58 protein-coding genes and 6 pseudogenes (1 of these 64 cut by a window edge) are annotated in these 56,132 nt (G+C 51.1%); 18 read left to right on the forward strand and 46 right to left on the reverse strand.

Annotated features, from left to right (window positions below; genetic code table 11):
- Nucleotides 1-102: 102 nt before the first annotated feature.
- The 12 genes and pseudogenes from sul1 to R7P36_RS16100 form a co-directional block, all read right to left on the reverse strand.
- The gene (gene sul1, locus R7P36_RS16045) at nt 103-942 is read right to left on the reverse strand and encodes a sulfonamide-resistant dihydropteroate synthase Sul1 (RefSeq protein WP_276441666.1); all 840 of its coding nucleotides are present in this window, start codon (nt 940-942) and stop codon (nt 103-105) included.
- Complete coding sequence (locus R7P36_RS16050) at nt 936-1,283, reverse strand: quaternary ammonium compound efflux SMR transporter QacE delta 1 (RefSeq protein WP_000679427.1); 348 nt, start codon at nt 1,281-1,283, stop codon at nt 936-938. The genes sul1 and R7P36_RS16050 overlap by 7 nt, the downstream gene beginning before the upstream one ends.
- 116 nt (nt 1,284-1,399) lie before the next feature.
- Nucleotides 1,400-2,238 (reverse strand): annotated as a pseudogene (gene aadA1, locus R7P36_RS16055) (ANT(3'')-Ia family aminoglycoside nucleotidyltransferase AadA1).
- A 16-nt stretch (nt 2,239-2,254) separates the two neighbouring features.
- The gene (locus R7P36_RS16060) at nt 2,255-3,055 is read right to left on the reverse strand and encodes an oxacillin-hydrolyzing class D beta-lactamase OXA-10 (RefSeq protein WP_000846390.1); all 801 of its coding nucleotides are present in this window, start codon (nt 3,053-3,055) and stop codon (nt 2,255-2,257) included.
- Between the two features lie 264 nt (nt 3,056-3,319).
- Nucleotides 3,320-4,579 carry a chloramphenicol efflux MFS transporter CmlA5 gene (locus R7P36_RS16065; RefSeq protein ID WP_012300772.1) on the reverse strand — a complete coding sequence of 420 codons (1,260 nt, stop codon included), beginning with the start codon at nt 4,577-4,579 and terminating at the stop codon, nt 3,320-3,322.
- Between the two features lie 302 nt (nt 4,580-4,881).
- Nucleotides 4,882-5,334, reverse strand: coding sequence for an NAD(+)--rifampin ADP-ribosyltransferase Arr-2 (locus R7P36_RS16070; protein ID WP_000237816.1), 453 nt, complete (start codon nt 5,332-5,334; stop codon nt 4,882-4,884).
- An 84-nt stretch (nt 5,335-5,418) separates the two neighbouring features.
- Entirely contained in the window at nt 5,419-5,952 is a 534-nt protein-coding gene (gene aadB, locus R7P36_RS16075; RefSeq protein ID WP_000381802.1) for an aminoglycoside nucleotidyltransferase ANT(2'')-Ia, read from the reverse strand.
- A 144-nt stretch (nt 5,953-6,096) separates the two neighbouring features.
- Nucleotides 6,097-6,996 (reverse strand): inhibitor-resistant extended-spectrum class A beta-lactamase VEB-1, encoded by a 900-nt coding sequence (locus R7P36_RS16080; protein ID WP_000706731.1) that lies wholly within the window; start codon nt 6,994-6,996, stop codon nt 6,097-6,099.
- Between the two features lie 83 nt (nt 6,997-7,079).
- Nucleotides 7,080-7,643, reverse strand: a complete 564-nt coding sequence (locus R7P36_RS16085) for an AacA4 family aminoglycoside N(6')-acetyltransferase (RefSeq protein ID WP_112928758.1) — start codon at nt 7,641-7,643, stop codon at nt 7,080-7,082.
- A gap of 145 nt (nt 7,644-7,788) precedes the next feature.
- Entirely contained in the window at nt 7,789-8,811 is a 1,023-nt protein-coding gene (locus tag R7P36_RS16090; protein ID WP_318057402.1) for a DNA-primase RepB domain-containing protein, read from the reverse strand.
- Nucleotides 8,742-9,152 carry an IncQ-type mobilization protein MobB gene (locus R7P36_RS16095; protein WP_011117300.1) on the reverse strand — a complete coding sequence of 137 codons (411 nt, stop codon included), beginning with the start codon at nt 9,150-9,152 and terminating at the stop codon, nt 8,742-8,744. Before R7P36_RS16095 ends, R7P36_RS16090 begins: the two co-directional genes overlap by 70 nt.
- A 106-nt stretch (nt 9,153-9,258) precedes the next feature.
- Nucleotides 9,259-9,900: pseudogene (locus tag R7P36_RS16100) on the reverse strand (MobA/MobL family protein); the annotation flags it as partial.
- A gap of 182 nt (nt 9,901-10,082) precedes the next feature.
- On the opposite strand from R7P36_RS16100, the gene R7P36_RS16105 reads away from it, so the two are divergent.
- A complete protein-coding gene (locus tag R7P36_RS16105) occupies nt 10,083-10,343 on the forward strand; it encodes a mobilization protein (protein WP_169573164.1) in 261 nt (86 codons plus the stop codon).
- A 604-nt stretch (nt 10,344-10,947) separates the two neighbouring features.
- On the opposite strand, the gene repC is transcribed toward R7P36_RS16105, so the two are convergent.
- The 6 genes from repC to R7P36_RS16135 form a co-directional block, all read right to left on the reverse strand.
- Nucleotides 10,948-11,793 carry a replication protein C, IncQ-type gene (gene repC / locus R7P36_RS16110; protein WP_112928757.1) on the reverse strand — a complete coding sequence of 282 codons (846 nt, stop codon included), beginning with the start codon at nt 11,791-11,793 and terminating at the stop codon, nt 10,948-10,950.
- Nucleotides 11,780-12,619 (reverse strand): helicase RepA family protein, encoded by an 840-nt coding sequence (locus tag R7P36_RS16115; RefSeq protein WP_169573183.1) that lies wholly within the window; start codon nt 12,617-12,619, stop codon nt 11,780-11,782. The genes repC and R7P36_RS16115 overlap by 14 nt, the downstream gene beginning before the upstream one ends.
- Before the next feature lie 30 nt (nt 12,620-12,649).
- Nucleotides 12,650-12,856, reverse strand: a complete 207-nt coding sequence (urfF, locus tag R7P36_RS16120; protein WP_112928753.1) for a plasmid repression protein F — start codon at nt 12,854-12,856, stop codon at nt 12,650-12,652.
- A 56-nt stretch (nt 12,857-12,912) separates the two neighbouring features.
- Nucleotides 12,913-13,188, reverse strand: a complete 276-nt coding sequence (locus tag R7P36_RS16125) for a hypothetical protein (RefSeq protein ID WP_223847821.1) — start codon at nt 13,186-13,188, stop codon at nt 12,913-12,915.
- 61 nt (nt 13,189-13,249) lie between these two features.
- Nucleotides 13,250-13,783, reverse strand: coding sequence for an aminoglycoside nucleotidyltransferase ANT(2'')-Ia (aadB, locus tag R7P36_RS16130; protein ID WP_000381802.1), 534 nt, complete (start codon nt 13,781-13,783; stop codon nt 13,250-13,252).
- A 144-nt stretch (nt 13,784-13,927) separates the two neighbouring features.
- Nucleotides 13,928-14,827: an inhibitor-resistant extended-spectrum class A beta-lactamase VEB-1 gene (locus R7P36_RS16135; RefSeq protein ID WP_000706731.1), complete on the reverse strand. Its 900-nt coding sequence runs from the start codon at nt 14,825-14,827 to the stop codon at nt 13,928-13,930.
- Nucleotides 14,828-14,998: 171 nt separating this feature from the next.
- Between R7P36_RS16135 and intI1 the strand changes: the two genes are divergently transcribed.
- A complete protein-coding gene (intI1, locus tag R7P36_RS16140) occupies nt 14,999-16,012 on the forward strand; it encodes a class 1 integron integrase IntI1 (protein ID WP_000845048.1) in 1,014 nt (337 codons plus the stop codon).
- 260 nt (nt 16,013-16,272) lie between these two features.
- Here the strand turns inward: intI1 and R7P36_RS16145 are convergent, their stop codons facing one another.
- The 4 genes and pseudogenes from R7P36_RS16145 to R7P36_RS16160 all read right to left on the reverse strand — a co-directional run.
- Nucleotides 16,273-17,109, reverse strand: coding sequence for an APH(6)-I family aminoglycoside O-phosphotransferase (locus tag R7P36_RS16145; protein WP_000480959.1), 837 nt, complete (start codon nt 17,107-17,109; stop codon nt 16,273-16,275).
- Nucleotides 17,109-17,912 (reverse strand): aminoglycoside O-phosphotransferase APH(3'')-Ib, encoded by an 804-nt coding sequence (gene aph(3'')-Ib / locus R7P36_RS16150; protein ID WP_025464697.1) that lies wholly within the window; start codon nt 17,910-17,912, stop codon nt 17,109-17,111. Before aph(3'')-Ib ends, R7P36_RS16145 begins: the two co-directional genes overlap by 1 nt.
- A 65-nt stretch (nt 17,913-17,977) precedes the next feature.
- The gene (locus tag R7P36_RS16155; protein ID WP_099593669.1) at nt 17,978-18,592 is read right to left on the reverse strand and encodes a recombinase family protein; all 615 of its coding nucleotides are present in this window, start codon (nt 18,590-18,592) and stop codon (nt 17,978-17,980) included.
- A 351-nt stretch (nt 18,593-18,943) separates the two neighbouring features.
- Nucleotides 18,944-19,123, reverse strand: a pseudogene (locus R7P36_RS16160) (tyrosine-type recombinase/integrase); the annotation flags it as partial.
- Here R7P36_RS16160 and R7P36_RS16165 point away from each other — a divergent pair.
- The 6 genes and pseudogenes from R7P36_RS16165 to R7P36_RS16190 all read left to right on the forward strand — a co-directional run.
- Nucleotides 19,040-19,489 (forward strand): annotated as a pseudogene (locus R7P36_RS16165) (DUF3363 domain-containing protein); the annotation flags it as partial. The pseudogenes R7P36_RS16160 and R7P36_RS16165 sit on opposite strands and share 84 nt — an antisense overlap.
- Before the next feature lie 230 nt (nt 19,490-19,719).
- Complete coding sequence (gene floR / locus R7P36_RS16170; protein WP_106761485.1) at nt 19,720-20,934, forward strand: chloramphenicol/florfenicol efflux MFS transporter FloR; 1,215 nt, start codon at nt 19,720-19,722, stop codon at nt 20,932-20,934.
- Nucleotides 20,935-20,962: 28 nt separating this feature from the next.
- Nucleotides 20,963-21,262: pseudogene (locus R7P36_RS16175) on the forward strand (LysR family transcriptional regulator); the annotation flags it as partial.
- Between the two features lie 3 nt (nt 21,263-21,265).
- Entirely contained in the window at nt 21,266-21,904 is a 639-nt protein-coding gene (locus tag R7P36_RS16180; RefSeq protein WP_258236883.1) for a LysR family substrate-binding domain-containing protein, read from the forward strand.
- 149 nt (nt 21,905-22,053) lie between these two features.
- Entirely contained in the window at nt 22,054-24,003 is a 1,950-nt protein-coding gene (locus R7P36_RS16185) for a conjugal transfer protein TraG (RefSeq protein WP_106761483.1), read from the forward strand.
- A 39-nt stretch (nt 24,004-24,042) separates the two neighbouring features.
- Entirely contained in the window at nt 24,043-24,807 is a 765-nt protein-coding gene (locus R7P36_RS16190; RefSeq protein ID WP_001389365.1) for an IS6-like element IS6100 family transposase, read from the forward strand.
- A 492-nt stretch (nt 24,808-25,299) separates the two neighbouring features.
- Here the strand turns inward: R7P36_RS16190 and mphR(A) are convergent, their stop codons facing one another.
- Genes mphR(A) through R7P36_RS16205 form a run of 3 tightly spaced genes read right to left on the reverse strand, consistent with a single transcriptional unit; the run spans nt 25,300 to nt 28,024 of the window.
- Nucleotides 25,300-25,884 (reverse strand): macrolide-binding transcriptional repressor MphR(A), encoded by a 585-nt coding sequence (mphR(A), locus tag R7P36_RS16195; protein WP_001137892.1) that lies wholly within the window; start codon nt 25,882-25,884, stop codon nt 25,300-25,302.
- A complete protein-coding gene (gene mrx(A), locus R7P36_RS16200) occupies nt 25,884-27,122 on the reverse strand; it encodes a macrolide resistance MFS transporter Mrx(A) (protein WP_000004159.1) in 1,239 nt (412 codons plus the stop codon). The genes mphR(A) and mrx(A) overlap by 1 nt, the downstream gene beginning before the upstream one ends.
- Nucleotides 27,119-28,024 (reverse strand): Mph(A) family macrolide 2'-phosphotransferase, encoded by a 906-nt coding sequence (locus R7P36_RS16205; RefSeq protein ID WP_000219387.1) that lies wholly within the window; start codon nt 28,022-28,024, stop codon nt 27,119-27,121. The genes mrx(A) and R7P36_RS16205 overlap by 4 nt, the downstream gene beginning before the upstream one ends.
- 592 nt (nt 28,025-28,616) lie before the next feature.
- On the opposite strand from R7P36_RS16205, the gene tnpC reads away from it, so the two are divergent.
- On the forward strand, nt 28,617-30,161 hold the full coding sequence (gene tnpC / locus R7P36_RS16210; RefSeq protein ID WP_008175578.1) for an IS66 family transposase: 1,545 nt from the start codon (nt 28,617-28,619) through the stop codon (nt 30,159-30,161).
- Between the two features lie 250 nt (nt 30,162-30,411).
- Here the strand turns inward: tnpC and R7P36_RS16215 are convergent, their stop codons facing one another.
- The 3 genes and pseudogenes from R7P36_RS16215 to R7P36_RS16225 form a co-directional block, all read right to left on the reverse strand.
- Nucleotides 30,412-30,975 (reverse strand): chlorite dismutase family protein, encoded by a 564-nt coding sequence (locus R7P36_RS16215; protein WP_001097412.1) that lies wholly within the window; start codon nt 30,973-30,975, stop codon nt 30,412-30,414.
- A gap of 23 nt (nt 30,976-30,998) precedes the next feature.
- Nucleotides 30,999-31,361 carry a cupin domain-containing protein gene (locus tag R7P36_RS16220; protein ID WP_001201003.1) on the reverse strand — a complete coding sequence of 121 codons (363 nt, stop codon included), beginning with the start codon at nt 31,359-31,361 and terminating at the stop codon, nt 30,999-31,001.
- Nucleotides 31,362-31,562: 201 nt separating this feature from the next.
- Nucleotides 31,563-31,999, reverse strand: a pseudogene (locus R7P36_RS16225) (IS66 family transposase); the annotation flags it as partial.
- A gap of 110 nt (nt 32,000-32,109) precedes the next feature.
- Between R7P36_RS16225 and R7P36_RS16230 the strand changes: the two are divergent.
- Complete coding sequence (locus R7P36_RS16230) at nt 32,110-32,307, forward strand: hypothetical protein (protein WP_347880237.1); 198 nt, start codon at nt 32,110-32,112, stop codon at nt 32,305-32,307.
- A gap of 10 nt (nt 32,308-32,317) precedes the next feature.
- A complete protein-coding gene (locus R7P36_RS16235; RefSeq protein WP_284143226.1) occupies nt 32,318-33,232 on the forward strand; it encodes a YeeE/YedE thiosulfate transporter family protein in 915 nt (304 codons plus the stop codon).
- A gap of 3 nt (nt 33,233-33,235) precedes the next feature.
- Here R7P36_RS16235 and R7P36_RS16240 read toward each other — a convergent pair whose 3' ends face one another.
- Both R7P36_RS16240 and R7P36_RS16245 read right to left on the reverse strand, forming a co-directional pair.
- Nucleotides 33,236-33,481 carry a Rho-binding antiterminator gene (locus R7P36_RS16240; protein WP_213899616.1) on the reverse strand — a complete coding sequence of 82 codons (246 nt, stop codon included), beginning with the start codon at nt 33,479-33,481 and terminating at the stop codon, nt 33,236-33,238.
- A 23-nt stretch (nt 33,482-33,504) separates the two neighbouring features.
- Nucleotides 33,505-34,353 carry an AraC family transcriptional regulator gene (locus tag R7P36_RS16245; protein WP_213899617.1) on the reverse strand — a complete coding sequence of 283 codons (849 nt, stop codon included), beginning with the start codon at nt 34,351-34,353 and terminating at the stop codon, nt 33,505-33,507.
- 141 nt (nt 34,354-34,494) lie between these two features.
- On the opposite strand from R7P36_RS16245, the gene R7P36_RS16250 reads away from it, so the two are divergent.
- The 6 genes from R7P36_RS16250 (at nt 34,495) to R7P36_RS16275 (ending at nt 40,390) form a co-directional block, all read left to right on the forward strand.
- On the forward strand, nt 34,495-35,811 hold the full coding sequence (locus R7P36_RS16250) for an IS1380 family transposase (protein ID WP_213899618.1): 1,317 nt from the start codon (nt 34,495-34,497) through the stop codon (nt 35,809-35,811).
- Between the two features lie 368 nt (nt 35,812-36,179).
- Nucleotides 36,180-36,464: a glutaredoxin 3 gene (gene grxC, locus R7P36_RS16255; RefSeq protein WP_213899619.1), complete on the forward strand. Its 285-nt coding sequence runs from the start codon at nt 36,180-36,182 to the stop codon at nt 36,462-36,464.
- A gap of 61 nt (nt 36,465-36,525) precedes the next feature.
- Nucleotides 36,526-37,032: a YkgB family protein gene (locus tag R7P36_RS16260; RefSeq protein WP_213899620.1), complete on the forward strand. Its 507-nt coding sequence runs from the start codon at nt 36,526-36,528 to the stop codon at nt 37,030-37,032.
- A gap of 106 nt (nt 37,033-37,138) precedes the next feature.
- The gene (gene gorA / locus R7P36_RS16265; protein ID WP_213899621.1) at nt 37,139-38,503 is read left to right on the forward strand and encodes a glutathione-disulfide reductase; all 1,365 of its coding nucleotides are present in this window, start codon (nt 37,139-37,141) and stop codon (nt 38,501-38,503) included.
- Between the two features lie 63 nt (nt 38,504-38,566).
- Nucleotides 38,567-39,775: a bifunctional alpha/beta hydrolase/OsmC family protein gene (locus tag R7P36_RS16270; protein ID WP_213899622.1), complete on the forward strand. Its 1,209-nt coding sequence runs from the start codon at nt 38,567-38,569 to the stop codon at nt 39,773-39,775.
- A 36-nt stretch (nt 39,776-39,811) separates the two neighbouring features.
- Nucleotides 39,812-40,390 carry a DsbA family protein gene (locus R7P36_RS16275; RefSeq protein ID WP_213899623.1) on the forward strand — a complete coding sequence of 193 codons (579 nt, stop codon included), beginning with the start codon at nt 39,812-39,814 and terminating at the stop codon, nt 40,388-40,390.
- 277 nt (nt 40,391-40,667) lie between these two features.
- Here the strand turns inward: R7P36_RS16275 and R7P36_RS16280 are convergent, their stop codons facing one another.
- From R7P36_RS16280 to R7P36_RS16345, 14 genes are all read right to left on the reverse strand, one after another.
- Nucleotides 40,668-43,694: a Tn3 family transposase gene (locus tag R7P36_RS16280; protein WP_213899624.1), complete on the reverse strand. Its 3,027-nt coding sequence runs from the start codon at nt 43,692-43,694 to the stop codon at nt 40,668-40,670.
- Nucleotides 43,695-43,859: 165 nt separating this feature from the next.
- Nucleotides 43,860-44,588 carry a Qat anti-phage system TatD family nuclease QatD gene (gene qatD / locus R7P36_RS16285; protein WP_025634089.1) on the reverse strand — a complete coding sequence of 243 codons (729 nt, stop codon included), beginning with the start codon at nt 44,586-44,588 and terminating at the stop codon, nt 43,860-43,862.
- The gene (qatC, locus tag R7P36_RS16290) at nt 44,585-45,919 is read right to left on the reverse strand and encodes a Qat anti-phage system QueC-like protein QatC (RefSeq protein WP_025634087.1); all 1,335 of its coding nucleotides are present in this window, start codon (nt 45,917-45,919) and stop codon (nt 44,585-44,587) included. The genes qatD and qatC overlap by 4 nt, the downstream gene beginning before the upstream one ends.
- Nucleotides 45,912-46,769: a hypothetical protein gene (locus R7P36_RS16295; protein ID WP_054574966.1), complete on the reverse strand. Its 858-nt coding sequence runs from the start codon at nt 46,767-46,769 to the stop codon at nt 45,912-45,914. The genes qatC and R7P36_RS16295 overlap by 8 nt, the downstream gene beginning before the upstream one ends.
- 6 nt (nt 46,770-46,775) lie before the next feature.
- Nucleotides 46,776-48,539, reverse strand: a complete 1,764-nt coding sequence (locus tag R7P36_RS16300; RefSeq protein WP_025634902.1) for a P-loop NTPase fold protein — start codon at nt 48,537-48,539, stop codon at nt 46,776-46,778.
- Nucleotides 48,540-48,582: 43 nt separating this feature from the next.
- Entirely contained in the window at nt 48,583-48,834 is a 252-nt protein-coding gene (locus R7P36_RS16305) for a hypothetical protein (protein ID WP_206937404.1), read from the reverse strand.
- 375 nt (nt 48,835-49,209) lie between these two features.
- Nucleotides 49,210-49,755: a hypothetical protein gene (locus tag R7P36_RS16310; protein WP_213899625.1), complete on the reverse strand. Its 546-nt coding sequence runs from the start codon at nt 49,753-49,755 to the stop codon at nt 49,210-49,212.
- Between the two features lie 174 nt (nt 49,756-49,929).
- Nucleotides 49,930-50,412 (reverse strand): hypothetical protein, encoded by a 483-nt coding sequence (locus tag R7P36_RS16315; RefSeq protein ID WP_206937402.1) that lies wholly within the window; start codon nt 50,410-50,412, stop codon nt 49,930-49,932.
- Nucleotides 50,412-50,744 (reverse strand): hypothetical protein, encoded by a 333-nt coding sequence (locus tag R7P36_RS16320; protein WP_029811850.1) that lies wholly within the window; start codon nt 50,742-50,744, stop codon nt 50,412-50,414. The genes R7P36_RS16315 and R7P36_RS16320 overlap by 1 nt, the downstream gene beginning before the upstream one ends.
- A gap of 17 nt (nt 50,745-50,761) precedes the next feature.
- A complete protein-coding gene (locus tag R7P36_RS16325; RefSeq protein ID WP_029811849.1) occupies nt 50,762-51,268 on the reverse strand; it encodes a hypothetical protein in 507 nt (168 codons plus the stop codon).
- Nucleotides 51,269-51,303: 35 nt separating this feature from the next.
- Complete coding sequence (locus R7P36_RS16330; RefSeq protein WP_025634894.1) at nt 51,304-51,804, reverse strand: hypothetical protein; 501 nt, start codon at nt 51,802-51,804, stop codon at nt 51,304-51,306.
- Between the two features lie 85 nt (nt 51,805-51,889).
- Nucleotides 51,890-52,186 (reverse strand): helix-turn-helix domain-containing protein, encoded by a 297-nt coding sequence (locus R7P36_RS16335; RefSeq protein WP_025634893.1) that lies wholly within the window; start codon nt 52,184-52,186, stop codon nt 51,890-51,892.
- 199 nt (nt 52,187-52,385) lie between these two features.
- Complete coding sequence (locus R7P36_RS16340; protein WP_206937400.1) at nt 52,386-53,114, reverse strand: hypothetical protein; 729 nt, start codon at nt 53,112-53,114, stop codon at nt 52,386-52,388.
- Between the two features lie 138 nt (nt 53,115-53,252).
- On the reverse strand, nt 53,253-53,993 hold the full coding sequence (locus R7P36_RS16345) for an excalibur calcium-binding domain-containing protein (RefSeq protein ID WP_025767055.1): 741 nt from the start codon (nt 53,991-53,993) through the stop codon (nt 53,253-53,255).
- Nucleotides 53,994-54,430: 437 nt separating this feature from the next.
- Between R7P36_RS16345 and R7P36_RS16350 the strand changes: the two genes are divergently transcribed.
- Entirely contained in the window at nt 54,431-55,651 is a 1,221-nt protein-coding gene (locus R7P36_RS16350; RefSeq protein ID WP_206937398.1) for a hypothetical protein, read from the forward strand.
- On the opposite strand, the gene R7P36_RS24815 is transcribed toward R7P36_RS16350, so the two are convergent.
- Both R7P36_RS24815 and R7P36_RS16355 read right to left on the reverse strand, forming a co-directional pair.
- On the reverse strand, nt 55,648-56,019 hold the full coding sequence (locus R7P36_RS24815) for an RDD family protein (protein ID WP_025767057.1): 372 nt from the start codon (nt 56,017-56,019) through the stop codon (nt 55,648-55,650). The genes R7P36_RS16350 and R7P36_RS24815 overlap by 4 nt on opposite strands.
- Nucleotides 56,016-56,132, reverse strand: the 3' end of a protein-coding gene (locus R7P36_RS16355; protein ID WP_213899626.1) for a hypothetical protein. It continues 2,907 nt past the right edge of the window; the window shows 117 of its 3,024 coding nt (coding positions 2,908-3,024); the start codon falls outside the window, past its right edge; it ends in the stop codon at nt 56,016-56,018. The genes R7P36_RS24815 and R7P36_RS16355 overlap by 4 nt, the downstream gene beginning before the upstream one ends.

Below are 56,132 nucleotides of genomic sequence, written 5' to 3' on the forward strand. Positions count from 1 at the left end.
GCCGCCTCATAGTGCAGTTTGATCCTGACGAGCCCAGCATGTCTGCGCCCACCTTCGCGGAACCTGACCAGGGTCCGCTAGCGGGCGGCCGGAAGGTGAATGCTAGGCATGATCTAACCCTCGGTCTCTGGCGTCGCGACTGCGAAATTTCGCGAGGGTTTCCGAGAAGGTGATTGCGCTTCGCAGATCTCCAGGCGCGTGGGTGCGGACGTAGTCAGCGCCATTGCCGATCGCGTGAAGTTCCGCCGCAAGGCTCGCTGGACCCAGATCCTTTACAGGAAGGCCAACGGTGGCGCCCAAGAAGGATTTCCGCGACACCGAGACCAATAGCGGAAGCCCCAACGCCGACTTCAGCTTTTGAAGGTTCGACAGCACGTGCAGCGATGTTTCCGGTGCGGGGCTCAAGAAAAATCCCATCCCCGGATCGAGGATGAGCCGGTCGGCAGCGACCCCGCTCCGTCGCAAGGCGGAAACCCGCGCCTCGAAGAACCGCACAATCTCGTCGAGCGCGTCTTCGGGTCGAAGGTGACCGGTGCGGGTGGCGATGCCATCCCGCTGCGCTGAGTGCATAACCACCAGCCTGCAGTCCGCCTCAGCAATATCGGGATAGAGCGCAGGGTCAGGAAATCCTTGGATATCGTTCAGGTAGCTCACGCCGCGCTTGAGCGCATAGCGCTGGGTTTCCGGTTGGAAGCTGTCGATTGAAACACGGTGCATCTGATCGGACAGGGCGTCTAAGAGCGGCGCAATACGTCTGATCTCATCGGCCGGCGATACAGGCCTCGCGTCCGGATGGCTGGCGGCCGGTCCGACATCCACGACGTCTGATCCGACTCGCAGCATTTCGATCGCCGCGGTGACAGCGCCGGCGGGGTCTAGCCGCCGGCTCTCATCGAAGAAGGAGTCCTCGGTGAGATTCAGAATGCCGAACACCGTCACCATGGCGTCGGCCTCCGCAGCGACTTCCACGATGGGGATCGGGCGAGCAAAAAGGCAGCAATTATGAGCCCCATACCTACAAAGCCCCACGCATCAAGCTTTTGCCCATGAAGCAACCAGGCAATGGCTGTAATTATGACGACGCCGAGTCCCGACCAGACTGCATAAGCAACACCGACAGGGATGGATTTCAGAACCAGAGAAAGAAAATAAAATGCGATGCCATAACCGATTATGACAACGGCGGAAGGGGCAAGCTTAGTAAAGCCCTCGCTAGATTTTAATGCGGATGTTGCGATTACTTCGCCAACTATTGCGATAACAAGAAAAAGCCAGCCTTTCATGATATATCTCCCAATTTGTGTAGGGCTTATTATGCACGCTTAAAAATAATAAAAGCAGACTTGACCTGATAGTTTGGCTGTGAGCAATTATGTGCTTAGTGCATCTAACGCCTGAATTAAGCTGCGCCGCGAAGCGGCGTCGGCTTGAACGAATTGTTAGACATTATTTGCCGACTACCTTGGTGATCTCGCCTTTCACGTAGTGAACAAATTCTTCCAACTGATCTGCGCGGGAGGCCAAGCGATCTTCTTCTTGTCCAAGATAAGCCTGTCTAGCTTCAAGTATGACGGGCTGATACTGGGCCGGCAGGCGCTCCATTGCCCAGTCGGCAGCGACATCCTTCGGCGCGATTTTGCCGGTTACTGCGCTGTACCAAATGCGGGACAACGTAAGCACTACATTTCGCTCATCGCCAGCCCAGTCGGGCGGCGAGTTCCATAGCGTTAAGGTTTCATTTAGCGCCTCAAATAGATCCTGTTCAGGAACCGGATCAAAGAGTTCCTCCGCCGCTGGACCTACCAAGGCAACGCTATGTTCTCTTGCTTTTGTCAGCAAGATAGCCAGATCAATGTCGATCGTGGCTGGCTCGAAGATACCTGCAAGAATGTCATTGCGCTGCCATTCTCCAAATTGCAGTTCGCGCTTAGCTGGATAACGCCACGGAATGATGTCGTCGTGCACAACAATGGTGACTTCTACAGCGCGGAGAATCTCGCTCTCTCCAGGGGAAGCCGAAGTTTCCAAAAGGTCGTTGATCAAAGCTCGCCGCGTTGTTTCATCAAGCCTTACGGTCACCGTAACCAGCAAATCAATATCACTGTGTGGCTTCAGGCCGCCATCCACTGCGGAGCCGTACAAATGTACGGCCAGCAACGTCGGTTCGAGATGGCGCTCGATGACGCCAACTACCTCTGATAGTTGAGTCGATACTTCGGCGATCACCACTTCCCTCATGATGTTTAACTTTGTTTTAGCCACCAATGATGCCCTCACTTTCCATGATTTTGGTGGGAATGGATTTTCTTAGCGGCAACTTACTTTCGTTGTCTATATCCATGTTAAAGGCGAAAAAGTAAACCTCTGTCTCCTTCTCAACCCACCCAACCCACCATGCGACACCAGGATTTGACTCAGTTCCCACACCAGAAAAACCAGTTTTTGAATGCACTAGATATTCAGGTGCCGCCTCCGTTACCAAAGCCTCTTTTACTATTAGCTGGTTTTCTTTAGATGCTGACAATTTATTTAAATATAGAGACTCTAGAAACTCCACTTGATTAACTGCGGAAATTCTAAGCTGGCCTTCCAACCAGAATTTGTCAATGCCACCACTGATATTCTGGTTGCCATAGGAAAATTTTTTAAGGTATTTCTGCATTCTTACTTCGCCAACTTCTCTGGCGATTTGTTGAAATACGGGAACAGCTGAAACTTGTATTGCCCCTCTTAAGGTCAAGTCTCTTTCCCATTGCTTCATGGCTCTTGGCTTTCCGTCCCATTTGAAAACCTGATGCTCATTCTTTATGACACCAGTTTCTAGGCCGATAATTGCGTTGGGGATCTTAAATGTTGATGCTGGAAGATATTCCTTTGATGCACGAGCTAAGTCATTGGTAGCGCAGGATTTACTGCTACTTTTACAAAGCACGAAGACACCATTGACGGCTTCGGCAGAGAACTCTTTGTTCCAAGACGTATTTTCTGTAATTGAACCAGCTAATGCCGTACTCGAAAGACACGCGATAATTACATATGCGGCAAATGTTTTCATGGCACCTTCTTGGTGGCTAACGTTAATTCGACCTCAGAGGCGTTTAAGTCAAAATACCTCTGACGTCTAACATGATTAATCAAAGTCTGATTTTTTAACAAAATCAGAAAGATAGACGCGAAACTTTAAAACAAAGGCGTCAACACTTCAAGTAGCGATCTTTCGCTTCGGCGAGGCCTAACGCCTGAGCTCAGCCGACCGAAACCGCGTAGCGGTTTTGGGTCGGCTGCAGCGATTTGTTGGGCGATAGCTTGCCACATTCTCTCAACGATTGGGATTTGATGTACTTTCCGCACTTTGTAGCGCGACCACATCATGCTCCCCCTGGCCGCGAGAGCCCTTCACTCGGGAAACACAAGACAGACCGAGCACGACTGTTGCAAGGGTCAAACAGTACACGACAACCGGCCAAGCCGTGTTGCGCGGCAACAGCGAAATGATCAACGTTCCGATGCTTCCTAGCAGTACACCGCCCAAGCAGAAGTAGACTGCCGTGACCGTTCCAGCAACATGGTCGAATCCTCGAAGAGCGCCATTGGGCGACACAGATACCGCTGTGGCGACACCAATACCCACTAGCCACATTGGAGCAATAAAGCCTAACACGGACTGCGAAGCCCATATTTCGGTGATGGCAAGCAATACTGCTCCAGCTATCAGGCATCCCATTCCCATTCGCAAGACACTTGGGCTGCCCCACTTGGGTATCACACGCCCCATAAAACGAGCCGTAAACACCATGGCAATTGCCACTGTGGCGAACAGCAGGCTGAAGCCAAGCTGAGACACACCTTGCCTGCCCATCATTAGTCCGGGCGCAATGGAGAAAAAGACGAAGAAGCTACCCATTCCAGCGGCGTAACACAACGTGTACAACCAGAAGTTCAGGCACTTAACGGGGAGTAGCAGCTGCGACCATTGCAAGCCCGCAACTCGTTGCACCCGGGTTTCAGGCCAGAATCGCCACGCTGCTGCAGATGCAGCGATCATGCCCAAACCTAGAAACGCAAAGATAGCCCGCCACCCAAGCCACATGTCGACGAGCGCTCCGAGCAATGGGCCTACCGCCGGGACCATGGCCAGCATGGATCCGAGTATGCCGTAAATGACATTACTTTCCTCGCGACCTGCGTAAATGTCACGTACTGTTGCAAATGTGGAAACAAGGCACGCCGAGGCACCACAAGCCTGAAGAATCCGAAGCCCCAGAAAGACTTCAGCCGATGACGTAAGAGCGAGGCCCATTGACGCCACAACGTAGGCGAGGCCACCTCCCAGTAGAACGGGGCGGCGCCCCAGTCGGTCCGATAGCGGTCCAAACAAGAGCTGACCGGCACCAATCATGACCAAGTACGTTGTCAGCGTAAGCTGAATTGTGCTCGCTGTCGTACCAAGCGCGTTTGGCATAAACGGCACTGCTGGCAAGTACATGTCCATGCCGAGTGATGCCAATAAATCGAACGGTGATAACAACAACACCGTGGCGGCAAGGGAGTACCGCCAACTAAAGTTTTTTGAGCGCACGAAACCATCTCCTTGAACAAAGGATTTGGCGGCGCTCCCGTAGAGCAAAAGGATTCATGAGAACGCCGCAACAACCGAAAAATGAAGGTTGCTGCGGCTTACTTGTCTGCGTTCTTGGAAGTGCTCATCTGCTGACTATCTCATGATTGAATTTGAATCGTAACAACTTTCAAGCAACTCTGCGAGGAGCCTTATTGTGCGGGCGACAGGGTGGCGCGCCTATTGCGCATAAAATGGCGAAGCCATGCGCAACAGGCGCGGAATCTCTGGCGTCCGGTTTGATGGCTTTGTTATGCAAAGGACTAGTCTTCAATGACGTGTAAACCACGGCGCTTTAAGTCCTCTAACGAATCCAACATTCCCCTTATTAATTCAACAGGATGCCCCTCCCAGTCTTCAACAACGCCAACAATTCTCAAGGGTTCGCAGGTTCTATAGGACTGTGTTGGATTACCGGGAAATTTTTTGTTCGTAAGATTCGGATCGTCTTCGAACGGTCCTGTTGGCTCAACTATGTATATGTAGCCGCGACCCTCGAGGCCAGACAGTGACATAGCAAGTTCAGCTCCCCAAACTGCTGGCTCCATCAAGGCTGAAAAGTAGATGTGCTTAAGAATACGACCGTCCTCGAAATGAGAGATGAACCCTGTGGTTAGCAAGTCACCAATCGCCAAATTGGCTTTGGTTCCATGATAGAACGGTCCTTGCACCTGCTTGTAATTATCATGAGAGATGGGAATCCAATCTTTTACCATTTTAAGACCCTTAATTGTTGGGATTTGGCTGCATAACACCTGAGTTAAGCCGCGCCGCGAAGCGGCGTCGGCTTGGACGAATTGTTAGGCCGCATATCGCGACCTGAAAGCGGCACGCAAGACCTCAACCTTTTCCGCCCCGAGTGAGGTGCATGCGAGCCTGTAGGACTCTATGTGCTTTGTAGGCCAGTCCACTGGTGGTACTTCATCGGCATAGTAAAAGTAATCCCAGATGATCGCCTCCCAGCTGTTACAACGGACTGGCCGCCCGGCGATGACGCCCTCAGCCGCCTCTGGGCACGAGCCCTGCGGAGCCTCCGCGATTTCATACGCTTCGTCTGCCCACCAAGCAGGTTCGCAGTCAAGTAACTCATCCCCGATCTCCGCTAAGAATCCATAGTCCAACTCCTCCATGACGCGCCCGCCGAGCATTTCAACTATTGCCTCGAGCTCGCCGCGCCTCTCGCCGGGAAACGTCAGATCAATATCATCGTGCTTGCGTGTTACACGCCCTAGCCGTGCATCGATCGCCCAGCCCCCACCGATCCAGAGCGGCAGATTTCGCTCATCTGCCGCAGCTAGAATTTTGTGTATCAATGTGACCTGCGTTGTGTCCATGCGGCCTAACGGTTTGGGCTATGGGCAGTGGCGGTTTGCGTGAGCCTTTCCTGTCAAACCGAGAAAACGCTCGGGCGGGCTACCGACTTTGCAAATTGCACTTCAACCCGCCATTGCCTATGAGCCAGTGTTAGCGGTAGTTTTTTATTTATTCAAATAGTAATTCCACGTTATTTTTGCAATGTCTGAAATAATCTTTTCATTAATTTCCGAAGTTTCTTTGGACTCTGCAACAAATACGCTTATAAAAATTAATTGTCCATTCGGTAAAGTAATTACCCCAACATCATTAGTGGCTGCTGCAATTCCATTATTTATTCCGGAAGTCCCTGTTTTATGAGCAACAATTGTATTCTTTGGTAATTGTCCTTTTAATCGGTTACTTCCTGTTGTTGTTTCTCTCATAATTTTCCAAATAAAATCATAACTTTTTTTAGAAAGTAATTGGTTCTTATTATTATAAGTATCTATTAACAGTTTGTTCATCGCTGTTGGGGTTGCCCAATTTTGATATTGGGTATTCCAATCCTTGTGCATTTGTTCTTCGTTTGCTTTGATTGAAATATCAGTGAAATGATTAGCATTCAAGAATTTTTGAACAGAATCAGTTCCTCCGATTAATTTTAGCAAAATATCACAACCAATATTGTCGCTCTCTGATACTGTATAATTTAGTATTTGTTCAATCGTCAAAGTTGTTCCATTAGGGAATTCCTCTTTAATCGGACTCCACGTTTTAGGCAAAAGGTCTTGAGGGGTAATCTCTATTTTTTGTTCAAAAGAAAGATTCCCTTTATCTATCTCAGACAAAACGGCTAAAGCAATCGGAAATTTCATAACGCTTTGCATCGGGAAATGGAAGTCGTTATTAATCTTCAAAGTATCCTTCTCATTGCTGTTGAATATTGCTACTCCTATTCTGGCATTTTTTGCCTTTAAAACATTCTCAATTTTCAAAGTTAAGTTGTCAGTTTGAGCATTTGAATACACAATTGTAAAAAATAAACTTAACAATACTAATAATATCCTTTTTACGATTTTCATATGTCTGTACTCCTATCTGGTTAAATTACCGCTAACACCTGAATTAAGCCGCGCCGCGAAGCGGCGTCGGCTTGAATGAGTTGTTAGGCAACACCGCGCTTTCTCTCGAAGGCTTGTCGTGTTTGAACCATGTAAACCGCCGGCCCGTCAGGCGTGGTGATGATCTTCTCCCGCACGAATCCTGCCTTCTCATAGCAGCGTATGGCTCGATGGTTGTTCGGAGTCGGGTCGGTCTGAATCTTCGTCACGGTGGGGTCCGAGAACAGTAGTTCAACGAGAGCGCGGACAAGCCTTGTTCCTAGGCCTTTGTTCAACTGTGTCGGGTCAGCCAGAGACTGGTCTATTCCTCGCACTCCTGGATCAGTTTCATCTTCCCACCAGCCATCACCGCTTCCGAGCGCGACGTACGACTGAGCATAGCCGATCGGTTCCTCGCCCAGCATTGCGATGTACGGTGTTACGGACTCTTCCGCCATCGCTCTGGGCAGGTAGTGTTCCAGCACTTCATCAAGAGTCGGTCGCTCTTCGTCACCACCCCACCACTCAACGATGTGCGGCCGGTTGAGCCAATCATGGAGCATCGGCAGGTCGCGCTCGGTCATGAGGCGAAGAGTTATGGGGGGGGTGCTCGCGGCCTTGCGGCCCATGGCTCGCTGCTGTTCGGCAAAGCGGGCCTGTCGTATAGCGTTAGGGGTGGCCAGCAGGTTGCCGGTACGCTTGTCGTGTTGGTCTTTCATCTCAAACCCTCCATTAGAGCTAACAGTATACCACCAGTTAGCGCTAACGCAAGCATTACATACTTAAATCTGGCCCCCGACTGCGCTGCTTCTGGGTCTGCTTCGCCAGCTCGGCGCGGGCCTCCTGCACCTGCGGCAGCTCCATCACTTTCTGTACCGTGCGCTTGATGTAATCGGCCTCATGGCCTGCCTTGCGCTCCATGATCGCGGGGCTGGCCTCGGCCATGGCCTTGGCGATCTCGTCCGGCTCCCGGCCCTTGCTGGCCAGCTTCATAGCCGCAATGAAGTCGCACTTGCTGAGGTCGTCACCGAAGCGTTTGACCAACCCGGCCATTTCGCTGCGGTAGTCGTCCACGGCGCTGCGGCGATACCGGCGCACACTCCGCGGGGCGGTGATCTCGGCCAGTCGTGCCGTCCGTTCCTGTTGGCGCTTAATGCTGTCCAGCACCTGCCCGGCCTGCTGCATCAGCTCCGGCCCTGCGGTGGCGGTCTTGCCCTTGGATTCACGCAGCAGCACCCACGGCTGATAACCGGTGCGGGTGGTGTGCTTGTCCTTGCGGTTGGTGAAGCCCGCCAAGCGACCATAGTGGCGGCTGTCGGCGCTGGCCGGGTCGGCGTCGTACTCGCGGGCCAGCTTCCGGGCGATTACGCCCCTGTGACCTGCTGGGGCGTCCTGAGCCACTTTTACCCATGCCTGATAGTTCTTGGGGCTGGTCTCCACGATCAGCGCCGGCTCCCGGCCCTCGGCTTTCATGTCATCCAAGTCGAACTCACTGAGATCGTCCACCAGCACCAAACCATGCCGCTCCTGCTCGGCGGGCCTGATATACACGTCATTGCCCTGGGCATTCATCCGCTTGAGCCATGGCGTGTTCTGGAGCACTTCGGCGGCTGACCATTCCCGGTTCATCATCTTGCCGCTGGCGGCATCCCGTATGCCGATGTCGTACCGGTCGCAGCCCATGGCCTTGAGCTGCCGGGCGATGGCTTGCGCGGTGCGGTCACCCTTTACTTGAGCTTGAAAACCAGCCATATACCCCCCTGTTGTTCGATGATTTGCGGCTCCAGCCAAAGCCATGATGCGATCAGCAGCGCCAGAATAGGCGTCACGGAAGCGATCAAGACCCCGGCCCACAACTTCCATGTCCAGCCACGGGCGGCGCTCCGGGCGCTCTGCGCGGCGCTGCTCACCTCGGCGGCTACCTCCCGCAACTCCTTGGCCAGCTCCACCCATGCCGCCCCTGTCTGGCGTTGGGCTTTCAGCCACTCCGCTGCCTGCGCCTCGCTGGCCTGCTGAGTCTGGCTCATGACCTGCCGGGCCTCGTCGGCCAGTGTCGCCATGCTCTGGGCCAGCGGTTCGATCTGCTCCGCTAACTCGTTGATGCCTCTGGACTTCTTCACTCTGTCTATCGCGCTCATGCTCGATAACCTCCCGGTATTCTTGTAAGTCGATGATCTGGCCGTTGGCCGTGTCGATGGCTAGGGCGGTGTCGGCCCGCTCGGTGCGGATGCCCCGGCCCTCCATCTCCACCACGTTGGGGCCAAGATGGATGCCCGGCAGGCGCTCGATGCCCTGCGCCTCAAGTGTTCTATGGTCAATGCGGGCGTCGTGACCAGCCCGCTCTAATGCCCGGTTGGCATGGTCGGCCCATGCCTCGCGGGTCTGCTCAAGCCATGCCTTGGGCTTCAGGCTCTCGGACTTCTGCGCCCCGCCCCGCTCTGGCTGTTTGGCGTTGTACCGCTTGAACCACTGGTCAGCCGGGCGCTCGATACCGTCGTTCTTCCGCTCAGAGATCATCAAGTGGCAATGGGGGTTCTCACCTTTACCGGCATGAATGGCCAGCGTATACGGCAGGCGCTCGCCCTCGGTCAGATGCCGGGCGAATTCGTCCACCAGCTCCCGCTGCTGATCTAGGGTCAGTTCGACCGGCAGGGCAAACTCAACCTCTTTGAACAGCCGCCCATTGGCGCGTTCATACAGGTCGGCAGCATCCCAGTAGTCGGCGGGGCGCTCGGCCCACTCGGGCAGGTGGCCGGACTGAGTGTGCAGCACCTCGTCACGGTCGCGGGAGTAACGGCCCTCCCGCTGGATGTAATCGGCTTTCGCCTTGGCCGACTGGCCGCCGTTCCGGCTGCCGGTCTTGGCCGTAAGGTGATAGATGGCCATAGGGGTTTAGCTCCATGCAATGGCCCTCGGAGAGCGCACAGCCCCAAAGGGGTGCCCGCAGGGCAGTTTCTCGAAGAGAAACCGGTAAGTGCGCCCTCCCGTTAGAATGACGGTCGGGGTTTGCGGTGTCTGTGCTCCGATGATAGCATGATGGCAAGCACATAACCAAGGGGAATGTCAACATGGCAAAAGCAGCGGAACGGCTCGCCAAGCTGGAAGAGCAACGGGCACGGATCAACGCCAAGATCCAGCGGGTCAGGGCACGGGAGCAGCAGCAAAAGCGCAAGGAGGACACCCGGCGCAAGGTGCTGGTAGGCGCGTGGATACTCGGCAAAGTCGAAAGCGGCGAGTGGCCAGAACAGCGCTTGCTCGATGGGCTGGACAGCTACCTAGAGCGCGACCATGACCGGGCGCTGTTCGGACTGCCACCCAAGCAGGAATAGCAGCCACAGGAGCATGGCCAGCCGGAGCCGCAAGAGGGGCAAGGGTGAGCTTCTACCGGCTGACACCTGCCGAGATCGAAGCCCTGCAGCAAGAGATGCGAGAGGCGGGCGCGACCATCAAGGCGGAGATAGCCAAGCGCAAGGTGGCCAGCATGGCCCCTGCGGGGCTTCACACGCGCCCCCGCCCTGCGGGCAGGGGTAAAGGCCGCTAAAGCGGCTAAAGGCGTCTGCGGCTTCCTGTGGCGTCTGTGCATGGGGTTTGGGTTTGCGGGCCTTGGCCCGCCTTTTCCCTACCGCGGAGCGGTGGGGGCGGTGTGTAGCCTAGCGCAGCGGATAGATCAGTTATCCGGCCTCTGGCCGGGCATTTTGGGCAAGGGCAAACAGCGCCCCACTAGGGCGCTGTTAACCGCGCCTAGTGGATTATTCTTAGATAATCATGGATGGATTTTTTCAGCACCCCGCCAGCCCCCGCCCCTGCTGGGTTTGCAGGTTTGGGGGCGTGACAGTTAACGGGGGGGTTCGTGACAGTTAACGGGGGGGGGCGTGACAGTTAACGGGGGGGGCGTGACAGTTAACGGGGGGGGCGTGACAGTTATTGCAGGGGTCAGCCTGCCGCCTTGGGCCGTGCGATGTCGTACTTACCCGCCGCATACTCGTTCACCGTCCAGCCCAGCGCGATCAGCTCCGGCAGCGCCTCGCGCACCCGCTGGCGTCTCTTGCGCATGGCGGCCCCACTGGCCTCTGACGGCCAGACGTAGCCGCACAGGGTATCTATGGCCGCCTTGCCGGTCTTGCCGGGGTCGATCCAGCCACACAGCCGCTGGTGCAGCAGGCGGGCGGTTTCGCTGTCCAGCGCCCGCACCTCGTCCATGCTGATGCGCACATGCTGGCCGCCACCCATGACGGCCTGCGCGATCAAGGGGTTCAGGGCCACATACAGGCGCCCGTCTGCCTCGTCGCTGGCGTACTCGGCAAGCAGCCGGAAGCCCTGCCGCTTGCGGCCATTCTGGGCGATGATGGACACCTTCCAAAGCCGTTCAATGCAGTCCCTGATGGGCTTTGAGTCCTCGATATTGGCATAGCCTATTTCACGAGCCAGCGCCCGATAGCTACCCTTGACCACCATGGCGTCAGCGGTAACGGCTTCCCATTTGGGTTCCAGGAACAGCCGGAGCTGCTGCCCGCCGGGGGTCTCCGGTTCTGGCTCTAGCACCAGACCACTAGGCCCGGCCATGGCCACCAGCCCCTGCAGGATGCGCAAATCATCAGCGCCCAGCGGCTCCGGGCCGCTGAACTCGATCCGCTTGCCGTCGCCGTAGTCATACGTCACGTCCAGCTTGCCGCGCTTGCGCTCGCCCCGCTTGAGGGCACGGAACAGGCCGGGGGCCAGACAGTGCGCCGGGTCGTGCCGGACGTGGCTGAGGCTGTGTTTGTTCTTAGGCTTTGCCACGAGGCACCCCCTTGCTCTTGTGCTGCTTTTCCAGCACGGCGGGCTTGAGTACCCCGCCGTCATGCCGCCTGAACCAGCGGTCTTTGAACGGTGCCCCATAGTTGGCCTTGCTGACTCCAAAGCGGACGAAATAGGGCCGCTGCGTGTCGTCTACGCCCCATTCCTCGGCCTCACCGGTGGTCATGCCGGACAGGTACGATTGCCAGCGGATGTTATCCACCAGCACGGACGATCCCCGGCTGGCCTGCTGCTGGTCGCCTGCGCCCATCATGGCCGCGCCCTTGCTGGCATGGTGCAGGAACACGATAGAGCACCCGGTATCGGCGGCGATGGCCTCCATGCGGCCAATCACTTGCGCCATGGGGCCGCTGGCGTTCTCTTCCTCGATGTGGAACCGGCGCAAGGTATCCAGCACCATCAAGCGGCGTCCCTCAGCGGCTCGCTTGAGGCCGTCGAACCACTCCGGGGCCATGATGTTGGGTAGGCTGCCGATCAGCGGCTGGATTAGCAGACCGTCAGCCACGGCTTGCCGTTGCTCGTCGGTCAGGCGTTCCCCCAATGCGTGCAGGCGGTGATGTATGGCGGTGGGCGGGTCTTCGGCGGGCAGGTAGATCACCGGGCCGGTGCGCAACTCGCCCACGTCCAGCAGGTCGGGGCCGCCTGCGATCTGTGCGGCCAGTTGCAGGGCCAGCATGGACTTGCCGGCCCCACCGGGGGACACCAGCGCCCCCACGGTGCCGGCCACCATGTTGGGCAGTACGTAGTCAATCGGTGGCGGTAGCTCTGTGAAGCTCGCCAGAATGTCGATAGGCTTATGGGTAGCCATTGATTTGCCTCCTGTGTAGGCGGTTGGTGGTTAGGCGCTGGCGGGGTCACTACCCCCGCCCTGCGCCGCCCTGAGTTCTTCCAGATACAGCCGCAGCGCCTCGGCCTCTGCGTCTGTGGCCCATATCTTCCGGGCCTTGCGGCCCATGGCTCGCTGCTGCTCGGCAAAGCGGGCCTGTCGTATAGCGTTGGGGGTGGCCAGCAGGTTGCCGGTACGCTTGTCGTGTTGGTCTTTCATATTTCCTCCGCATTAGAGCTAACACCATAACAGGCATTAGCTCTAATGCAAGTGTTTTATCCTAATGTCGGCCCTCGGTACTGCTGTTTCTCGGCCTGCTTCGCCAGCTCGGCGCGGGCCTCCTGCACCTGCGGCAGCTCCATCACCTTCTGCACCGTACGCTTGATGTAATCGGCCTCATGGCCCGTCTTGCGCTCCATGATGGCGGGGCTGGCCTCGGCCATGGCCTTGCCGATCTCGTCCGGCTCCCGGCCCTTGCTGGCCAGCTTCATGGCCGCGATAAAGTCGCACTTGCTGAGGTCGTCACCGTACCGCTTGACCAGCCCGGCCATTTCGCTGCGGTAACACCTGAGTTAAGCCGCGCCGCGAAGCGGCGTCGGCTTGGACGAATTGTTAGGCCGCATATCGCGACCTGAAAGCGGCACGCAAGACCTCAACCTTTTCCGCCCCGAGTGAGGTGCATGCGAGCCTGTAGGACTCTATGTGCTTTGTAGGCCAGTCCACTGGTGGTACTTCATCGGCATAGTAAAAGTAATCCCAGATGATCGCCTCCCAGCTGTTACAACGGACTGGCCGCCCGGCGATGACGCCCTCAGCCGCCTCTGGGCACGAGCCCTGCGGAGCCTCCGCGATTTCATACGCTTCGTCTGCCCACCAAGCAGGTTCGCAGTCAAGTAACTCATCCCCGATCTCCGCTAAGAATCCATAGTCCAACTCCTCCATGACGCGCCCGCCGAGCATTTCAACTATTGCCTCGAGCTCGCCGCGCCTCTCGCCGGGAAACGTCAGATCAATATCATCGTGCTTGCGTGTTACACGCCCTAGCCGTGCATCGATCGCCCAGCCCCCACCGATCCAGAGCGGCAGATTTCGCTCATCTGCCGCAGCTAGAATTTTGTGTATCAATGTGACCTGCGTTGTGTCCATGCGGCCTAACGGTTTGGGCTATGGGCAGTGGCGGTTTGCGTGAGCCTTTCCTGTCAAACCGAGAAAACGCTCGGGCGGGCTACCGACTTTGCAAATTGCACTTCAACCCGCCATTGCCTATGAGCCAGTGTTAGCGGTAGTTTTTTATTTATTCAAATAGTAATTCCACGTTATTTTTGCAATGTCTGAAATAATCTTTTCATTAATTTCCGAAGTTTCTTTGGACTCTGCAACAAATACGCTTATAAAAATTAATTGTCCATTCGGTAAAGTAATTACCCCAACATCATTAGTGGCTGCTGCAATTCCATTATTTATTCCGGAAGTCCCTGTTTTATGAGCAACAATTGTATTCTTTGGTAATTGTCCTTTTAATCGGTTACTTCCTGTTGTTGTTTCTCTCATAATTTTCCAAATAAAATCATAACTTTTTTTAGAAAGTAATTGGTTCTTATTATTATAAGTATCTATTAACAGTTTGTTCATCGCTGTTGGGGTTGCCCAATTTTGATATTGGGTATTCCAATCCTTGTGCATTTGTTCTTCGTTTGCTTTGATTGAAATATCAGTGAAATGATTAGCATTCAAGAATTTTTGAACAGAATCAGTTCCTCCGATTAATTTTAGCAAAATATCACAACCAATATTGTCGCTCTCTGATACTGTATAATTTAGTATTTGTTCAATCGTCAAAGTTGTTCCATTAGGGAATTCCTCTTTAATCGGACTCCACGTTTTAGGCAAAAGGTCTTGAGGGGTAATCTCTATTTTTTGTTCAAAAGAAAGATTCCCTTTATCTATCTCAGACAAAACGGCTAAAGCAATCGGAAATTTCATAACGCTTTGCATCGGGAAATGGAAGTCGTTATTAATCTTCAAAGTATCCTTCTCATTGCTGTTGAATATTGCTACTCCTATTCTGGCATTTTTTGCCTTTAAAACATTCTCAATTTTCAAAGTTAAGTTGTCAGTTTGAGCATTTGAATACACAATTGTAAAAAATAAACTTAACAATACTAATAATATCCTTTTTACGATTTTCATATGTCTGTACTCCTATCTGGTTAAATTACCGCTAACTTTGTTTTAGGGCGACTGCCCTGCTGCGTAACATCGTTGCTGCTCCATAACATCAAACATCGACCCACGGCGTAACGCGCTTGCTGCTTGGATGCCCGAGGCATAGACTGTACAAAAAAACAGTCATAACAAGCCATGAAAACCGCCACTGCGCCGTTACCACCGCTGCGTTCGGTCAAGGTTCTGGACCAGTTGCGTGAGCGCATACGCTACTTGCATTACAGTTTACGAACCGAACAGGCTTATGTCCACTGGGTTCGTGCCTTCATCCGTTTCCACGGTGTGCGTCACCCGGCAACCTTGGGCAGCAGCGAAGTCGAGGCATTTCTGTCCTGGCTGGCGAACGAGCGCAAGGTTTCGGTCTCCACGCATCGTCAGGCATTGGCGGCCTTGCTGTTCTTCTACGGCAAGGTGCTGTGCACGGATCTGCCCTGGCTTCAGGAGATCGGAAGACCTCGGCCGTCGCGGCGCTTGCCGGTGGTGCTGACCCCGGATGAAGTGGTTCGCATCCTCGGTTTTCTGGAAGGCGAGCATCGTTTGTTCGCCCAGCTTCTGTATGGAACGGGCATGCGGATCAGTGAGGGTTTGCAACTGCGGGTCAAGGATCTGGATTTCGATCACGGCACGATCATCGTGCGGGAGGGCAAGGGCTCCAAGGATCGGGCCTTGATGTTACCCGAGAGCTTGGCACCCAGCCTGCGCGAGCAGCTGTCGCGTGCACGGGCATGGTGGCTGAAGGACCAGGCCGAGGGCCGCAGCGGCGTTGCGCTTCCCGACGCCCTTGAGCGGAAGTATCCGCGCGCCGGGCATTCCTGGCCGTGGTTCTGGGTTTTTGCGCAGCACACGCATTCGACCGATCCACGGAGCGGTGTCGTGCGTCGCCATCACATGTATGACCAGACCTTTCAGCGCGCCTTCAAACGTGCCGTAGAACAAGCAGGCATCACGAAGCCCGCCACACCGCACACCCTCCGCCACTCGTTCGCGACGGCCTTGCTCCGCAGCGGTTACGACATTCGAACCGTGCAGGATCTGCTCGGCCATTCCGACGTCTCTACGACGATGATTTACACGCATGTGCTGAAAGTTGGCGGTGCCGGAGTGCGCTCACCGCTTGATGCGCTGCCGCCCCTCACTAGTGAGAGGTAGGGCAGCGCAAGTCAATCCTGGCGGATTCACTACCCCTGCGCGAAGGCCATCGGTGCCGCATCGAACGGCCGGTTGCGGAAAGTCCTCCCTGCGTCCGCTGATGGCCGGCAGCAGCCCGTCGTTGCCTGATGGATCCAACCCCTCCGCTGCTATAGGGGTCGTTTGCGGGAGGGGGCGAAATCCTACGCTAAGGCTTTGGCCAACGATATTCTCCGGTAAGATTGATGTGTTCCCAGGGGATAGGAGAAGTCGCTTGATATCTAGTATGACGTCTGTCGCACGTGCTTGATTGCGGCCGCGATAGCTAGATCGCGTTGCTCCTCTTCTCCATCCGCGTTCCAAGCCGCGGAAAGACACCCGTAAGCGTACGCCTGGTCGAGCAGCCGACGCGGATCGACGTCCAGCGCACGAGAGAATGCGTCCGCCATCTGTGCAATGCGTCTAGGATCGAGACAAAGGTCGTCTCTGTCAGCCGGATCGTAGAACATATTGGCGGCGCCAAAGCCCACTTCACCGACCAGACCGACTGGATCTATCACCAGCCAGCCGCGACTGGAGAACATGATATTTTCATGATGCAGATCGCCATGTAGCCCACGCAGTTCCGAGGCATTGCTCATCATTTGATCGGCTATAATCGCCGCGTGGACGTAGTCAGTTTGACGACCTGCGTTTTGATCGTCACGCGCCCGCTGAAACAAAGCTGCAAAGCGCTCCCGGATCGGGAGAAGAGCAGAAGGCAGGGGTTCCTCAGATGCGGCATACAGCTTCGCCATCAGTTCCGCTGCAATTTCGGTCGCCTGGTAGTCGCCGTGCTCGGCAACGATGTGAGAGAGCATTCGCTCCCCGGCATATTCGAGCAACATCAGATTGTTCTCACGACCGAGCAACCGGACTGCTCCCCTCCCACTGCGCCATACCAGATAGTCGGCCCCGCGCAGTTCATCAGCAATGTCTTCTATAGGTTTCAATCCTTTGACGATTGCAGGAGTCCCGTCTGGCAAAAAAACTTTCCAAACGAGGCTGGAAAAGGTGTCCGCAATGAGAACAGGTTGGGAAACGTGCCAATGAGCAGGAAAAACAGGCGGCATGAACATCAACCCCAAGTAAGAGGGTCCAATCGCAGATAGAAGGCAAGGCGTTCGCGGTCGGGGGCTTCGATCCCCAATACATTGAATAGGACAGCGAAGGCGCGCTCTGCTTCATCTGGCGCTGCCCAGTTCTCTTCGGCGTTAGCAATCATGAGTGCCAAATCGGCATAGCGATCTGCTGTTCCGAGCCGCCCAAGGTCGATCAGACCCGTACATTGAAGAGTTCTAGGGTCTACCATGAAGTTCGGCATGCAGGGATCACCATGGCAAACAACCATATCGGTGCGCTCTTGGTCGAGCCGCACCGGTAGCTCTCGTTCGACACGAGCCAAAAGATCGAGCTGCGGCGTACTCTTGTCCTCGTCAGGTAAGAAGTCGGGATTGACGGCATTGCGGGACACCACATCAACGGCGCGTCCGATCATTCGCGACAGCCTGCGCTCAAACGGACATTGATCAACCGATAGGCTGTGAACAGCCCCAAGTTGCTGCCCCATTGACGGCCACGCTTTGAGCAAATCTGCTCCAGACAGATCCGCCGCCGGTACTCCCGGAATTGCCGTTATCACTAGGCATGCGCCCTCCTGTTCCTCCTGCCAGTTGATTACCTCGGGGCAAGCCACACCTCGACCTTTGAGCCAAATGAGGCGGTCACGCTCTCCAGCGAGCTCACCGCGACGGGAAGCAGGTGCGATTTTCGCGAAGGCATGCCCGTCACCACGTCGAAAAACAAAATCACCGGATTCTCCGCCTCTGACAGGCAACCAGTCAGAATGCGATTCACCCAAAAAAATATAAGTCCGATTCAATGGAGGTTCCTTCAGTTTGCTGATGAGGCGCGGAGGTGGCTCAACCTGCGAAAAGAAAAGAGTTGCTATGCAAGGCCAAGAACATGCTTTCCATGGTCTCTGAGCTCGCCTTTGGGGCCGACGTACCGGTAGAGAGTGACGCGCTCGATGCCAAGTTCCTTGCAGAGATCGGAAACTGAAGTATCGCGCTGGGCCATGGCGGCTTGGGCGAGACGCACCTGAGCTTTGGTGAGCGCGAATTTTCGTCCGCCCTTGCGACCGCGCGCTCTCGCGGAGGCGAGACCCGCCATGGTGCGCTCTCGGATCAGATCCCGCTCGAACTCAGCCAAGGTGGCGAAGATTCCGAACACCATGCGACCGGACGCAGTCGTGGTGTCGATCTGAGCGCCCTTTTCAGTCAGAACCCGCAGGCCGATCTTGCGGTCTGACAGCTCCTTCACCGTGTTGACCAGATGGGCAAGCGATCGTCCGAGGCGATCGAGCTTCCAGACCACCAGCACATCGCCGTCACGCAATGACTTGAGGCAAGCGGTCAAACCAGGGCGATCATCACGACCGCCGGAAGCAAGATCATCATAGATATTGTCCCGTTCGACACCTGCGGCGCGCAAGGCGTCGTGCTGCAGGTCGAGAGACTGCGAGCCATCGGCTTTGGAGACGCGGGCATATCCGATCAGCATGTATCACAAACGTTCGATTATGTGACAGTGTGAGCCAGAACGTGCCGGTCGTCAAAAATTGTCACTTAACCCGTAATTCTGTCTAAGGCATACAAAGGGTGTTTATGGTTAGTAAAGTGACGGCGCAAGACAGCATCGTGCAGGGGACTTGTCGTTTTCAGAAGACGGCTGCACTGAACGTCAGAAGCCGACTGCACTATAGCAGCGGAGGGGTTGGATCCATCAGGCAACGACGGGCTGCTGCCGGCCATCAGCGGACGCAGGGAGGACTTTCCGCAACCGGCCGTTCGATGCGGCACCGATGGCCTTCGCGCAGGGGTAGTGAATCCGCCAGGATTGACTTGCGCTGCCCTACCTCTCACTAGTGAGGGGCGGCAGCGCATCAAGCGGTGAGCGCACTCCGGCACCGCCAACTTTCAGCACATGCGTGTAAATCATCGTCGTAGAGACGTCGGAATGGCCGAGCAGATCCTGCACGGTTCGAATGTCGTAACCGCTGCGGAGCAAGGCCGTCGCGAACGAGTGGCGGACCAGCGCCGCGAGCATCATATCGAACAGGGCGACGCCGCCCGAGCGCGGGACGGCCGCATCTTCTATCGGCGTAGTCTTCTCGCCACGTTGCGCGAACGCGAGGTTGCCCGCGTCGGCGCCGAGATGGCCGAGAGCAAAGGTCTGCCGTTCCGCGCAGCAGCGGATGGCGAGAGCGTCAGCGGCAAGTTCACCGGCACCGTGCAGCTATCGAGCGGCAAGTTCGCCGTGGTCGAGAAATCCCATGAGTTCACCCTTGTCCCATGGCGGCCGATCATCGACCGTCAGCTCGGCCGCGAGGTCATGGGCGTCGTGCAGGGCGGATCGGTGTCTTGGCAGTTGGGCCGGCAGAGAGGGATTGGACTCTAGGTGGTCCAACCCCGGATTGGCAGCTCGACGCATTGCGATGGAAGGGATGATCGGATAGAATCGCCATCCATCTTTTCAATGTGAGGTCAACGGCATGGGAGCCAGTATTACAGCAGACAAGTAAGCCGCAACAACAAGCATTGTTGTTGCGGCGTTCTGTAAGACCAATCCTGTTTGATTGCTGACGAGCAGACGCCGCCCGGAATCCTTATTCGAGAGGTTGATTCGTCATGACCACCACACGCCCCGCGTGGGCTTATACGTTGCCGGCAGCTCTGCTGCTGATGGCTCCCTTCGACATCCTCGCGTCACTGGCGATGGATATTTACCTTCCCGTCGTTCCGGCGATGCCCGGCATCCTGAATACGACGCCATCTACTATCCAACTCACGTTGAGCCTCTACATGGTGATGCTCGGCGTGGGCCAAGTGATCTTCGGGCCGCTTTCGGATCGCATCGGGCGACGGCCAGTCCTGCTTGCTGGCGGGGTGATTTTCGTCGTTGCGTCTCTCGGAGCAGCATGGTCGTCAACGGCCGCAGCCTTGGTCGCCTTCCGCCTGCTTCAAGCGGTCGGCGCATCGGCTGCGCTGGTGGCGACGTTCGCGACGGTTCGCGACGTGTATGCCAGCCAGCCCGAGGGCGTCGTCATCTACGGCCTTTTCAGTTCGATGCTGGCCTTCGTACCTGCTCTTGGCCCAATCGCTGGAGCACTCATCGGCGAGTTTTTCGGATGGCGGGCGATATTCGTCACGCTGGCTGCGCTTGCGTTACCCGCACTCTTGAATGCCGGTTTCAGATGGCACGAAACCCGCCCGTTGGACGGAGCAGGAACGCGCCGATCCGTTTTGCCGATCTTCGCGAGTCCGGCCTTTTGGGTTTACACGGTCGGCTTTAGCGCCGGCATGGGCACTTTCTTTGTCTTCTTCTCGACGGCCCCCCGCGTGCTCATAGGCCAAGCGGACTATTCGGAGATCGGATTCAGCTTAGCCTTCGCCACTGTCGCATTCGTCATGATCGTGACAACCCGCTTCGCGAAGTCCTTTGTCGCCAGATGGGGCATCGCGGGATGCGTGGCGCGTGGGATGGCGCTGCTCGTTTGCGGAGCGGTCCTGTTGGGGATAGGCGAACTCTACGGCTCGCCGTCATTCCTCACCTTCGTCCTACCAATGTGGGTTATGGCGGTCGGCATTGTCGTCACGGTGTCTGTTACCGCCAACGGCGCGCTTGCACAGTTCGATGACATCGCAGGATCGGCAGTCGCGTTCTACTTCTGCATTCAAAGTCTGATCGTCAGCATCGTCGGGACATTGGCGGTGACGCTGTTAAATGGCGACACCGCATGGCCCGTGATCGTCTACGCGACGACGATGGCGGTGCTGGTATCGGTGGGTCTGGCGCTACTTCGATCCCGCGACGTTCCTTCCGAGAGGTCGCCAGTCGTCTAACCGGCGATTGGTAGGACGGCTGGCACCCATGCGGCGCACCCGCCATCGCAGCCTCGTGAATGGCGGTATCCTGTCCGGCAGGATACCGCTCATTTCCCTTGTTCAGTTCGTTGCCGTCGCTGAGCATCTGAACTTTCGGCACGCGGCCAACGCGCTCGGCGTCAGTCAGTCGAGCGTCAGCGCGCGCGTTAAGGCGCTGGAAGAAAATCTTGGTGTCCTGCTGTTCGAGCGCCATGCGCGAGGCGTCCGGCTGACGGATGCAGGCAGACACTTCATGGAGCGGGTCGTGGCAGGCGTCGATCAACTCGATCACGCCGTCAAGACCGCCGGCATGACAGCGCAAGGCGAATGCGGCCGGCTACGCATCGGTGTCTATGCCCTGATTCCGGGCAGCTTCCTTGCAGAGCTGATTGGTCAGTATCGAAAGGACCATCCCAATCTCGACATCGAAATCACGGAGGGCACAGCACGCGATACTCTCACGCAGCTTCGAGCCGACCGGCTGGATATTGCGTTCGTTGCCGGCACGTCCAAACCGCCCGACTGTCATTCCCGGCGAATATGGACCGAACCCCTTTTAGCCGCTGTGTCGGCGCGGCACGCTCTTGTTGGACGCTCGGCCGCCACATGGGCTGATCTGGCAGCGGACACGTTCATCGTCAGACATGGTGGCACCGGCCCACAAGTGCATGACCATATCGTTTTACGCCTTGCCGGAACCTGGCCCGCGCCTTCGATCCTTAGATTTGATGTTGGGCGCGGCACCTTGCTGTCGATGGTGGGACAGGATTTCGGTATCACTGTCATAGGTGCGGCTTCGTCCCTCTTGCCAACATCCGGGGTGGTCTTCCTGCCGATCACCGACGAACCCGAGCCGGTCGCTTTCTCGGCGGTCTGGTCGCCTCACAATCGCAGTGTTGCGCTCCGAAATTTGCTTGGACTCGCCGACAAGATGAGCCGATCTAATTGATTCATTTGGATGTGCTCGAAATTGCGAGCACCCATCCTATTTGCCGCCGATAGTATCCGGCAGCCCTCCTGCATCATCTTTGCTATTGCCTCCCGCGCAAACGCTTATTCTCTAATCGGCTCAATCTCTCTTGCCAACTGGAGCCTGCATTGCGCGGAGGCCGAATCCTTTGGGGTCAGATCGCTGTCGTTTTCACCATCGTTCTGGTGATGACGTGGGCGGCGACGCAATGGATAGCATTCCGCCTCGGCTTCCAGCCGCAGCTTGGCAATCCGTGGTTCGAGCTGGTGGGCCTGCCGGTCTATTATCCACCGGCCTTCTTCTGGTGGTGGTTTTCGTTCGACGCCTATGCGCCCGCGATCTTCGTCGAGGGCGGCATCATCGCCGTATCGGGCGGCTTCCTCGCCATCGCTGCCGCCATCTTCATGTCGATCATCCGCGCGCGCGAAGCCCGGAACGTCGCCACCTACGGTTCGGCGCGATGGGCCGAGGACAGAGAAATCCGCGCGGCCGGATTGCTCGGCCCCGATGGCGTCCTGCTCGGCCGATACGACCGGGACTATCTGCGCCATGATGGTCCCGAGCATGTTCTATGCTTCGCCCCGACGCGCAGCGGCAAAGGCGTCGGGCTGGTGGTGCCGACGCTGCTGACATGGCCGGCATCCGCCATCGTTCACGACATAAAAGGCGAGAACTGGACGCTGACAGCGGGCTTCCGCGCGAAGCATGGCCGCGTGCTGCTGTTCGATCCGACCAACGCCAGATCGTCGGCCTACAACCCGCTGCTGGAGGTGCGGCAGGGCGAATGGGAAGTCCGCGACGTGCAGAATATCGCGGATATTCTGGTCGATCCCGAAGGCAGTCTCGACAAGCGCAATCATTGGGAAAAGACCAGCCATAGCTTGCTGGTCGGCGCGATCCTGCATGTTCTCTACGCGGAGAAGGATAAGACCTTGGCGGGCGTCGCCAACTTCCTGTCCGATCCCCGCCGCCCGGTCGAGGCGACCTTGCGCGCCATGATGGACACGCCGCATCTCGGCGAGGCGGGCCTTCATCCCGTCATCGCGTCGTCCGCCCGCGAACTGTTGAACAAATCCGAGAACGAGCGGTCGGGCGTGCTCTCCACCGCCATGTCGTTTCTCGGCCTCTACCGCGATCCCGTGGTGGCGCGGGTGACGGCGCATTGCGACTGGCGCATTGCCGATCTGGTCGGCAGCCGCCAGCCCGTCACGCTCTATCTGGTCGTGCCGCCATCCGACATTAACCGCACAAAGCCGCTAATCCGCCTGATCCTCAACCAGATTGGGAGGCGGTTGACCGAGGAATTGACCACCTCCGGCAAGCGCCATCGCCTGCTGTTGATGCTCGACGAGTTTCCGGCATTGGGCAGGTTGGATTTTTTCGAGTCCGCCTTGGCCTTCATGGCAGGCTACGGAATCAAAGGCTTCCTGATCGCGCAGAGCCTCAACCAGATCGAGCGGGCCTATGGGCCGAACAACGCGATCCTCGACAACTGCCATGTGCGCGTCAGCTTTGCCACGAATGACGAAAGGACCGCCAAAAGGGTGAGCGACGCGCTCGGCACCGCGACCGAGATGCGCGATTCCACCAACTATGCCGGCCACAGGCTCGCGCCGTGGCTCGGGCATCTCATGGTTTCACGGCAGGAGACAGCCCGGCCGCTGCTCACGCCGGGCGAAATCATGCAGCTTCCGCCTACCGATGAAATCGTCATGGTCGCGGGCACGCCGCCGATCCGCGCGACCAAGGCCCGCTATTTCGAGGACGCGCGGTTGCAGGAACGCATCCTGACCCCGCCCGATCTGGTCGCCGCTCCGCTGGCGCCCAGCCCATCCGCCGATGATTGGTCCGGCCGCGTGGTCGCGGCGGAAAGCCGTTCCGCGACGAGGGGAAACGAGGCCGAGGGCGACCCGGCCAATGCCGGCATCCGCCGCGAGCCGGAATTGCCCGAGCATGAGGAAATCGTCACGCCGACGCCATCGCCCGAACAGGAGTTCGAGTTTCTGGACGACGAGCCGGACGTTGACGCCGCCAAGGCCCGCGCCATGCGCCAGCGGGCTCTGTTGCAAAAATCGTGAAGCTTGAGCATGCTTGGCGGAGATTGGACGGACGGAACGATGACGGATTTCAAGTGGCGCCATTTCCAGGGTGATGTGATCCTGTGGGCGGTGCGCTGGTATTGTCGCTATCCGATCAGCTATCGCGACCTTGAGGAAATGCTGGCGGAACGCGGCATTTCGGTCGACCATACGACGATCTATCGCTGGGTCCAGTGCTACGCCCCGGAGATGGAGAAGCGGCTGCGCTGGTTCTGGCGGCGTGGCTTTGATCCGAGCTGGCGCCTGGATGAAACCTACGTCAAGGTGCGGGGCAAGTGGACCTACCTGTACCGGGCAGTCGACAAGCGGGGCGACACGATCGATTTCTACCTGTCGCCGACCCGCAGCGCCAAGGCAGCGAAGCGGTTCCTGGGCAAGGCCCTGCGAGGCCTGAAGCACTGGGAAAAGCCTGCCACGCTCAATACCGACAAAGCGCCGAGCTATGGTGCAGCGATCACCGAATTGAAGCGCGAAGGAAAGCTGGACCGGGAGACGGCCCACCGGCAGGTGAAGTATCTCAATAACGTGATCGAGGCCGATCACGGAAAGCTCAAGATACTGATCAAGCCGGTGCGCGGTTTCAAATCGATCCCCACGGCCTATGCCACGATCAAGGGATTCGAAGTCATGCGAGCCCTGCGCAAAGGACAGGCTCGCCCCTGGTGCCTGCAGCCCGGCATCAGGGGCGAGGTGCGCCTTGTGGAGAGAGCTTTTGGCATTGGGCCCTCGGCGCTGACGGAGGCCATGGGCATGCTCAACCACCATTTCGCAGCAGCCGCCTGATCGGCGCAGAGCGACAGCCTACCTCTGACTGCCGCCAATCTTTGCAACAGAGCCCGCCGTGCTAGTCTGCTCGGTGATGGTGGAGTGAAGCCAACCCGCAATCGGGTTATGAATCTGCATCGCGATTCGCAATCAGCTGTCTCTTGAGCATGTCGAACTCCTGCGATGTTATCTCGCCGTGCTCGTGCTGCTACACCAACTTGTCCAACTCATCCGCCACACCGCTCCCCACCACCTGCGATGGCCAGGTTGTTTGCTGGGCGCATTGGCGGAGTATCGTCTCGACCCGGGACACCCACACCGGCACAACCTTACGGGAGTGATTCACTGTCAAAGAATCGGCCCGGTGCTCTGACGCAAGTATCGGGATGGTCACCATTTGTAAGCCGTAGACCTGAGTGGTGATCAAGACTTCGATACCACCGACCGTACCGGTACTAATCGACGACGGTCGTGTTCGTCGCCTGCCGCAGGGACTCTGCACACCTCCGTTTACGCATGTGCCTGGAGGAGTTGGAAATCGTCGTGTTCGGGAAACATTAAACACAGGATGGCAGCGATCTGAGCCAGCACATGATCAGCTAGCTCACCATCCGGATCGACGGCCCACTGCATCGTCGCGCCAGCGATGACCGAGTGCAGGAGCAACTCAGCTGCCGCAGGAGCACCTGGGGGCAGTCGCTTGCGGATCCCCTCCACCACCGCGCGGTTCCGCTGGATCGCAAGCGTGCGTAGCTCCGGCACCTGGAGCTCGTACCAGGAGATGAGATAGTTCACCGAGAAGTCGTTGCGAGTGTTCATGCTCCGAACGAGCACCTGCAAAAATTCCCAGAGCCCTTGCGGCCCTGCGCCTATCGGTATCGCATTCAGGTAATGCCGCACCTGCTCGACGCCGCGCTCCATCATCCTCACCAGCAGCGTATCGCGGTTGGTGAAGCGCTGGATTAACGCTGCGCGGGAGAGCCCCACCTCCTTTGCTACTCCGCTGAGCGTGAACTCTATGGGACCGCAACGCTTCAGCACTACGGTGGCGGCCTCGAGTACCTCGTCATCGGACTTGAGCTTGGGGCGGGGCATCAGTGTTCACCTTCTGTATGGGTTGGGGCGGAGGCTGTGGCTGCCGCCGCCATTGTAGCAAATTGAAGACGGAGCGAGAGTAGAGCCACGAGCCCCGCAAACACGGCCGATACAACGAGGCCAGGGAGCGGACCAGCAAGGTCGACAAACGCGCCGGCCGCAAGCATAACCATGGGCGAGGCTGACAGCATCACCGCCGAGACCGTGCCGAGTACCCGGCCGAGAAGTTCTGGCGGCGTGCGGTTGTAGATGGCAGCGTTGAGAATGGGAGAGACTGAGCCGGTCAGCAGTCCCACGAGCGCGCCCAACAACATCAGCACCGGCACGCCTGGCAACTGTGAAAGCAGAAGCGAGCCCACCGCAGAGCCACAAAATGCCACCGCCAGCCAGTTCTGCGCTGATATCCGGGCGCCGACCGACGCATGAATGGCAATGCCAAGGAGACCACCAGCCCCCATCATTGAGGAGAACAGCCCGAGCTCTGCTACTTGGCGTCCTGCATCTACAAACAGCGCAGGCATGATGACGCTGCCGTTGGCGCCAACGATGCCCACGAAGATCATCACTATACCAAAGAGAGGGCGCAGCAGGGGTTCGCTCCAGAGAAAAGCGACGCCGGCGCGCATGGAGAGAGTCGCCGTCGTGGTCATCGTCCGAGCGGCACGCGCGGGAAGCACCCACGCGCCGAGCAGACCTGCAAGGACGGAGCAGAACGCCGTCAGCCCGAGCGTTGGCGCAGCGCCAAGCAGGCCGATTGCGGCCCCCCCAAGGGCCGGGCCACCTAGAATCGCGACGTTCCCGATCACCGCTTTCAGTGACGAGACGCGCTCAACGGAGAGCCCGGCGACGTGGCCGAGTTTGGGCAGCTCACTGTCCTGCGCGGCCATACCGGGTGCGTCGAACGCGGCACCGAGCACCACGCAAGCGATCAGCCCAGTGTTCGAGAGGGCGCCAACGGCATCGAGCAGTGGGATGCTCGCCATGGCCACGCCGCCCACCACACCCGAGATCAATGCGACGGGCGCGCGCCCGAACCGATCGACGAGGCCACCACCAACCCACGCGCCGATGATGGTCGCGATGACGCTGCTAGCGGCCGTGGCGCCCGCCCAGGCCGCGCTCTTTGTATGAGACAGGACGAACCATGGAAGCGCGAGGGCCGCCACCGCGTTGCCGATCCGGAAGAGAAAGGTCGCCGCGAACAGCGTCGCGAGCGGGCTATATCGACGTTCGCTCATTCCGCTGCGGCGAGCTGCGCCTTCGCCGCAGCGAGGTACTCTTCGTTACCCGAGTCGAGGGCGAAGAGTGCGTAGGTGACCGCCCCGAACGCAAGGCGCTCCGCGATGTGGTGGGCGAGCCGCGGCCACACCCGGCCACCGGCCGCTTCATACGTGAGGAGGAGCTTCGCGAGCCCCTCTTCACCAAAGACCATAAGGTGCGCGGCCATGTCGATGGCAGGGTCATCAACGCGGGCCTCGCTCCAGTCGATCATCCCGCTGACGCGCTCCGTGTTGTCGATGAGCACATGGCCCACGTAGAGATCGCCATGCACCACCACGGAGAAATCTGGCCACGACGAATCGTCGTCGAGCCAGCGCTGCCACCGGTGGAGGCGCTTGTCGTTCACCACGAACTCGCGTCGGACGCGGTCAACGTCGTCGGCCACCTTCTGACGGGCCTGCGTCGGTGTACGGATGAGCATCCCCGCATCCACGGCGGCGGAAATGGGGACGGCATGCAGGGCGGCGAGCGCGGTCGCGAAGCTCTCCGCGAAGACCTCCGAGTCCTGCGGCACGACCCAGTCGGGCGTGGACGAACCAGGCTGGATGACCATCGCAGTCGAGTCTTCGAGCATGGGATAGGCAACGAGCTCGGCGTTGGCCACGCGCCAGTCCGGCACCGCGAACGGCAGGCGATTCTTGAGCATTGCCAGCACCCGCGCCTCTGGTTCGACCTTCGCGCTTACCTCGGCTCGGCGCGGGATGCGCAGCACCCACCGACGTCCATCGTCGACGGTGGCGATCACGATCCTATAGTCGAGCCCAAGCTCATTGACAGTCAGCGGGCCATGGAGCTTGAGCCCATGTCGGGCTGCAAGTGCGTACAGTTGGAAGGTATCGGCGGTCGTGACTACGGTCATGATTCACTCCTGAGGGCTTGACGGGTTTAGCCACCTAAATATAACAGTCACGTCGGTTATATTCAATCCTCATGCGAATCGGGGTACGACCCACAGCCCCCTCAGTACAGGTCCATCGTCACACCCGAGATCGTTGGGGTCCAGCTCCCAGTGGTTCGGAGCAACGGGCGGCAGGGCAATGATCCGAAAATTACCCCTTCCTTTGCGTCACCACAGCTTGCACCAACTGACCCTGAATTAAAAAATTGAAAAACTAACTTTTGGGTGTTGACTTAAAGCAAACCAAGCATATGCTAACCAATAGTTAGCAAATTGGGGTTCTAGGGATTTTCCGTCCAAATGCGACATTCAGACTGCTAAGTGATTGATTTATTGTGACTGGCTATGTGAAGCGCCAAAAAAGTAATACCCCTCTGGAGGCCGCGGACGGCGTGGCCTCCAGAGCACTTTGTCGTTTTTGGACGGAAAATCCCTAGAACCCCGTATTGGGGCCGATGGCGTCATCTCAATCCTGTAACCACAAGCTGAGCAATACCGCCATAGCCAGAACTGCGAATCGCTTGCAGTACAAGGGCTTGGCATACTAAGGGGCATGACTCAGCGCCCCGACATCAACCAACTCTCTGCCGGTCAGCTCCGTGCTCTCGCTACGGAACTGTTTGATCGTGTTGATAACAAAGAGCGGGCTCTGGTGCACCGTGATGCGGTCATCGAGAAGCTGACCCACGAAGTGGCCATTCTCAAGCGCCATAAGTACGCCCGGCGTAGCGAGCAGCTGGACGCGGTTCAGGGAAAACTGCTGGACGAACTGATCGACAGCGACCTGGCCTCCATCGAGGTCGAACTGGAACAGGCGATGACCGAGGAGCAGAAAGCCGCTCGGCCAAAGCAGCAACCCAAACGCACACCGCTGCCACCGGAACTGCCCCGCACCCTGATCCACCACGAGCCAGAAAATACTCAATGCCAGTGTGGCTGCCAGCTCAAGCGCATTGGCGAAGACGTCAGCGAGAAGCTGGATTATGTCCCGGGTGAGTTCACCGTTGAACGTCACATCCGGGGCAAATGGGCCTGCGACAGCTGCGAGACGTTGATCCAGGCACCGGTGCCACCGCAGGTGATCGACAAAGGCATCCCCACCGCTGGCCTGCTGGCCCAGGTGCTGGTGGCCAAGTATGCCGACCATCTGCCGCTGTACCGTCAGGAACGCATGTTCGGCCGTGCCGGCCTGGAAATCCCGCGCTCCACCCTGGCCGAATGGGTGGGTGCCTGTGGTGTGCAGTTGCAGCCGCTGGTGGATGCGTTGAGAAATACTCTGCTGGAACACAGTGTTCTGCATGCCGATGAAACCCCGGTCAGCATGCTGGCCCCGGGCAAGAAGAAAACCCACAAGGCCTACGTCTGGGCCTACTGCACCACACCGTTTGCCGACCTGAAGGCAGCTATTTACGACTTCGCACCCAGCCGTGCAGGCGAACACGCCCGAACCTTCCTGGGTGACTGGCGGGGCAAGCTGGTCTGTGATGATTACGCTGGCTACAAGGCCGGGTTCGGCAACGGCATTACCGAAATCGGCTGTATGGCCCACGCCCGGCGCAAGTTCTATGACCTGCACGAGGCCAACAAGAGCGAATTGGCGGCCAAGGCCTTGGAATACATCGGTGGACTCTACGAGATCGAGCGGGAAACCAAAGATCTGCCACCGGATATGCGGCGGGAAATCCGGCAAACCAAAGCCAAACCCCTTGCCGATGCGCTGCATCAGTGGATGCTGGCCCATCGCCAGAAAGTGCCGGATGGCTCCGGCACGGCCAAAGCCCTGGATTACAGCCTCAAACGTTGGGAAGCGCTGACGCGCTACCTGGACGATGGCGCTGTGCCCATCGACAACAACTGGGTGGAAAACCAGATCCGACCCTGGGCGCTGGGGCGCAGCAATTGGCTGTTTGCGGGTTCACTGCGCAGTGGTCAACGTGCGGCTGCGGTCATGACCCTAATACAGTCAGCGAAGCTGAATCGGCATGATCCCTATGCCTACCTGAAGGATGTGCTGACTCGCCTGCCGACACAGAAGAACAACGCCATCGACGAGCTATTGCCCCACAACTGGAAACCGGCCATACCTAACAAGGTGTAGGCCGGACGTGTATGGAGAGCCTTCTTCGAAAGCTGGACAAGGTGCCAACTCTAGACGGCAGGATATGCCCTGGGAGATCGATGAGAGAAAGAGGAGGCCATAAGTAGAAAATTTCCCAAGCGACTGGTGGCTCGCTAGGCATACGTGTCGTGTTACTCCTAAGTTATTAGACACACTAGATTTTCCGGGCTTTGCTGGGCTGCGGGTGTCGCAGGTGTATGCCGCACGGAGATCGCAGTTAAACCTGATACTAGGCCGGCTCATGCACTAGCCGGATGTCGATTTCTCTGTCGACATACTTCCACTCCACCGAGGCCCGGAGTTCGGCCAAAAGCCTGTTAAAGCCCGGCTCATCAGACGGGGAATATTCGAACCACGTCAAGAAGTCGAAGGGTTCGCTCTCGCCCAGGTCCCGACAATGGTGGAGACGACGGGCCACAGCAGGGAGATATTGGAGCCCAATGTGAATGTGACGGGACTGCTCCTCAAAAATCTTCCGGCGTTCGTCTTGAGCCAGTCCCCACCATGAGGGGTTTTTCCGGATAGGGATCAGGGCGGCACAGGTGGCCTCTGCTCGACCCAAACTTGGCTGCTTCGCCACGAGACGATCCTTCTCTTCACGCACGACATAACGCTCGTTACTCGTTATCCCGCGAAGAAGCCATTTGGTGCCCAAAGGCTGCGGCGAAACAGAGCCAGCGGCTACGTCGAGCCGGGGGATTCCAGGGAGAGGGGCTCCCGCCACGGCATCCATCCGAACAACGCGCCAAACACCCGTTTCTCCACCAGCGAACGTAAATAATCGTGTATTCATCAGTTTCCTCTCAGGCCTTTCGCCTATTTCTCAGCCAACGCAAAACCGGCATTGCCCGGCGCAACCACTGAAACAAATATAAAAGGTTCGGGGCCAGAGTTCATTGCACCATGTACCTGCCCAGGTTTTGCGATCGCAATATCTCCAGCTTTAAGATGAGTGACTATGCCGTTACCTTGATGATATTCGGCTTCACCTGAGATAACCGTCCAAGTATCTTGGCCGTGAGGATGTACATGGGAAGCTATTTCCTGCCCAGGGTGGGCGTGCCAAACAACGACGACAGAGTCATTGGTTTCCAGAACAACCGAACGAATCGGTTCGCCGTTAGACGGACGAACATATTCATCCACCGAAAAAATCCGCGATTCAGTTTCTGCTCTCATGTTCACACCCATTTAAAACTGATTGGACACGTACTCTAAACGCAACTGCGCCTGGACAGCACATGAAGATATGTACCTAAGCGCCCTTCGGGAAAACTATGCTCTGGCGCACAGAGACCGTCAATACTCCGTCGTGGGTAGGCATGACATAACGGGAGGAGACGGGCGACGCTTTGGTCATATGTACATGAGAAGGTGGCTCGCCCGCTCGGCAGGGTTGTTGTCGATGGGCAGGTGTCCCCCTTTCGATGTAGCGGATCAGCTTTAACCAGTTGCTCGCAAGGCAATTGATTGCTTGCCCAAGGCACTTTGACGACGTGACCTGGGGAGGGGTTTTGTCCAGCCTAGCTTTCAGTTGCTCCAGGAAAGCCTGGCTTTGCGACTGGCGCGTCTGGTATCGCTGGGCATCGCCCGCCTCTTCCATGTCGCGCTCGATGCCGTAGAGCTTGTTGATAAGAGTCAGTGCCATCTCCGCTCGGCCGATCTTGCCCTTGGATTGAGTTTTCTGATGAACTTGCGCCGCGCATGCCCAGCAACCTATACGCTCGACGCCTTTCTGCCTCCAGGAGGCGCTGCGGCACCTCCTGGGTACGGCTAGCGGTGTAATTGAACAGGATGACCGGAAGATTTGGTGGGCCACCGCGATCTCCTCAGTAGCTATAGCCAAACAGGTTGGGTATGAGAAGTTCAAGGGGGGGCGAGCAAAGCCCCCGTTCCAATTGATTCTCTATTCCACACAAATGGCGATATAAGCCGGCGGGTGATGACGACCCTGGAAGCTCTGGCATCGAGAGTGGATGTCTACTCCATCGACGAGGCGTTTCTGGATCTGACCGGAATCGACCGGGTGGTAAGCTTCGAGCCTTTTGGTCGGCAGGCGATTTGGCTCAAGGTGGAATCACCGGACGGTTACGCTACTATCGTTCTTTGTTGGCTTTATCGGTAACCGAACGTCGATGTGTTCAGTGATGGCTGTTGAAGAGCTGATCATTCAGAAGCGTTATGAGATCTTTAAGAGCTTCGTGAAAATCGTTATTTGGGTGTTTGGCGTAACGGTTTTATTTGAGTTGTTCGGTTTTATCTCACCTGCCCGTAACGAGAACTATGCCTTCCGACCAGAAGCAATGATAGGTGGAATCATTTTTGGTATGGGGGCGGTAATCAATGGAGGCTGCTCCATGAACACGCTGATCCAATTTTGCCGTGGTCGTTTTGCTTTGATCTTTTCGTTTTTAGGTTTTTCCCTAGGCGTCGTTGCTGCTGGCTATGCCTCTTCATTTCAGCCCAATCTTCAAGCTGTGAAAATAAAACCCTTTGATGGTTTTTCAATACTTCAACTATGGATCTTTGCCGTGTTATTCGTGGCTTGGGGAATCTATGAATTTTATTCCTTGTGTAAAGGAGCTTCCGCCAGCACATGGAAGAGGCGTTTTAAGAGTGAGCATTATGACAAGAGTTTATCAGCCGCAATTCTAGGCATTTGCAACGGCATATTGGTTGTGCTCGTTGGTATATGGGTCTATTCCAACCTTATTATCATGGGCCTACTCTACCTAATGTTCGATCAAGAAGGCATGAGCCTTGGTATCTACTACAAACTAAGTGTGTTTTTATTCGTCGCCATGCTCTTGGGCATCCTTATTTCTGCGAAAACAAGTCATACCTTTAACTTAGATTTTGAAGTAAAAGCTAATTACCTATTCGGTGGTTTTCTGATGGGCGTTGGCGCGGTGTTTGTTCCCGGAGGCAATGACGTAGTATTGCTAAATAGTATTCCCACTTTGTCCCTTCAAGCGGTGCCCAGTTACGTTTCAATGCTCTTAGGTATGGCTTTGCTTATTATTCTCAAACGCAATTTTCAGAAGACCTAAATCTCAATTAAACCGAACCGATTGGAAATGAGGATTATCGACTTTCGCTTCCATTATCTTGACTTCATCCAGTACCACTAAACGCTCGGCATCACCTACCTCGACTTTTATGCACTCTTCCCTCTCGTTATTCAGTGAGGTATCTTTCGCGCTGCAATGAATTATCTCACCAGATTTGAGTGTCAATATAATCGGATATTGATAGGTACAGGCTATTTCAATATAGTCATAGTCGTTACATGAAATCATCAGTTTTTCCTCACTAGAAACGGCTATTGCTTACGGTACTGTTTCGGCGTCATACCGACGTATTTTCCAAACGTTTTAGTAAATGCTCGCTCTGATTCATACCCGATACTTAGCGCGATATCATCGACCATCAGGCTCGTATTCTTGAGCATTTCCTTCGCTCGTTGAATTCTCAACTGCGATAAATAAGTAAAAACCGTTTGGCCGACCAGATCTCTGAATTGTTTTGCAAAGGCGGCTCTAGACATACCAATCTGGCTTGCTAGATCCTCGATAGTCCAAGGCTCACTCGGTGATTCATGCATGAGTTTTAGTGCTTTGGATATACGCTTGTCATTCAGTGCCATTAGGAAAGAGTTTTGTTCTTGGCGACCAAAATTAATTCTTATCAGCTCAACCAGTACAACTTCAGTTAGTTTGTTGACGATAATCTCCGTGCCCGGATTCTGTGCCATATATTCTGCACTAAGTTGGTCAAAGGTGCTTTTTAACCAAGGGTGTTGATGCAGCTCCTCCTCTCTAACAATGGTCGTTTGAGGGAAGATTGTTTTGAGTGGCGTTAATGTCTCGTCCTCAAAACTGCAATATCCACATAGCAAAAGAGTATTCTCACCTGCAGTAGATATGTCACCGTAGGGCGACTCGCTCGTTAATATATGATCGAGTCCAGGCCCTAAAAATATCAAGTCACCAGGACCAAGCTGCTCTACTTTGTCACCAATAATCGCCCAGCAATACCCACGTCGAACCATATGAAAGCCAGCCGTCTCGGTCTCTTTAAATTCCTTAGTCCAAGGTGCCTCCACTTGGCTACAAAAGTAGACACTACCGCTGACGCGTAATGATTTAAGAATATCACTGAGAATTTCCATTCATACCTTCCTATCACCATTAACCTATACCTGAATCCGTGACTTCAACGAGCTGAACTCACGCCCAAAGCCTGCAATAACAAGGCTTAGAGCGATATAATAGCATCTGACACCCATTCACCCAGTTAGTGCTTTCGGCTCATGCGTACCTTCACTCTCCAGCAATCCCGAACCGAAGTCTATACACCCAATGGCGGGCTGGCCTTGGTCGGTCATTGCCTGAACCGGCATACATCGCTCACCAAAACCGCCCGCACCGTCGTCAAGCGGCACGGTATTCCGAACATTGAACTGATCCGGACCTATCTTGGCCTGATCACGCTGGGCAAGAGTGACTTCGAGGCGGCCGAGCCGGTTCGAACGGACCCATTTTTCAAGTCTGCCCTGGGCATCAAGCAATCGCCATCGTCGGCCCGGTTGCGCCAGCGATTTGATGAAGACGCTCAAGGCCTGACACCCCTGCTGGACGATGCCAGCGTCGAGTTTCTTCAGTCCGTCGAAGCTCCGGTGTCACCTCTGGCGATGGGCCACGTTGCGCTGGATATGGATGTCTTTCCCATGGACAACAGCCAGACCCGCAAAGAGGGTGTCAGCTACACCTACAAGGGTTATGACGGCTATGCGCCGATGGCCGCCTACCTGGGGCAGGAAGGCTGGTGCCTGGGTTGCGAGCTGCGCCCTGGCAGCCAGCACGCCAACAAGGGATTTCTCGACACCCTCAAACGAGTGTTACCCCGGGCTCGATCACTGACGGATAAGCCCATTTTGTTGCGCCTGGACAGCGCACACGATGCCCGTGCCAATAGCGATTTCCTGCGCGAGCAGGACCAGGTCGACTTCCTGATCAAGTGGAACCCTCGTAAAGAGGATCCGCTCGTCTGGGCGGACAAGGCCCAGGCCCGGAAAGCCTGGTCACTGGAGCGCGACGGCAAAATGGAAGCGGTTCTGTCGGAAGCGATTCCGGACGAGCCCGGTCTGCGTCGCATCGTGAAGGTCACCGTTCGTACCAGCGATGCCGAAGGCCAGCTGTATCTCGAACCGGAAGTCAGCCTCGAAGGCTGGGTGACCTCGTTGCCGGCCGAAGTAGCCGACGAGCAACACATCATGGCGCTGTACAGCGATCACGCCACCAGTGAGCAGTTCCACAGCGAGTTCAAGACCGACCTGGACCTGGAACGACTTCCGTCCGGGAAATTCGACACCAACAACCTGGTCATGGCCTTCGCGACGATGGGTTACAACGTGTTGCGCTGGATGGGTCTGCGACTGACCGGCCCGGATGCACCGGTTCGCCACCCGGCCAAGCGTCGCCGCCTGAGAACCGTGATGCAGGAAATCATGACCATGGCCTGCCGCCTGGTGCACAGTGGCCGGCAGTGGATCCTGCGATTTGGCCGGCACTGCCCAGGCTTTGCGGTTTACCTCGATCTTTATCGGGGCCTTGCTTCCGCCGGATAGGCCAACTCAACCACTGGCAAAAAGCAATCCTCCCGGAATCCTCTGCCGGGACAGCCCGCTATTGCCTAAACACTGCATGCTGGTTATTTATCAACCAATCTCGGGCCATCGGTTGCTCCCGCTCTTTGCTTCCAGACCTCAAAGTCAGAATCTCACCCAGTTATCGCCTCTTGTTGGCGCAGAGGTGGGCTTGACGAGTATATTGGCGAGCGAAGTCACTGATTCAGGCTATACACTAAAATAATAATAGACGATCAGTGCAATATTTAAAGACTTTTGCACATTGTTAGTTTTTATTGAAAGCCCATAATGATCACATCAACGCAAGACAAACGAAACACAAAAAGTGAAACAGAAGGAGCATAGCGATGGCGACAAAACAGACTGCGAAAGTAACCGTATACAGCAAAGGCTACTGCCCTTACTGCAAGATGACTAAGGCAACGCTTAAAAAACTGGGGCTGAAGTTTGAAGAAATCGACATTACCTTCAGCAGAAAGCATGGCAAGGAAATGCGCGAACGTAGTAACCGTCATACGGTTCCACAGATCTTTATCGACGATCACCACATTGGTGGCAACGATGATCTACAGGCAGCGCTTCGAAACGGAGAGCTGGAAAAGATTCTTGAGGTAAATGCAGCGGTAGTATAGCGCTACCCAAAATGACACGAACTCAAAACAAAATTTAAATCAAAGTAGAAGGAAAAACATCATGACAACTTCAACAGCAAGACAACTCACAGACACCGCTTTGACTCAAAACACTCGTCCCTTGGACGTCACAATTACACGTATAGGCGACCAAGCCTTACGTTACTCAGTGGTCGTAGTACTGGCCTGGATTGGAGCAATGAAATTCTCGGCCTATGAAGCGGGTGCAATTCAAGGCCTTGTTGCTTCAAGTCCTCTAACATCATGGCTTTATAATGTATTTAGCCTACAAGGGGCTTCAAATCTTATCGGCACTGTTGAAATAGCGACTGCGGCAGCGATTCTACTAGCACCTTTGCATCGACACATTGCTGTCGTGGGTAGCCTAGCAGCCATTGCGACCTTTGCTGTGACATCAAGTTTCTTGCTGACAGCACCCGTTTGGGAAGCAAGCTTGGGTGGTTTTCCAGCATTGAATGTTGTACCTGGCCAGTTCCTTTTGAAAGATATTGTACTACTCGCAGCAGCAATATCTTTATTAGGAAAAGCTCTTAGCTCAAGCAAATAGGTCAACAAGTTTTAAGCTAAAAGGCACTAACGACAGTGCCTTTTTTTACTAACCTTAAGACTATTACTATTTAACCAATTAACAGAACAGGTACTGCGAGAACACTATGACTGAGCAATATGATTATGATTTGTTTGTAATAGGAGCTGGCTCCGGTGGCGTACGTGCAGCAAGAATGTCTGCCGCAACTGGCGCGAGAGTCGCTATTGCAGAAGAAAAATACCTAGGGGGCACATGCGTCAACGTAGGTTGTGTTCCTAAAAAGCTATTTGTTTACGCTTCACATTGCTCAGAGGAGTTTGAAGGTGCTTCGGGATTTGGCTGGGAAGTCGGTGAAAGCCGTTTCAACTGGCCGGCGCTGCTAGAAAACAAGAACAAAGAGATTGAGCGCCTTAACGGCATTTACAAAAAACTCTTAGAAAATGCAGGCGTCAATATCGTTTGGGGACGCGCTCGACTGACTTCCCCCAATAGCGTTGAAGTTGATGGTAAGACCATCACAGCTGAGAAGATTCTTGTAACAGTTGGCGCAACACCAAGCGTACCAGCGTTTCCAGGTTCGGAACATGTGATTAGCTCGGATCAGGTTTTCTATTTACCAGAGCTTCCTGAAAAAATTGTGATTGTCGGTGGTGGTTATATTGCGGTTGAATTTGCCGGCATTATGAATGGATTGGGTGTCGAGACTCATTTGGTTTATCGCGGCGATAAACTACTTAAGAACTTCGACCAGCCTACTGCACAATTTGCAGCCAATGAAATGCAGAAAAAAGGCGTGAATATCCATTATTCGACCAACATTACCCAGATTGAAAAACAATCGGATAACACCCTTGTTTGCCAACTGGATAATGGCGAGATTTTAAGTGCTGGCCAGGTGATGTATGCAACAGGCAGAAAGTCTTTGACGAGCGATTTAGGCATAGAACAAGTCGGTCTAACGACTCGTAATAATGCAACGATTGAAGTCAATGACCAATTCCAAACATCCGTCCCATCGATTTATGCCTTGGGTGATGTGATTGGCACGCCGGAATTGACGCCCGTCGCAACAGCTCAGGCGATGGTGTTCGTAAGCCAGCAATATGGTGATGGCAGCAAAAGCATCAGTTATGACAATATTCCCACCGCAATCTTTTGCCAACCGAATATTGGAACAGTGGGGCTATCTGAAGACGCGCTTAAGGCCAAAGGTGTGCCGGTAGAGGTATACCAGTCAGAATTCAAACACCTTAAGCACACCTTATCAGGAAGTGAAGAGCGAGTATTGATGCGTATGCTGGTTGAGAAGGGCACTCAAAAAGTCGTCGGTATGCACATGGTTGGCCCTGACGCTGGTGAAGCGATTCAAGGCTTTGCCGTAGCAGTCAAAGCAGGGCTCACTAAAGATCAATTCGACGGCACGATTGGTATTCACCCGACAATGGCCGAAGAATTTGTCACCTTAAGAGACCTTAGTTACTCGGTTTAAGTCAACGCTGTTCAAACCCATCAAGAAGCAGAGGCTTAAGGTATAAGCTACGAGGTATAAGCTATGAAGAATAAAGTCGAATTTGTCAGCAATGGCATTACCCTTAGAGGAATGTTGGAATCGCCCGACCAGAGAGTTTCCAGCTACGCCTTATTTGCACACTGCTTTACCTGTGGGAAAGATATTGCAGCTGCTTCTAGAATTGCTAGAGCCTTGACCGCAAAAGGTATCGCGGTATTAAGGTTCGACTTTACGGGCTTAGGAAATAGCGATGGGGACTTCTCTAACACCAATTACTCCTCCAATGTGGATGACTTAAAAGCAGCCGCAGATTTTCTAAGAGAGAATTATCAGGCACCGAGTTTATTGATCGGCCATAGTTTGGGAGGGGCTGCCGTACTGTCAGTAGCTCACCGCTTACCCGAAGTGAAAGCCGTTGCAACCATTGGAGCACCTCACGAGGCGCAGCATGTTGTACATAACTTTGCGGCCAATCTAGACACGATCAATCAAGAAGGCAAAGCTGAAGTCACATTGGGTTTTCGAAAGTTTGTTATTAAGAAACAGTTTGTTGAAGACCTTAAACAAATCGAATCCGAGATTGGAAACTTACGAAAAGCATTATTGGTCATGCACTCGCCGATGGACAGCACAGTAAAAATCGCCGAGGCCGAAAAAATTTATAAAGATGCCAAGCATCCAAAGAGCTTTGTAAGCCTGGATAATGCTGACCACCTTGTTTCCAACAAGGATGATGCCGAATACATTGCTACAACGATTGCAGCTTGGGCAAGCCGATATATCGAACCCTCAATCGTAGAGAAATCCGGGCAAACGGTAGCCAAAGGCCATGTCTACGTCGAAGAAAAGGACCATAAATTCGCGCAGAACGTTTATAGCAATAGTCATCACTGGCTAGCCGATGAGCCTGTCGCGGTGGGTGGAATAAATGCAGGCCCCGATCCATACGAACACTTGCTCGCCGCATTAGGCACTTGTACCTCCATGACGATCCGTATGTACGCTGATAGAAAGAAATGGCCGCTAAGCAATATCGGCATTAACTTGCATCATGAGCGTAGTTACAGCAAGGATTGTGAACACTGTGATGAAGCCCCTCAGCAAATTGATCACCTCAATCGTGAAATCACATTGGAAGGTGAGTTAAATGATGAGCAGCGGGAAAGTCTGCTTGAGATTGCAGATAAATGCCCAGTCCATAAAACCTTACACAGTCACCTAGTAGTAAACACAAAACTAAACGCGAATTAGAAAAAGCACTTTAAACTCTTCAGGAGATAAACAAATATGGCCATCCCTATTCCTCATCGCCCAAGTGGTTTTCTACTAGGCGACCCAGCTGCTCTTGTCACACTTGATGCCTTTATCGACATACAGTGCCCACACTCTCGTGCTGCTTGGCCAACACTAATGGCCGTAATGAAATACTATCAGGATGATCCGGTCAGCTTAAAGGTACACATGATTACCTTGAGTAATCATCGACAAGCCTGGGATATCAGTTTAGGTTTATTCGCCCTTGCTGAAGGTGATGCTAGCAGGTTTTACGATTTCGCCACGTTTGTATACGAGCGCCAGGATCAGTTTTATAACGCGCCGTTTCTACACAAAACGCATGAAGACTTGCGTCAATTTGTAGCTGACTTAGCGCAAGCGCATTCAAATATAGATCGGGAAGCCTTTCTGAAGAGAATGGGCGACAATGATATCTACGTTAATGCTAGAACCCCAATTCGCTATGCCGCTACAAAAAGTGTCTGGGCTACACCAACATTCTTCGTTAACAATGGGAACAATGTACCTGTTGATCACAAATCTAGCTTGGATGATTGGATAAAGCTGATTGATTCTTTGTTAGCAAGCTAATTTTTACTTTCACTTATTTATGGCTTCTGCTTAGAAGTATGAAGTAGCCTATTTTCTTGAGTTGCTAAGGATTTGCTTTATGAAGTTCGCAGAAGAGATCCTCTCCTCTGTTTTTTATCGGTTATGTCTATTAAGTGAATAACGACAAATGTCCGCTTTCCTCTTTTTCCTGACTTGATTACCTACAAGCAACAATCTTTGAAAACACCGTTGACTCAGATTCCTGATACTTCAGCATCATAAATATACGGCCAGGCAAAATCAAAGACTCAAACATCTAGGCTGCAATCAGCTCGTGAGATCCTGAGAATGGTTCAATATCACTCAGTAAGCCGTCTAGATCGATTTCGGTTCTACCTTGGTCAAAGGAATATTCACCATTCAAATTAATGTGTTGCCAGGCAACGGGTGATAAATTGACAATGTAATCTGCTATATCATCTCTTCCCCGATCTTCATTTATTTTAAGGTAGGCAGATAGTAGCGCGGAGTTATAGTAAATAATGCAGTTTGAGATTAACCGGGAGCAATCATTCCACTGTGAAACCTGGTAATCGTTTCCGCCTCTAAATCGATTCCCATTAACGGAGGCAATGGCTCTTTTCAACTGGTGGTAGGCTTCGCCACGATTCAATGCTTGCTGGACATATCGCCGTAGTGTTGCATTATCAACATAATCCAGGAGGTAAAGGCATTTTATCAGCCGATCATATTCTTGGAGAGCTCGGAGTGTTTTACTTTGACCGTTACTGAGCTTACGAATTACAGTGCTTTGCGTCGTTGTTTTACGGCTCAGTGAGCAGATTATGTGCTGTATCTCATCCCACTCCTCTTGGATCAGCTTGCAATTTATGTCTTTCTTCAAGCGAATCGAGCAACCATCTTCCTCTGTAACTTCAAACAATTTGAAGAAGGTGTTTTTGACTTTTGCATACCGGGGTGCAAAGCGGTAACCAAATAGATCCAATATCGCAAAGTTGACGTTATTCGTGCCGTGATTATCCGTGGATAAAGTAAATGGCTGTATGTCTGACGTATTATTGTAGAGAAGGTCAAAGGCAAAATGCCCTTCGTATTCGTTCGCGCCAATAATTTTGGTATTGACCGGAACGTGGTTGGAGACGAGCGTCAGCGATGATACGCCTTTTCCTTTAAAGAAGTCTTTGGACGAGTAACGCGCTTTAAAGGTATTGATTCGACACTCAAACTTTTGGCCGTCGATACTGGAGTACAACTTGTTATCGTCAAAGTGATAATGAACAAAAATAGGCAGTGCTGCAATCGCATTGGATACCAGGTCATTCGACTCATTTAGCGTATCCATTCTGACGTAGCTTTCTTCTACACTTCGAAGTTTGCCTACCGAACGGTCAGAAATATTAGCCATCTTGTACAGGCCATAGTTGGTGCCATTCGCCAGAACACAAGCAATCAGATCATCATGATTGATCGACAAAACATCATGGTTCGCCGATATGTGAGAGAAAGCATCCAGAAAGCCGGTCTTCTGCTGTACAAATTTAAGCAAATCAACAATGCCCATGTGCTTTATTTGGCTATAGATAGGATTATCGACTGACTCTTTCCAGCGTCGATTTGGTATTGACCACTTTAATTCATGACGATCTTGGCTAAATTCGACATATTGGTTGTCACCGCTAAAGATATGGTCGCTGACGGACGCTAGCTTCTCTTCTAAGTCACTTAGCTTTTTAGCAAGCATCGTATCGACATGTTTTAGAGGGTGGGTAAGGCCAGATTTCTCGATGATCTGCTCCTTCTTCTCATTCCATTCTTCTGTGGCAATGAGATCACTCTCGAGACTACGATTCCGCTCGCTTTCTACAATATAAATTTGGTTAGATTCGAATAACTGGGCGGCCTTTCGATAAAGGTAAAACTCAAAACGGAGAGTTCTTTTCGTTTCATCAACGTCATAGACGTGTTGGCGCTCAGATTTCCGGATCAGTTTTTTATTAATGGTTGAAATAGATCCATTTTCGGCTATCTCCGAGATCGAAGATGCGAACTGTTCAATCAATTCGGGTTTGATTGCTCCGAATTCGACATCAACGGCTTGGAAAATCGACCGCAGCAACCTTTTAATTTTATTTGTTTGCCGACTTATATACTCCCATTCATATTGGGCCGTATCAAAATCAGTATCATCTAAATGGGCGCTGAGAAGTTTCAGATTCTTCTTCGGCAAGAGTTTGAACGCACGCTTCCGAACATCTCCGAACGTTCTGCTGTCACTGATATCTGGATCTACAAAAAAGCTCAGGATATTTCCGGCAACTTTGAGGCTGTCTTTTACAACATCGACATCTTCAGCGACTTTTTGTTTCGCGAATATTTTGCCAGATTCGGTGATTTTCCGGACTAGATACAAAAATGCCGATACTAGGTTGTCATTCGTTTCACGATACCTGAAATACAGATAACAGCACAGATAAAGCAGTGACTGGTCATCAGAGTGGCGTCGAAGCTTATAAACCGATTTATGCTTTACAAGCGAGGCATAGTATTCAAGGTTTTTCGGGGAAAGTGATAATTCGGCAATAATCTGTTTGAGCTCTGGATAAAGCTCTTTTATTGCCTGATGAGTAGTAAGTTCTCTATTGATTTGGCTCGACGAGAAATCCTTCGCCATTTGTTTTAGCCTGGATAGGTCGGTGAACGTCTCATCCGAACCCAAAAGCTTTAGTAGTGATTTTCTTGTTTTAGGTGTCATGCTTTTTTCAAGAACTTTTTTGATTCGAGCTCTTTCAGAAATGAGCACTTCAGATACATGATCCTGGAGTGTCGTATACCCGGCAAGTGCAATTTGGTTTTGATTAAAGAATGCGATGCATTCATCAAATACATACCGTGGATCGACGCTGATCGTAACGACATCCCGGAGTCGTTCTAGTATTTCAAGTTTGTGCGTTTTACGGCGATAGTACTGGTAACCTGTGTAGTTAAGCAAACGACTGACTAGTTTTGTCTTGGTTGAGGCAGAAAGATCCTTAGCTTTAATACTTTTACCCTTAAAGTATTTCGATATGATGAAATCTAGATCTGCCTTAACAGCGTTAAAATCAAAGTTTGGAATAATCGGCTTGCTTCTGAAGTAACCCAGCAGCAATATGAAATAGCACTTGGTGTCGATACGGCGGCATTCGTCGACAAGTTTCTGAGTCTCATCATCAAGCGAGAAATACTCCTCTCGCTCAGCATGACTAAACGTCGGTAGGGAATACAGCTCTGCGATTTCGGACTTATTGAGTATTTTGATGCGCTTATTGTTTGACTGCTTCATGATTGACCCCAGTGATTCTTATTTTTCGGTCATCATATCGGAATTTGGTTATATTTTGACCCTAAGGTCATTTTCGGGGGGATGGGCGCAAAACCCCAACAAGGTGGCTAGCTCAAGATCTACATTTATAGGTCCCAATTGCACAACATCTCTACAAAGATGTATTCATTTAGCAACTAATTGACGTAAATTATTCTTCAACTGTCTAACTGTATCTGATTGAGACACTTCCCATTCTTTAGAAAGATACTGAATTACGGTATCAACATCTGAGGGGAACAGTATTTTTCCCGAAACTTTCGCAAAAGGTCCATCTGTTTCTAGAAGAATTTTATCTTTAGGTAACCAAGATATAAGTCGCTTTCCACGTGCTGAGAAAAGCATTGCTGGTCCAACTGAAAAATAACAACCTATATCGACAGCTTCTAATAACTGTTTTTTTGTCCCCAAAAACCAGTGGAGAACAGGGATGCCTGCTTTCGGGTGTTTTTTCAGACACATTAAGGTTTCGTCTACTGCATTCAGGCTATGTATTGTTAGAACTTTATCATTGAATGACTCACATTTTTTCAGAATGTGATTAAAAACCAATAATTGGTCATCAAAATGCTCTCTCCAGCCTTTTGATCCATCTAGTCCAATCTCACCTATATATTTAGTTTTCTCTATAAGTCGATCGAAAATTGGTAGTTCATTTTTCCTTAAATGAGCTAGCTGAGGGTGCAATCCCAAAGCGGTTTTGCAATGCTTAAGCCCTTTTGTGAGATTAACAGTGCCTTCGAAGGCTGAAGGCACTGTTGTTACAGATAATACGTAATAGTTTGAGCGTTCAATGTCATCCAATACCTTCTGATGTTCGGGGTATAGATCAACATGGCAATGCATATCCATCATGATGTTTTGTTAGCCTGTATAAACACTTCAACTTCCATCAAACCACGCTTAAGCGTTGATTCCAAGGCATTACGTATAGACTTATCTAGTGGGATTGGACCAGATTTACGTAGCCAAGATTTGTAATTATTGGTTTGCTTCAACCGGATAATGGCTGTTTGAACTGCTTGCAGGTCGTCTCTTGTATCCTTCTCTTTAATTAGCGTTTTCAATCGCTTTGTTTTATATGGTGCGTCATCATCAAAGCCAGCATGATGAACAGATGCTCTTCTAATTAGACAGGGCAAGCAGTGCCCACATTGTATGTGTTCTCTGTGCCAGTGGCTGCATGAAACGCTTAGCGGTACGGCTTTTTTAATAGCGTTTTGGTCAACGCACTCAGCCAACATCTCCCCCTTTGTTTTAAACTGATAAGGGTTTACGAATTTGACGTCAAAACCTATGCGTGTCAGCAATTCTTCCAACCTCTGCAAGAAGTTGGGGTGTGTGGTTCTCGTACTGTGACTACCTATTCGCCTTCTAGTTAGTGGTGGATTGATTGAGATATAGCCATTCTCAGGAACGATAATGGTTTTAATACTGGCATCACAGTTAGCACTTCTCAGTGCGGAAATGCCCAATACGGCCATCGCCAAGAAGTTAAAGCTTCTCCCACGCATACTTATGTCCGTTCTGCCTTCATATGTTTTAATTATATGAGGAGAAATTGAATAGGAGAGCTCAGCAAATGGAGAAGACAACAAAGTCTTAATTTCTTCCTGTTTTGCACCATCTCCACGATAGGCGTGACTTACTAAGAGAGGCTTATATTCTGACTCTCCATTAAGGATATCAATAGCACCCACTGCACTATCAAGACCGCCAGAAAATAGGCAAACAGCATTTTTTCCTAGAAGAGTTTTGGCTTTATATTTAGCCTGCTTACTTATCTTAGGTTTAGGCAGTTCCATTGATGTCTGCTCAAAAGTGAACATCCATTGATCGCCAGTAAGAAAGTTCAAAATTGAACTCAACTCAGCGCTTTCTGCATTCCATATATTCGGTTCACTTACAGGGATGTGAAGGTGCATTTGCCTTGACCAAGCATTCTCAGCCTTCTCTCTTAACTCAAAAGTATCTGCTGCGGTAACAGCGGAAGCAATTGTAATTAAATCGATTGCCTTAGGCTCAACAGCAACTCCCAAGTCTCTTACTGTTTGCAGTAGCCCTCTGGAAGCTAAGCTGTGTTTTTTTTGATCATATTCGTGAGTGTGGAATAGTTGTACAGGGTGGCATGACTCTGAATATTCAGGTAGTTGGTTTGGATTATCATTGAAGTAAAACTTAGTCATCGAAACTCTCCCATTCTTCAACGGTCATTGCGATGGTATCAGCTTGAATCTTGGTAATGTTATTTCTGGTGATATTGCTAGGGTTGCCATTAGTGACCTTGTCTAGCTGCTCCTGAGCTATTACCTTGATAAGCTCCCTTAGCTCAACTTCCATGCTATGGTGCTTGCTAGCAGGTTCTACGTGGAACCAAGCCCTGCCCATGCCTTCAACCACATCTTGGAAAATCAAGTCAGTTAAATAGCAGCCGATGGCTTGTTGGATTACTTCTTCAGTAAAACTATTTGGATCGAAATCTTCTGTATCTGGTAGCGCTTCTTCCAGCGCGTAATCTAAGGCAATTCTCACAGAGTCTGAGTCAGCATTATCAGGAGCCAAATGTGAAGCAATTCTATCAATAGCTTGGTCAGTGGATAGGCCTTTCAAGTCATTTAAGGAAAGGCTTTGGTTGTTGACAGTAACAGTGTCTCCACGCATTACTCCAAGTAAACCAGTACCAGCCGTTATCCCACTAGCCAACCTTCGGCTTGTGGTTTTTCCACCACCAGAGCCTTTTTTAGAATAACTCTTTAGTGCTCGCCTTAGATCAGAGCTTGAACCTCCGGCCTTGGCATAATTCCCGAATTCTCTTCTAGCTCCTGCAAAACGGTTTGCAGGATTGGCAGTACCAGATGGTTTGCCGATTTCCTGCTGAACTTTTTCATTGTCGATTTCCTTGTCACCTTGATTTTCCCCGTCCGGGCCACCAGTATCTTGAGCTGGCTCAATTGTTACAGGCGGACTTTGTTCAGCCCATGACGGAATGAGTGGGCTCTGGTTATTAGGGCCAGTTGATGATGCTGAAGTACCCATTAATACCTACTTTTCTAATTCCTTGATAATTACATTCAACCACCTTTGCTTTGGCAGTCCCTTCACGTAAGTTAGTAGCGCCTTTTTACATTTAGGCTCTTCAACTGCTAGTAGTCTCGCGCCATATATGCCTGGGGGAGCTTTTGACCAATCACTTACAGTCCTGAAGTTTTCAATTAGTCCATCCATCACAGCTAAATAGTCTTCTCTTGGGGTCGCTGCTATGGCATTTTGGTTTGTATGGCTTAGTCTTTCCGTTTGTTTCATTAAATCCTTCACAAGCTTTTGAGCAGCGCCGGACATAACTGCATTCACTAGGCCCATGGGGATACTCTCTCTACTTAAGTATGCCGCTGGGGTCAGGTTCACATTTGCAAACATCGGTGGTAGCTTCGACCACTTGTCAAGAAAGGCTAAATCTAGCTTCCACTCTTCTGGTAAATCCATATCATCGAATTCAGCTTCTGGATCTTCCAATTGAGCCAGAATCTTTGGAGAACCACTCTCTGTATCAATCAACTGATACAGTTTGTTTGTTGCTTGAGTCCCCAAACAACGCTCAAATATCACCAATTTGGTAATGGTTTTCTCATCCAGCTGCATACCACGACGGAGTGCTGTTTTTCTTCTCATTTTCACCTGATTTAAGAGGCGTTTAACAATTCGAGGGTTCCCATTTATATTGGAGGACTCTGCGAGCAATGGAGCAAGTTGTTCGGCCACGATGAACTTACTTCTGAGTTCGTCCTTACCCTGAACATCTTGAACTTTATCAACGTCCAAAAGCTCATCGACTGATATGGGTGACTGCTTCCAAGATAGCTGAAGAGACTGCTCTAGGCTTTCCCTAAGCCCCTCAAGCTGGTCACTCGTAACGCCATGATCTTGAGCTGTCAACATCATCAGGTAAGCTCTGATTTCTAGAGTACCAGGTCTTGGAACGTGTACTGGGATTTGAATTAATTTATCTAGGTAGTCTGTTTGGTGGCGCTGCGAAGCTCCCTTGTGATATTCCGGCACAGCTAAGCGGATCATATCTTCGTCTGCCGCAATCACGAATGCTGTATTTGGTAAAAACAAAAATAGTCGTATCGCTTCCAGCGTCGAAATTGCATTAAATGGCGAGCAACGGTCCAAGTTATCGACATAGACTATGAGTGGTTTATCAAATTCACTCAACAAGTCTGAGTACGCATTGCGGAACTCTTTAATTTCTTTTGGGGGTGAAAAAGCCTTTTTAGGCTTTAAAATTTCTTTGTTATCTTTAGCTATCTGCTTCGCACCATCTACTGCATCCTTGGCATCACCAAAGTCTAGTTCGCGATCCTCTCCACCACTGAATAGCCCCATCAACTTCTGAAAACCACCCATGGTGGGAACGCCAGCTAAAGCTGCACCACCATCCATCAATAATCCCAAAGATCTAATGATGTCAACACGTCCTGCAAACTCTTTAGCCTTCTTGCTCAAGCTGGCGTTGTCTTTCGCTTGGTTTACCAAGGTAGATGCAATTGTCTCTAATAGAGCCGCTTTAGCATCGTCATAGCCTTGATACATCCATGCATCGAAATGGACTTGAATGTAGTCTTGCTTCTCTTCAGATATTGATTTTTTGGTTAGCTCTAAGATTGTTGATTTTCCTGCCCCCCAATCCCCAAAAACGCCAACAGATATTGGCATCAATTCCTTTTCGGTGATTAGATCCTTAATCGATTCGGCAGTTTCACTAAAATTTAAAAAGTCTAGTGAGGACTCTTTATCAGACCACATTTAAACCCCATTTTGTCTACAAAATAGCTGTTTTCAACACGCACTATTTTCTGACTTTTAAGTCAAGCCCCAAAACTAGAGCGTTGGAACCATCTTTATTTGTTAAGACTTCTATTTTATTTGCCCGTACACTGACTTCTTCAGGTAACTCATCTTTAGAACAATGGATTACAAACTGAGTTTTGGTATTCTTGTAGCGGCTAATTAGCCCTTCATCTATGTACTTTTCAACATCTAATGGCGTTGAAAAAATATCCATATTCCTTTGAAGCTCTTCGATTTCCTTAGTGTTCATATCTTCCTCATTTCTGCCAAAGCTATAACAGTCTATATCAAACTAAATATTCTGTTATTAGGAAAAATAGGTCAAATGATGACAAAAGAAGTGTGTCCCAAATCAGAGTCTGGCAAACTTCGGGGCATTTTCGATTTAGGAATGGCAGCGTATCGATTGCGATCGCGGCTATTTTAGCATGAGACTTTATTACTCTCTCACAGTAGAGTTAAAATAAAGCTAATCTGGTAAATAAAACGTCGGAACTGATTGCCAGGACTTTAAGTGACTATTAGACAGGAATCGAACTACCTGCCAGTTGCATTTGATACTTATTATCCCTGCTGGCAAGCGAGGTGACGAGCTGGTAGCTATTGCAATAGCTCAGAACAAGTGCTAGCCACTGGACGATAAACCTAACTTTGAAAGACTCTCTTCTCCTGTCAACACTGGGTGATAATGAAAGTGCGGTTTTAGACTTTCAGCAAACTGACTGACAACTTTTGGAAAGCCACTGTCTCCAGCTTGACTCTCGTAAGCTGAAATAAACGTAAAATCTAGTATCTCCATAGAAGGCAACGTCAACCATGCGTGAATATTGGCCATATTGGTAGGTGAACAGTCTAAAATTGATGACTTGATATCATCCTCAGTTAACTCAAAATATTTATTTCCATCAAATGTAATAGATCCAATAGTGAATATTGGTGGCGCTCCGTAAAAATGTTCTACCGCTTTCATTAGTTGAGAATGAATGTTTAGACACTGTCCTACGAGATCGGTGCCTTTTAGTGGGTTATATAGATAATTTAGAAAATCCAAGCAATTTTGAAGGTTTTCATCACTACAAAATTTCGCATCTAAAGCCTTAAAGCGTGTATCAGACAATTTAAGGTACCTTGAGCGCTCAATCGCCAATTCGAACTCTTCCAAATATCTCAACTTCTGCTCCTAAGCATAAACGCCCTATTAAGGTTTGAGCAACGCAATACTGATGCCGCCGCATACCACCTTCATCACCTAAACCAACGCATAGTCAAAATGCCACACGTGCCGAATCACTCTTGAACAATTTGTTATGTTCATAGCTACTCTAAATCAACACTAAGGTTACTATCATTTTGGCCAACGATTGTAGATCCAATACAGACATCTTGAAACACCACCAGCAATTCCTCCAAGTAGGATCAATGCCAGACCTTTAAACCCGGAAGATAGAGCATAGCCTAACTGTATTGATGTACTTCCCCAGCCGTTGGATAAGCCAGTTGATATAGCTAGTCCGAAGAGAATGATCAAGATAAAGCTAGTAATACTAATTTTCCACATTTTCATTATCAGAGAGAAAGCGAATGCAATGTAGATTAAGATCCTCAGCAATTCGATGAAGCCATAGTTAGCCATCCCAGCAAGAACATAGTTAATCGATTCGGTTAAGCTTAAAACCGCACTAAACAGAGCAAATATGGCCGCCCCCATGAAGATTACTTGTGGTAAATTGCTAACTGAAAGGTATACAAACAATCGGTTAAACAGCTTAGTAAAGAGTTTCGTCAATTTGTGTAATGAACTGCGTACAGGGAATCCTATTTTGATCATTACTTATTTTCCATTGCTCTTAGCGCCTCACCCAGTAGCTCTTCTGTACTTAGATTTTTGTTATTAGCTAGGCTCTTATCAACTGTTCTCAGTGCCTTATATTCTGTACTTGTACTTTCGCCATCGATGTCTTCTTGTCGACGTCCATATGCAATGTAAATGTTATGAAAGACTCGATTGCGCTCCTCTCCAGTACAATCTAAATTTGCCAATTGCTTTTCAGCACCTTCAAACATGATGTCTAAGCTATCATCTGTTTTGGCTTTACAGAAATGCCGATAGGCTGTATCAATGCTTGTCTCTGTAGAAACGACAAATTTTTTCGTATTCATTTTAATAATTTTCTCATTCACTTAGCTAGAGTAATACTAAATCTATCCATGTAAGATAATATTTCAATTTCATTTTTATAAACTTCGGTAAGTTTACGTTTAGCTTTATTATACGCCCCTAACTTTCCATACTTCTCCACGGACACAACTGTAGTCTTTGTCGATAATGATCCGTCATCACCATATACATACCACTTGGCCAAATAATGGAGTTTTTTTCTTCGAGGGTCTGATTTGATAGGTGCGTTCTTTTCTATTAGTTTCGGCTCTAGACTATGGGGTAATCGGGTAAACAGTTCAGGCTCATTCAAGACTCTTTTCCAAAGCTTTTTCCCCCACAACTTTATGCCGATTTCGTTCCTTAACCTAATAGCTTTCTTTAAACCTTTCTTCTCTCCAATACGGATATAACCAACCGATCTATGAAGAATTTTATCTTCGGGTGTATGGATGTGAATCTTAAATGCAGTCTCAGCTTTTGAGATAAACCTAAGACCAGTGTTTGTCTCGAAATTGGATTTCATGTTCTAAGCTAATTATCCGTATAATTAATTGATATTTAATCTTCGTATTTACTGAGTTTGGTCTCCAAACTAGTGATCAATTCCGGTAGTTTAGATACATACTCTTTAAGCATAGTTATTTGATGTTTAGCTAGGCTTCGCGCTTGTTCAAGCTCCCTAGTTGTCACTAACTTTGAAGCATCTCCTCCAATATTTTTCCAAAGTCCTGCATCAAGTCTCTGGTTTTTATACTGTAGATCACCACCTTGAGTGCGAAAGCCGGTATCGGTTTCTTTGATTGCGATACGCTCTTTGATTTCCCCAGCTCCAACGGTGTAAATTTTAAAGGGAGCTTCGACCTCGGGTTTTCTTCTCGAAGACATGGGAATTCCTGCAATCTTACGACAGGTCTTGCAAATAGGTTTTCCGCTTAGTTTTGCATTTTCTATACTTTTGTGGGGGTCATTACTAAACCAAAGGTGTTTACCACATAGTGAGACCCATTGGCTTTCTTTGTTCTTACTCACATCGTGGTTAATATCAATAATACAAGGCATGTATATTCCTCAAACCTATCATGGCATTACTCAATATCAGAAAGTGTGAAGGGACTTCTTTGAAGTATCGCGTTTAAGGGGTAATTCAATCATCAAATTTACTCGGATAATTTAGCACATCACACACGTGCTGTCGATTAATTTCTATCCAATCACGATTTACTGCACCCCAATCTATTATCTTAAACTCACCACCTTTAGTGTGTTCAATTTTAATCTCCAATTCATGAATAGCTTTGATAGTATCCTGTGCGGTTCTACGAGGCATATTCGTTGCTTCCACTATTGCTGGGACAGTGTTAAAACCTCTATCAATTAGATATGCAACTAACAAACGTCTCAGAAATGAGGTTTGAGTTTTACTCGGCTTATTATCGTTCATGCTATCCTTCTTCGTTAAACAAGTTTTTTTTGAACAGTATTCATCATCTTCGGTAGGAAGTAATTCCCATTACACTGTAATATCTTACGTCATGACCTAGTTAACAAATGGTTTTCATTTAACCTAGCCTAGGCTTAGTAAACCATCTATACAACTAGACCACGACACAAGTGACAACGTCACGCAAAACTCAACCAAATTACTTTATGTTCCCGAACATATGCTTTAAGCAATGTGAAGTTCCAATATGCTGGTACAGTCTGTGTGAACGTAGTTTGTTTAATAGATTCGGACTCTTTAAATGCTTTATGCACTCTTCGACTTCTCCCCGAGTAAAGAAACTACTTGGCATATTAAAATTAGTCGGGTGTACTGCCAAGCACCTCTCATTATTTGAGTCGGTATAAGTCATTTCAAACTCTAATTCCGGGTATATTTTCTGTAGCATGTTGATCTCATATACATAGCCCATATACTCATGATCAATGAACCTTTCGTGAATGTTTACGTTAGAAAGAGGGGAGGTATTTCTAAAAACTTCCTGGTTGTGGTGATAGAGGAACCGCGCAGTTATGGTCCTATGTTTTCCCTCTTCAATGAAGTAAGCATCCTCAACTTTTGTAAAAGAAATACCTGGTTTTACATGATGATCTAAATAGTAATTTGGATTTTCTTTGAGTTCCATTAGGGCTCGCTCAATACGTTTTAAGTGACGCCCACCTAAACAGTCCCCCCACTTCATCGCATCATAGCCTTGGCTATGACCAACAACGCGCTCTAAAGGAATACTGCCAAATCTCTTCTCAATATGTGGAAATAGATAAATTCCTCTACCCGTCAGATAATCGTCGAGAGGGAGTAATTCCGTATTGGTGAAATAAGCCGGATTTAGTCCATTTAGCTCCAGTATATTTGTTTTGATTGCCATACTCAGTTCCTCGTTAGTTTTTAAAGGTTTTAGCCACCGATTCGCTGGTGGGCTAATGAGCATATCAAGCAAAATGTCATCTCTACTACCTGAAGTCCCGCTTTTTGGAAGTCCACCTATCGTATTGATAGAGTCGATTTATTCACATACAACCCCATCACCATCTCTATCGTTCATATAAGAGTATGCAGGATGTGATCTTCTTACTGGTGCAATACCATTGCTGATAGCTTCCTTGCATGTAATCCTACCGTTATTATCTTCGTCATACATAAGTAACGGTGCGGACTTTGAAACGTTTCTCGTGGTTTTTATACTTTCCTCAGCAGGTTCATATACGATCATATCAGTGCTTGTGCAGTTTCTTAGTACCGAATCTAACGTTTCCACTTCTCTGCGGTCTACACTTAGAGCGTATTTCAACTTTACCTCGACCACTCTATTAGCAAACCAGCATCTGTTTTTTTGGGGTAACCACTCTCCAGCGTCCTTTCCACACTTACCGTTGTCACCACAACGGTTTACAGTAGGTGAAGCTAATGTAAGATTCAGGAGATCACTGGCAAATTGAATGCGCATTTCACTGGATTGTGAGCACATTCCGCTATCATGTGCTTCACTTGTTGACACTATATGCTCAATGTCTGTGTATCGGTCAGATTCAAAGTAACTGCCAGTGTAAGGGCCATATATCAATCCCCCCATACTACTTACTATGTGATCTTCTACTCGTTGAGAATAGTTGTATTGTTGAGATTTATCGTATGGAGAACATCTATTCTCAGGTTTGACTATTAAACCCCGCCATATCTCTGTTGAATAAGCATCAAAAGAAACCAATAAGATGCTTGTAAGAACAGCTTTAGAAATTGTTTTCATAAACTTCCATTGATTATTATGGTACAGCAATATACTTGAATGCACTAAGCCCAAGCCTTTTGGCATTCGCTCTTGCTGCGGCCTTATTCTTGAATGGATAGATCCCATAACTAGCCAATGTATCTAGTGCCACATCTACCGAATCAATTAACCAAATATCACGAACACACGGAGGACTTCCAGATACTTTAACGTGAAATAAATCTCCATTTTCATCTAATGAAGAAATAGTTTTGGAATCCACATAATTTAGATCAATGTGAACTATCTCACCGTCACTTTTGTAAAACCTGGGATAATTATGAACTGTAACTAGAAGATATCTCATACTATATATTTGCCTTTTGTAGTTAATTTGTCATCGTTTAATGATTTACAGGCGGTATTGCCTCATAGCTAATGTGGTATATTTTTGCATTCTATTAATAGGTGTTCGCATGCACATAACTGTATCTAGTTCTGATAAAAATTTGGACTCTGAACATCACACTTTTGAACAACCTTCCTTGCTGCTTAAAAATCGTATTAAAAGCCCAGAAGCCCAATCCAAATTAAAAATTCTCCGTCTTTCTGATTCAGTACTCAATTGCCACTGTGTATCACCACCAGCCACAATGTATCTACGTAAAAGGGGGGATTACATATTCATGGTGAATCATTATGAGCATGGCCAACATCTGCAAAATTGTCCCTTGTACTCAGACATAAAAGGTTGCAGAGAAGCGGTAAATAGAGATATTTCGCCTGAGTCCGAAGAATCAGATTTTAATACCTTTATTTATCACAGAGCGCTCCCTTCTACTGGAACTGATTCAACTAATCCAAAGTCAACTTCAACACGAACGCCCAGTGTACGGCATGGAGAGAGTAAGTTAGAAAGGCTGTATTATCATTTATTAACCGACACACTATCAAATTGGCATTTCTCCGGAAAATCTATGTCGGCTGAACAGCACTTATTCAAACTTAAGAGGTCTGCCAATAAAATCCTCTTTGGAAGTAGTACTCTTGATAAATACATATTTATCGGACCAACAGGTTTGAGATACGCTTTTTCAAAACTCTATCGTAAAACCGGGGCTGGGTGGAAAGGCCCTGGACGCCCACAAGCATTTTGCATGTTCATCACCAATACTATTGAGTTAAAAGAACATTCTTTAGTAATTGATGACACGTGTCTGTCGTTTACCCGTTTGGTGAGCCCTTTAGCCAAATCGGCACTTAAAGAAGTGGAAGGACCTTATTTCGTCTTAGCAACCTTATGCCAAATGCACTCAGAAAGAATTAAGCTACACACCGTTTACATCCAACCAATCGTTTCATTGACAAATCAGGTACCTATTACTTCATCATTTGAACGCAAGGTTTTTACCGCACTAATATCTAAAATCGATAATGGCTCAAAACGTTACAGTATTCAGAAAATACTAACCACTCAGATGCAAAGAAACACTTCGGACTACTCCACGCCGAGCTTTATCTTGCAACTGAAGAATAATCATGGAAAAGTGATTTACCGGAGTATGGTTCAAATTGACGATTCGATTTATAACTTAGATAGATTTAGTCGCTCACCCATTTCTCTATGGCGTGTTAACCACTCAATGACAATATCCCCTGATGAGCCAATAGATATTGCCACAGAAAAGATTCTTTAAACTATACGAGTTTTGACGTTACTCGAGCTCATCCGGTCAGACAGAGATCGACGTTTAGGGAAAACAACTATCAAGAACAAAATCGGCACCGTTAAGCAAATTAGAGTACCGAACAAACGATACACATAAGTAGAAACCTCAACGTTCTCACCTTCTTTTCCTTGCACCTGAAGTTTGAATATTTTTTCCCCTAACGTCCTCTTCAAAAGTATGTATTGGCCCATCATCGTAAAGAAAAAGAACACATAGAAATAACCTATGCTTTGGATAGTCAACGCATTTAGTTCAAAGACGTAAAACTCTAAAATACCGAATAATAAGCTAATCAAACAATAGTCGGTTACAAATGCCAAAAATCTCTTTATCACGTACCAACTCCGTTTAATAAAATATGTTCTTTAACCCTATTGATACAATCAATGTAAACATCTTTGTCAGTCATATCATCGACTTCACCCTTCTTCTTGATGAGTGCTTTCAT

Source organism: Vibrio sp. 397 (assembly GCF_033339395.1).
GTDB classification, from domain to species: Bacteria; Pseudomonadota; Gammaproteobacteria; order Enterobacterales; family Vibrionaceae; genus Vibrio; species Vibrio alginolyticus.

Excerpts from the sequence above, each read along its gene's own strand:
- R7P36_RS16180 (WP_258236883.1), top strand. The coding sequence starts at position 21,266 with ATGACAGCGCAAGGCGAATGCGGCCGGCTACGCATCGGTGTCTATGCC.
- floR (WP_106761485.1), top strand. The coding sequence starts at position 19,720 with ATGACCACCACACGCCCCGCGTGGGCTTATACGTTGCCGGCAGCTCTG.
- R7P36_RS16155 (WP_099593669.1), bottom strand. The coding sequence starts at position 18,592 with ATGCTGATCGGATATGCCCGCGTCTCCAAAGCCGATGGCTCGCAGTCT.
- R7P36_RS16090 (WP_318057402.1), bottom strand. The coding sequence starts at position 8,811 with ATGGCTTTGGCTGGAGCCGCAAATCATCGAACAACAGGGGGGTATATG.
- R7P36_RS16350 (WP_206937398.1), top strand. The coding sequence starts at position 54,431 with ATGCACATAACTGTATCTAGTTCTGATAAAAATTTGGACTCTGAACAT.
- intI1 (WP_000845048.1), top strand. The coding sequence starts at position 14,999 with ATGAAAACCGCCACTGCGCCGTTACCACCGCTGCGTTCGGTCAAGGTT.
- R7P36_RS16345 (WP_025767055.1), bottom strand. The coding sequence starts at position 53,993 with ATGAAAACAATTTCTAAAGCTGTTCTTACAAGCATCTTATTGGTTTCT.
- urfF (WP_112928753.1), bottom strand. The coding sequence starts at position 12,856 with ATGAAAGACCAACACGACAAGCGTACCGGCAACCTGCTGGCCACCCCC.
- R7P36_RS16320 (WP_029811850.1), bottom strand. The coding sequence starts at position 50,744 with ATGAATACGAAAAAATTTGTCGTTTCTACAGAGACAAGCATTGATACA.
- R7P36_RS16275 (WP_213899623.1), top strand. The coding sequence starts at position 39,812 with ATGGCCATCCCTATTCCTCATCGCCCAAGTGGTTTTCTACTAGGCGAC.
- R7P36_RS16295 (WP_054574966.1), bottom strand. The coding sequence starts at position 46,769 with ATGGGTACTTCAGCATCATCAACTGGCCCTAATAACCAGAGCCCACTC.
- R7P36_RS16080 (WP_000706731.1), bottom strand. The coding sequence starts at position 6,996 with ATGAAAATCGTAAAAAGGATATTATTAGTATTGTTAAGTTTATTTTTT.
- gorA (WP_213899621.1), top strand. The coding sequence starts at position 37,139 with ATGACTGAGCAATATGATTATGATTTGTTTGTAATAGGAGCTGGCTCC.
- qatC (WP_025634087.1), bottom strand. The coding sequence starts at position 45,919 with ATGACTAAGTTTTACTTCAATGATAATCCAAACCAACTACCTGAATAT.
- R7P36_RS16215 (WP_001097412.1), bottom strand. The coding sequence starts at position 30,975 with ATGAATACACGATTATTTACGTTCGCTGGTGGAGAAACGGGTGTTTGG.
- R7P36_RS16245 (WP_213899617.1), bottom strand. The coding sequence starts at position 34,353 with ATGGAAATTCTCAGTGATATTCTTAAATCATTACGCGTCAGCGGTAGT.
- R7P36_RS16070 (WP_000237816.1), bottom strand. The coding sequence starts at position 5,334 with ATGGTAAAAGATTGGATTCCCATCTCTCATGATAATTACAAGCAGGTG.
- R7P36_RS16205 (WP_000219387.1), bottom strand. The coding sequence starts at position 28,024 with ATGACCGTAGTCACGACCGCCGATACCTTCCAACTGTACGCACTTGCA.
- R7P36_RS16340 (WP_206937400.1), bottom strand. The coding sequence starts at position 53,114 with ATGGCAATCAAAACAAATATACTGGAGCTAAATGGACTAAATCCGGCT.
- R7P36_RS16240 (WP_213899616.1), bottom strand. The coding sequence starts at position 33,481 with ATGATTTCATGTAACGACTATGACTATATTGAAATAGCCTGTACCTAT.
- R7P36_RS16135 (WP_000706731.1), bottom strand. The coding sequence starts at position 14,827 with ATGAAAATCGTAAAAAGGATATTATTAGTATTGTTAAGTTTATTTTTT.
- aadB (WP_000381802.1), bottom strand. The coding sequence starts at position 5,952 with ATGGACACAACGCAGGTCACATTGATACACAAAATTCTAGCTGCGGCA.
- R7P36_RS16280 (WP_213899624.1), bottom strand. The coding sequence starts at position 43,694 with ATGAAGCAGTCAAACAATAAGCGCATCAAAATACTCAATAAGTCCGAA.
- R7P36_RS16220 (WP_001201003.1), bottom strand. The coding sequence starts at position 31,361 with ATGAGAGCAGAAACTGAATCGCGGATTTTTTCGGTGGATGAATATGTT.
- R7P36_RS16060 (WP_000846390.1), bottom strand. The coding sequence starts at position 3,055 with ATGAAAACATTTGCCGCATATGTAATTATCGCGTGTCTTTCGAGTACG.
- R7P36_RS16085 (WP_112928758.1), bottom strand. The coding sequence starts at position 7,643 with ATGGGCCGCAAGGCCGCGAGCACCCCCCCCATAACTCTTCGCCTCATG.
- R7P36_RS16325 (WP_029811849.1), bottom strand. The coding sequence starts at position 51,268 with ATGAAATCCAATTTCGAGACAAACACTGGTCTTAGGTTTATCTCAAAA.
- R7P36_RS16305 (WP_206937404.1), bottom strand. The coding sequence starts at position 48,834 with ATGAACACTAAGGAAATCGAAGAGCTTCAAAGGAATATGGATATTTTT.
- R7P36_RS16050 (WP_000679427.1), bottom strand. The coding sequence starts at position 1,283 with ATGAAAGGCTGGCTTTTTCTTGTTATCGCAATAGTTGGCGAAGTAATC.
- grxC (WP_213899619.1), top strand. The coding sequence starts at position 36,180 with ATGGCGACAAAACAGACTGCGAAAGTAACCGTATACAGCAAAGGCTAC.
- R7P36_RS16300 (WP_025634902.1), bottom strand. The coding sequence starts at position 48,539 with ATGTGGTCTGATAAAGAGTCCTCACTAGACTTTTTAAATTTTAGTGAA.
- R7P36_RS16330 (WP_025634894.1), bottom strand. The coding sequence starts at position 51,804 with ATGCCTTGTATTATTGATATTAACCACGATGTGAGTAAGAACAAAGAA.
- aadB (WP_000381802.1), bottom strand. The coding sequence starts at position 13,783 with ATGGACACAACGCAGGTCACATTGATACACAAAATTCTAGCTGCGGCA.
- R7P36_RS16145 (WP_000480959.1), bottom strand. The coding sequence starts at position 17,109 with ATGTTCATGCCGCCTGTTTTTCCTGCTCATTGGCACGTTTCCCAACCT.
- R7P36_RS16095 (WP_011117300.1), bottom strand. The coding sequence starts at position 9,152 with ATGAGCGCGATAGACAGAGTGAAGAAGTCCAGAGGCATCAACGAGTTA.
- R7P36_RS16335 (WP_025634893.1), bottom strand. The coding sequence starts at position 52,186 with ATGAACGATAATAAGCCGAGTAAAACTCAAACCTCATTTCTGAGACGT.
- tnpC (WP_008175578.1), top strand. The coding sequence starts at position 28,617 with ATGACTCAGCGCCCCGACATCAACCAACTCTCTGCCGGTCAGCTCCGT.
- R7P36_RS16270 (WP_213899622.1), top strand. The coding sequence starts at position 38,567 with ATGAAGAATAAAGTCGAATTTGTCAGCAATGGCATTACCCTTAGAGGA.
- R7P36_RS16190 (WP_001389365.1), top strand. The coding sequence starts at position 24,043 with ATGACGGATTTCAAGTGGCGCCATTTCCAGGGTGATGTGATCCTGTGG.
- R7P36_RS16235 (WP_284143226.1), top strand. The coding sequence starts at position 32,318 with ATGTGTTCAGTGATGGCTGTTGAAGAGCTGATCATTCAGAAGCGTTAT.
- qatD (WP_025634089.1), bottom strand. The coding sequence starts at position 44,588 with ATGATGGATATGCATTGCCATGTTGATCTATACCCCGAACATCAGAAG.
- R7P36_RS16260 (WP_213899620.1), top strand. The coding sequence starts at position 36,526 with ATGACAACTTCAACAGCAAGACAACTCACAGACACCGCTTTGACTCAA.
- R7P36_RS16125 (WP_223847821.1), bottom strand. The coding sequence starts at position 13,188 with ATGGCCGGGCTGGTCAAGCGGTACGGTGACGACCTCAGCAAGTGCGAC.
- R7P36_RS16115 (WP_169573183.1), bottom strand. The coding sequence starts at position 12,619 with ATGGCTACCCATAAGCCTATCGACATTCTGGCGAGCTTCACAGAGCTA.
- R7P36_RS16105 (WP_169573164.1), top strand. The coding sequence starts at position 10,083 with ATGGCAAAAGCAGCGGAACGGCTCGCCAAGCTGGAAGAGCAACGGGCA.
- R7P36_RS16315 (WP_206937402.1), bottom strand. The coding sequence starts at position 50,412 with ATGATCAAAATAGGATTCCCTGTACGCAGTTCATTACACAAATTGACG.
- sul1 (WP_276441666.1), bottom strand. The coding sequence starts at position 942 with ATGGTGACGGTGTTCGGCATTCTGAATCTCACCGAGGACTCCTTCTTC.
- R7P36_RS16250 (WP_213899618.1), top strand. The coding sequence starts at position 34,495 with ATGCGTACCTTCACTCTCCAGCAATCCCGAACCGAAGTCTATACACCC.